Here is a 57,671-nt window from a genome sequence, read left to right as displayed (position 1 = left end):
CGACTCTGCTGTCTCCCGACTCTCCAAATCTATTTCTACCCGAACTAGGTGAGTAGAGTCTCGGAGTTTGCGAGCGTAAGCAAACGCGGCGGCACTAGCTTCAGGAGTTTGAGCCACAACCAACCAGTCGCTAGCTGGCGTCTCCGTGGGCAACTGCCCCTCTGTCAGCAAAACTTGGTGCAAATCTTCAATATTCAGACAAAACCCGATGCCGGGGGAATTTTGCCCTTGGGGGTCGAACAGTCCCAACAGTTGGTCGTAGCGTCCTCCTTGTCCTAAAACTCGCTGTCCTGTCTTGCTGCTGCTGACAACTTCAAACACAATTCCAGTGTAGTAGTCAAATGTTTGAATTAAACTCAAATCGAGGTGAATGTGGGATTTTAGATTGGGAATTTTTGACTGGCATTGGTGCAGCAATTCGATCGCCGATTTGAGATTATTTAACGCGGCTTGCTGCGGCAAATCTAAATCCAGCTTGGCAACAATTGGCAACACCTCTTCAGGTCGGCCGCGCAAGTCAAATAACAGCAGAGCTCTTTCTCGCAATTCGGTTGACAGTGGCAAAGTTTCCAAGGCAATTCGATCGAGATTTGCGATCGCCCCCCGAACTTTTTGGCGCACGTTTGGCGGAAACGCTTCTAGCAATGTTGCAGTCAAACCCGCTTCTCCCAAAACCAAATGCCAGTCATCTATTTCCAAGCTCTGCAAGCACTCAGACAGCAGCAGAAGCACTTCCGCATCCGCAACCGCCCCCCCCGCGCCGAGCAGTTCTACCCCAGCTTGATAGAACTCCTGTTGCCCGCCTGAGCCAGTATCTGGGCCTTTGCGGAACACGTTAGCGTTGTAGTAGAGGCGCTGAGGCTGCCAGCGAGTCCCCGCCATCCGCATTGCAGCCGCGCGGGCGATGGATGCTGTCAATTCCGGCCGCAAACCAAGTTCTCCATCCTCGGCGTCTTGCAGTTGAATTAAGGTCGATCGGTCGATCGCGCCCCCAGCCATCAATGTCTCCAGCCTTTCTAGAGTAGAGGTAATAATCCGGTGATAGCCCCAGCGGTGAAAAACCTGCTGTAAGCGCCGTTCGATCGAAATTTTTTGAGCAACGTCAAGGGGCAATAAATCTCTTGCACCGGATGGGGGTTGGTGAACCATATCAATTTTAGATTTTAGACTTTAGATTTTAGATTGGGCTTAGAAGCTTAGCTTTATGGACGGTGTTAAAGTCGAAGGAGGCCAGCTTAACATTCGACTTTAACAAATTAACTACCAGCCGGGAAGTCCCTCGTTATATTTAGAGGGGATTAATCTGAGCGCTGCGCGAATTACCCCGTTGGGAATTACCGAGCGTGATGGAAAGAAGCGTCGGATGTCGCGGACGGAAGCCGACAATTATTTCTTTATACCCATTGATAGTCTGGAAATACTCTGGTACTGTGTTAGTAAGTGGGGGTGGAACTACCTCACTATAAAAAGCCTTTGCAAAAAAGGAAATACGAAGCCTGCGTACTAACGGTACTCCGTTGAACGCCTGGTTTGTTCACGGTGTCATCTCAATTTTAGATTTGAGATTTTAGATTTTAGATTGGCCTTAGAAGCTTAGCTTTAGGGGACGGTGTTAAAGTCGAAGGAGGCAAGCTTAATCTTCAACTTTAACAAATTAAGGCGTGATAGCGTTTTCGTTTGCATCGCAATTATCATTTTCCCCGTCAGTGCGATCGTCCCGTTCTTTCTGGAGCATCCGCGGTCGCGGGACGATCGCACTGATGGTATAATTCCGATGTCACCGGCGTTGATATCACCAAGTCTTGATTTTTTTGAGCTACCTCACTCCACTGCTGAGCAGTTCACCCGTTTCTAAATATTCAAGACTCACAACTCACAACTTCTCACTTCTTCTTACCGCCAAACAAACTTGCAAAAAATCCTGGTTTCTCGTCACCTTTTTTGGCTTTTGCTGCAGCTTGTTCCAGCTTTTTCTTAACCTCCAAAGCCGTTGGTTCTTCAGGATTTGATGCCAAAGCTTTGTTCATCTCAAGTTTCGCCATTGTGGCTTGATTTTGTTCAAGGTAACACATTGCTGACAAAGCGTGGGTCTTGCTGTGTTTCGGATCGCGCTTCAGGCCTTCTTTCAACTCTAAAATTGCTTTGGCGTAACTTTTGCTGTCCATGAATCCTTGAGCTCGGCGGCAATAGGCTTCGGCCGGCGAGTCTTTTGCCGCAGTTGTGGTTGTGGTTGTGGTTGGGGTTGGAGTTGGAGTTGGAGTTGGGGTTGGGGTTGCATCTTTTATTGGGGTTCCATCTTTTATGGATGAACCGGGTGCAACCGCACCACCACCCATGCGCTCTTTTCGCAGCAGGTAAACCATGTTGAGTTCGCTAATTTGATCGATCGCCTCTTGCGTTTCCTTAACTGATTCGTACTGCTTGAGAGCGAGTTTGCTAACTGCTGTTTTGTAAGCTTCTTCCCAATTTTGAGCGGTAGCTAACTGTTTGGCTGCTGCGCTTTCAATTTGCATTTTTGCCTGTTCTTTAACGACGCGCTTGGCGATGGCTGCTAATAGCAGGCTGTATTCTTTGCGATCGCTTTCCTTAGAGAATTTGTTGTAAGCCGGATTGACTACTTTTGACAAAAATTGGTTAGCCCAATCCTTATCGGCTTGGCTTTCAAAAGAGCAAGTATCCGAATGCAACCGGCGGGCGATTTTCATGTAGCGCTTGCGGATGTCGTTAAACTCGGCGTCTAAGGGAATTCCCAAAATTGCGTGCTGATCTGTAAAGTCATACTTGAACAGCCCTTTTGTCATTTCAAAAGACATAACTTTTACTCTTCCTTTCCTGGCTTTTCACTATTCTTTAATGTAGCTTGAGTCAAGGGGTTCTGACCCCCGTACTACCCCCGATCTCTTGCTGCGGGTAGATTACCCCCAAGAAGATAAGGGAGGAACTGCTAGCAGTGCGCTGCTGAGTTCGGCGTGTATTTTGCCGTTTGTTGCCAAAATCCGACCTGAGTTCATCTCAAAGGCACTGCCGTCATAAGCTGTAATTTGACCTCCGGCTTCGGAGACGATGACTACACCGGCGGCTACGTCCCAAGGGGCGAGTCCCCGTTCCCAGTAGCCGTCCGATCGCCCCATCGCGAGGTGTGCGAGGTCTAGGGATGCGGAACCGCTGCGCCGCACGCCTTGGGTGAGGTGGGTGAGGTGACAGAATTCGGCATAATTATTGTCTGCTGTTTCGCGCCGATCGTATGCAAACCCAGTGACTAGCAAGCTGGTTCTCAATTCTGAGATTTGGGAAACTTCGATCGGCGATCGGTTGCAGGTTGCTCCCAATCCTTTGCCTGCCCGAAATAATTCATTATGAAAAGGGTCGTAAATTACTCCGATTTGTGGTATGCCGTCGATTAAAAGTCCGATCGACACGGCCCAAAAAGGATATTGGTGAGCATAATTTGTTGTGCCGTCCAAAGGGTCGATCGCCCACAGGTATTTGCTGCTGGCATCTCCTAATTTGCCGGATTCTTCGGCGAGGATGGCGTGGTCGGGTACGTGGCGGCCGAGAATTTCTAAGATGACGGCTTCTGAGGCTTTGTCGGCTTCTGTGACTAAATCGCCCGATCGGCCTTTTTCTTGAATTTTTTCTAATTTTCCGCAGAAAGATTTCAGGACGGAACCGGCGGCTAGGGCTGCTTCGGTGGCTATTTCTAAGAAGTTTTGCAGTTGATTGTCTGTCATTTGTTAGTTGTTAGTTGTTAGTTGTCAGTTGTCAGTTGTCAGTTGTTAGTTGTTAGTTGTTAGTTGTCAGTTGTCAGTTGTCAACAATTCCCAACTGACCGAAAGCATCCACGATACCCGCCACGTGATTCATCCGTCCAGAAATAAAAACCTGTACCCGATGAAACTTGCCCCCCGAATTTATCGGTGGGGTCAATGCTTCAATCTAAAATCTAAAATCTAAAATCTAAAATCGATTGACTATTTCCGATTTTGCTGGCGGAATTCTGCAGGAGTTTGGCGCAAAGCTCGTTCTGGATTCCACAGGCCTTTACCCATGAGTCTCGCCCATTCTTGAGCGTTCACGAGTCGCTGCTGGTATTTGGTGTTGGGCGATCGCGCTGAGGCCAGGGCATAACCTTCTTTGACTAGCAGTTCGTTGAGCAAAATTTTATCTTGCCACAAATAGGCTAGTTTGCGATCGAACCGGTCTTTCTCTTCGATGTCTGATTCTAACAATACCTGTTTTCCCCCAGTTAGCTGTTCTAGTCTTTGTTTGGCTGCTTCTCCCCAAGGCTGCTGTTTTAAATCCGGCGCATCAATACCAATCAGCCTGATTTGTTCTAATAAGGCTATTTTGTCGGCTGTACTGATAACTTCGATTGTTTGGCCGCTGATGGCCCTTTCTACTTTGGCGATCGTACCTTGGGGAATTTCTGGTTCTTGGCAGCTAGCTAGCAACAGACAAAGGGCGATCGCAAATAACCGATAAAGCATGGATAATTGGTAGTTGATAATTTATCAAATTGCCTCACTCTTCATCCAACGGCAAACCGGCTCTAACTTTACCTTTGCCGAAGTAACGACCGAATTGCAGTTCGTACACTTCGTCTTCGTCTTGCGTCTCTACCTCGATGTTGGAACGGGGATAGCTGACGCACAGCAGGGCATAACCTTCTTTTTGCAGTTCCACCGAAAGCCCCATTGCTTCTGGCTGGTGCAGTTCTCCCGACTTGACGCGCACCGCACAGGCGGTACAAGCGCCGTTGCGGCAGGAAAAGGGCAATTCTACTCCTTGGTTTTCGGCGCTTTGGAGGATGTAGCGGTCTTCGGGTACTCGCACTGTGTGGCGATCGCCTGTCTGTCTGTTATGAATTTTTATTGTGTAAGAGTGAGTCATGGAATTTTAGATTTTAGATTTTAGATTTTAGATGGGGGTTTGGCGGGCAAACTCCTTTAGATGAAGGGGTTTGCGACACAGCTAGGAGAATCCAAGCCCGCTCGTTTGACACCCTACCCACATTAAACAGTAAATTTATGCCGTTACCCCTTCCCAAATCAGATTTGTTCTGCTAATATAGTTTAGCTGTGGCTAAATGAATTAATTTAGCCCTGGAGAGGTGGCCGAGCGGTTGAAGGCGCACGCCTGGAAAGTGTGTTTAGGGCAACTTAACGAGGGTTCGAATCCCTCCCTCTCCGTTAAACAAGCTGTTTAGGCAAAAAAAACAGCTTGCAAAAAAAATCTCTGATCTGAGATAAATACTTTGATTAGAGCGATCGCCCTTGAATTCTTTGAGAAAACTCAAGGGCGATCGCTTTTCTAGGGTCAGATGCCTCTGGCATGGGCATCGGGCATCGGGCATGGGTAATAGTTAGTGGTTACTGGTTAGTAGTTTTTCTAATCACAAATAACCCATGCCCTATTCGCAATGCCCAATTTCCAAATTAAATGAACAAGCTAGGTGAGATTTTAAAATAATCGCCGAGTGCCTTAGCTTGTGCCTTGCTAATCGCTCTTTTCCCATTCACAACCTCAGACACCACGCCGCTCGATCCAATGATACCTACCAAGTCCGCTTGACGGGTGCCACTGGATTCCATGATGTGTTGCAAAATCTCATGAGGCTCCGATTTGTCCATCGGATAATTTTCTGTCTCATAAACTTCAATCAGCGTGACTAACAACTTGTATAAAGCTCTCTCCTCTGGAGTGAGGTTTTTAGCGAACGTTAGCCGTTCTGCCACAGCCAGGAGGCGATCGTATTCCTCTTCGGTTTCGATCGCCATAGGAGCGATTTCTGCAAGCAAGTTGCTATAAGTGGCTCGCTCAAAAGTAAGGATCATTTTTCCATTTGTCTTTGTCGTATTCAGCGTGGGTTAGGAAATATTTGTAGTAAATAGTTTGGTTCTCGTAGTTGATGCCGACAATCAGGCGATATTCGTTGCCTTTGATATTAAAGACTGTCAAGTCTCCTACTGCTTCGGCATCCCGGTAAATATTGCGAACCTCCTCCAGATTCTGCCATTCTGCTTTCTTTATAGTGTCGTTCCACCTATCAATTTGATTTTTGACATCGGGGTACTGGGCAGCATCTTTACGGAGGTTCCGGATCGAGATTAGGTTCATTTGTTTTTCTTTGTGAGATTTTGGGGTTTTTCATAAATAAAAAAGTGGTTTTTGTTTTGTGTTGCTACTATGCTTATACTCTCATATTGAGAGGGAAATGTCAAGGCCCGATCGAGTAAAAATTCTTTAACCCACTCCAAGTGGGTTTTGTCTGTGTAGGCGCGGTTGGAAACCGCAGGCTTTGTCTTTAATCCCACTCTTCCTCCCCCGACTCGATCCTCATCGTGTAAAAAAGCTTCTAGCAGCGTGGTTCGGGCGATCGCCTCGCAAATCAGAGTCAGCGTTTTAGCAGAGGCTCTACGCACGACAGGGTTGGGGTGATGTGCTAGAGCTTCCAGCAAAAAAAAGTTGCAGGTTTGCCAATTGAGCCGAGAGTTTCGGCTAAACTCAGCCTCACCATTCCCTGCGAATCTCCCATACATTCGACCATCTTTTTGAGCAGTTCGCTGTCGTTGGGATTAAAATTTTAGACGGCCATTTGCTCCCTCACCGTTTGCAGCAAAGCGTCGCTTTCTGCTGGCTCAATTGCTGTTTGAATATCAGTCAGGGAATTTTAGATTTTAAATTTTAGATTTTAGATTTAGGTAATTTATATCGAACTTAGCATCAGCGAGATTTGCCCCTCTGAAGGAAGTACCCTCAGCATTTCCAATCTCTCGAACAATAGCCGAGAAAGACACAAACGCAAACCAAAGATACACCAGCGACAGCAAACCGAAACACATACCCCAAAACAGTTTGTGAGTGCTCAGAAAAGCGCTCGCCGTTGCACTGAACAAAAAAGCCGCTGCGTAAGTCGCCACACTTCCAGCCGATGCGATCGCCACCTGTGAAAATTGGCTACGAATCCGGGAATTCACCAAAAACATTAACACCCCGCCGATCGACATTCCAGCAAGAGCAGCCTGGGAATTATTATTAGTTGCAGTGCCAGCATAGAAAAATCCCAGCAAAGCTCCTGATAGAATAGCAGAAATTGTTCGTGCCAATCTACCCGCTTTTGAGGTTTTTGGCTGTTTGCTGGCGATCGCCGAAGCGAAGCCAGCAGCGCTCAAAACCCCGTACAGCAACAGAACAAAAGGCCAACTGCCAGAGCCCGGTAATTGTCCTTGAGTTCCCAAAATCAGTCGAGTCAGAACATCGCCCACAACCAAACAAATCGCGATCGCCCCAGCACTCAAAACAGCTATCTGTCGCCGAGAAAGCCCGATTTTCGCACCGATAAAATTCGCACCCGCTAACTCAGCATTTCTAAAATTGCAGCCTCGAACATCCGCACCGCTGAAATCAGCACCGTTAAGAACTTGTCCTTGGAACGATCGATTTCGTAAAATTTGATTGCTAAAATTATTGGAATCCGAATACTTCATATTAGTACAGGATGCTGGAAAATATATAAATCTGTCAGTGTTCCCGTCCCCCATCTCAAATCTAAAATGGTATGACTTATCGACCCACGATCAAACAAATTTGGCATATTCTCGGTTTCGGAATATTGCTCGCACCAATACTACTCTACAACATTCCCTACTTTTTGCGTCCCCAACAAACAAACGAAGCGCGATCGCTCTTTCAGGGAATAGCCTACCGCAGAGAATTTCGGACTAATCCGCGTCCCAACCTAATTCACATTGTTAGCATCGACCTTAAAGCGCCGGGAATAGGAATTTTTGTCACTCCCGGAAACCCCACACCCGATTTAACAGAAACCAATGCCCGCACCGCTACTGAATTCCTGAAAGAATTTAAATTGCAATTAGCAGTCAACGGCAATTTTTTTTATCCCCACATCGAGAAAGCACCTTGGGATTACTATCCCCGCAGTGGCGAGCGAGTAAATAATGTCGGACACGCCATTGCCAAAAGCCAAGCTTATTCTCAACCAAATCCAGACTTTCCCGCCCTTTGTTTTGATGCCAAAAACCGCGCTAAAATAATCGAAAACGGCACTTGCCCTGCGGGAACAGCCTATGCAGTTGCCGGAGATACTTTGCTGGTAAAAAATGGCCAGCCCGTAGCACAAAGTCAGGAAGAACGCAAGCAGGATAAACCCTATCCCCGTGCAGTCGCGGCGATAGACAAAACAGGCGACAAGTTGTGGTTAATTCTGGCAGACGGCAAGCAGAGGCTTTACAGTGAAGGGCTGAAATTGAGCGAAATAACTCATATTTCGATGCAGTTGGGAGCTGAGACAGTGCTAAATTTAGATGGTGGCGGGTCGGTAACTTTTGCAGTAGCATCGCCGTCAGGAGCGAAACTGTTGAATGCTCCGATTCAGAATAAAATCCCCATGCAGGAACGTCCAATTTCCAATCATTTAGGATTTTATGCGCGGGATAATTAGGGTTTTAAACTGCGCTTTTTTCTCTGAAATTAGAGGTTAAAAATGATTAGATTCTGCACTGCGTCCCAGCCGCTGCTTGTAAAAAAGCGGCTATTAAAACCTATTCAAAAAAAATCTATAATGCCTCCGCATACTCAAATAAATAGGGTATTGATTGCCTTTATTACTAATGCAAAATTTCGCTTAAATAACCACAAAATTTCTTGTTCAGCAGTGAATTTTTTTTAAATCTGCCCAAAATCCGGGAATTTTTGCTAAGATTGTAAAGAAACGTAACAAAAATAAATATATAATTGGCTTATGGAAATTAGCGAAATCCAAGCAGCGCTGCAAAGTTCGGATTCTCAAGAGAGGCTGCGGGGGGTAACGGCTCTGAGAAAGTGCGATTCGGCGGTGGCGCTGCCGATGTTGCTGAGCAAAGTGGACGATCGCGAGTTTATGGTGCGATCGTTCGTGGCGATGGGATTGCGGCAGATTCAAACTGCGGAAGCTTTTGCGGCGCTGTTAAAAATGATGCAGTTCGATCGCGATCCGAACGTGCGCGCCGAAGCCGCTAACTCTTTGTCAAGGTTCGGAACCGAGGCAATTTCTCATTTAGTCGAAGCTTTTCGTCGCGATGACAATTGGCTCGTCCGCCGCAGCATTATGGCTCCGCTGTACGAAATGCAGTGTCCTGATGCAGTATTTGAAATTTGTGCGATCGGTCTTGGCGGCGAAGATTTACCAGTTCAGGAAGTAGCAATTGACGGATTGGGCCTGCTGGCAAATACCCCGAAGCAAGAACAGGCATTGCAGCAATTATTACCTCTAGTAAGTTCAGATTACTGGGGAATTCGGCTGCGAGTTGCTCGCGCGCTGAGCAAATTTGACAATCCTCAAGCTCGCGCGGCTGTGAGCTATTTGGCAAAAGATCGAGATCATCGGGTTGCAGGTGGGACTTTACACCTTTAGGGTAAGATACTGTAGTTCTCTATCAGAGTATGGGACTCATGAAGCTCAATGAAGAACCCCGATCGGCTTCAGCTTTTTAATTCCATCCCTCAATTGCACGCAAATCCTCAATCCAGAGTCATCAAGGAAAGGACAGGTACGTTTACAGACAATATGAAATTACCTATCCATAGGTGGTTTCGCTATTCGGCGGGATTCTCAGCAGCTTGGGTCGAACAAGTCATAGCAGAGTTAGAACCTCAAACTATCCTCGATCCATTTGCAGGATCTGGTACTGTTTGCGTCACTGCCGATAAGCTTGGTATAAATTCTTGCGGTATCGAAGCGCATCCTTTTGTTTGTAAGCTTGCAAAAGGTAAACTCGCCTGGATGGTAAACATTCCTGAATTTTTGGCAGCAGTTACCGAAATTAAGGCTTTTGCTGCAAGTCTACCGCCAAAGCTTCCAGAAAAAATTCCAGTATTACTAAGCAAATGCTACACAGATGAGAGGTTAATAGACCTCTTCAAAATTAGACAAGCTTATCTTGAAATAGCCCCGTCTCTATCTGAAGAATTGCAGTCTCTCATTTTTCTAGCCATTTGTGCCATTCTACGACCATCAAGTCATGTAGGTACAGCACAGTGGCAATATATTCTCCCTAACAAACGCAAAGCTAAGACTTGTGAACCATTCGAGATCCTAGAAAAGCAGGTTGCTATGATGCAAGAAGATATGTATCAAATGCAATTTATTTCTAGAGAAAGTAGAGCCACTTTCATTCAAGAAGATGCGAGAAAATTAAAAAGTATTCCCGCTAGATCTATAGATTTAATAATAACTTCTCCCCCCTATGCAAATAACTACGATTATGCAGATGCTACACGTCTGGAAATGACATTCTGGGGCGAGGTAAATTCTTGGGGAGATTTACATGATACTGTTCGTAAATATCTAATTCGTTCAAGTTCACAGCACGTTTCAAAGGATCGAGTATGCTTAGATACTCTGATAGGTGAATCTATAATTTATCCGATTCGAGACGAGCTGATACCGATTTGTCAAGAACTAAAGGAGATTCGAGTAACTAAGAGTGGCAATAAGGCATATCACACAATGATTGCTGCTTATTTTATCGACATGGGATTTGTATTTCAGGCCCTGCGGCGAGTTGCAGGCTCTAATTGCAAAATTTGCTTTGTAATCGGAGATTCTGCTCCCTACGGAGTGTATGTTCCGGTCGAGCAGTGGCTTGGTCAACTGGCTGTTGGGGCAGGGTTTAATTCCTGGCATTTTGAGCAGATTAGGGAGCGTAACGTCAAGTGGAAAAACCGAAAACACAATATTCCGCTCCATGAAGGAAGACTTTGGATAGACAGTTAATTTATGGCGCAATCTCCATCACATAAGTTTGGGCAGGCTCTAGGCAAACTTTTTGAAGATATTGTACTCGACGATATTCTCAAACCTCGGCTACAACAGTTTGCACAAACCAAAAACTACTACCTCGATTGGCAGCGTTCTCGTCCAGCTAGAAGCGGTAAAAAAGTTACTTGGGAAGACAAATACGGGAACAAACATGATTTAGATTTTGTAATTGAGATCGACGGTACAGATGACCAGCTCGGTAGACCTGTTGCATTTATCGAGTCTGCATGGCGTAGATATACGAAACACTCAAAAAACAAAGCTCAAGAAATCCAAGGCGCTATACTACCTATCATTGAGCTTCATCATTTGTCAGCGCCATTTTATGGTGCGGTGTTAGTTGGAGATTTCACGAAAGCAGCTTTAGATCAACTGAGAAATAATGGATTTGCAATTATCTATATTCCTTAGAGAGATGTGGTAGCAGCATTTAAGGAAATTGATTTTGATGTTGCATTTGACGAAACAACTGCGGACGAAAGCTATACCGCAGCTTCAAAGAGGTTGGCGGGTCTCAAGATTTCAGAAAAAAATAAGCTGCGGCTGGCTTTGATGCGTGTTTCAAAACAAGAAGTCGATAGGTTTATGGATACGCTCAGAAACTGCCTCGATCGTTTCATTTCCCAAATAATTATCATGCCACTTTTCGGTACAAAATACGAGTTTGAGAATATTGATGATGCACTAACAGAGCTAAACACAGTTGATATCGATCGCCCAAGCGGTGAGTTTGAGAGGTTTGAAGTTATTATTAATTACAGCAACAGCGACACAATTCGAGCAACTTTTCAGAACAAGATTTTGGTGGCAGACTTCTTGAGGAAGCTGAAAAGCTGAACTCAGTATCCTGACGGGCGTTGGAGCGGACGGAACATACTGGGTCGATCGAACAAATTTTTCAAGCTCATCAACCGCACCTTCCCTGGAGTGGCGACTTTCCAGAGGAAGCTAAGCAGTTTTTCTCGTTGGCGTTTCTGTGGGATCGTCCCAAGGAAAGGAAAATTTTGGCAATTCCGGTTTTTGCAGGGTTCAAAGACTATGTGGCGGCTTATTTGGATTTGGTCGATCGCGCCGAACCTGTGAGATCGGGCGCAAAGTTAGATAGTATCTTAACAAGCTCAACTGTGCTATCTGCGGTATCTTGCCGAAAAAACCCCTGGTCAGGAAATGTTCACGCGGTGCTACGGGGAGGAATGGATCGAAGAATACATTCACGGCTTTTTGTTCAATTGGGAACGCAAGCTGGCACAATTGGTAAGTAACAAGAATTAATTTTAATACAAGCTTCAGCCACTATACTAATAAGTGTAGGTTGGCATGAGGAAAATGCCAATGGTCAAAAAAAATCGCAATGTAGTTAGTTCCAATTCAGACAGCAAAGTCAAAATCGGACTTTCGCTGACTTCTTCTAGTGCCGATCGATTGAACACGATCGCTCGCAAGCTCGGAATATCAAGGTCGGAACTCCTAGAACGCTTGGCACAAGGCGCTCTGGATATTTCTAAGGACAAGACGGAAGTTACTGTCACTTGGAAAAAAGGTGAAGAAACTGAGGTAGAAGCCGCTGACTTGGAAGGGGAAACAGCCGAAGAAAGCGAAATTAATGACGCTAGAACGGCAGAAACTCAATTGGACTCGGTGAACGTACAGCCAAATCCGCTGCAAGAAAGTTACGAAACTTTACAGAAGCAGTTGGCTGAACGCGAAAGTTCGATCGCATCTTTACAGCAGCAACTCGCTACCGAAAAGCAAAATCTCGAAAGCCAATTAGCCGAAACTGTAGCGAAGTCAAGTTACGAAAGTTTACAGCAGCAGTTGAGTGAACGCGAAAGTTCGATCGCTTCTTTGCAGCAGCAATTAGCTACCGAAAAGCAAAATCTAGAAAGCCAATTGCAGCAAACTGTAGCGAAGTCAAGTTACGAAACTTTACAGCAGCAGTTGAGTGAACGCGAAAGTTCGATCGCATCTTTGCACCAGCAATTCGCTACCGAAAAGCAAAATCTCGAAAGCCAATTAGCCGAAACAGTAGCGAAGTCAAGTTACGAAAGTTTACAGCAACAGTTGAGTGAACGCGAAAGTTCGATCGCATCTTTACAGCAGCAACTCGCTACTGAAAAGCAAAATCTCGAAAGCCACTTAGCCGAAACTGTAGCGAAGTCAAGTTACGAAAGTTTACAGCAGCAGTTGAGTGAACGCGAAAGTTCGATCGCTTCTTTGCAGCAGCAATTCGCCGAAAAAGACCACCGGGAACACGAGTTTCAGCAACAGCTAGCAGAAAAATCGAGTGCTCTGGAATCTTTGCAGCAGCAAATCGCCGAAAAAGACCACCGGGAACACGAATTTCAGCAGCAGCTAGCAGAAAAATCGAGTTCGATCGCATCTTTGCAGCAGCAAGTCGCCGAAAAAGAACACGAGTTTCAGCAACAGCTAGCAGAAAAATCCAGTGCTCTGGAATCTTTGCAGCAGCAAATCGCCGAAAAAGACCACCGGGAACACGAATTTCAGCAACAGCTAGCAGAAAAATCGAGTTCGATCGCTTCTTTGCAGCAGCAAGTCGCCGAAAAAGAACACGAGTTTCAGCAGCAGCTAGCAGAAAAATCCAGTGCTCTGGAATCTTTGCACCAGCAACTCGCCGAAAAATCCAGTGCTCTGGAATCTTTGCAGCAGCAATTCGCCACCGAAAAGCAAAATCTCGAAAGCCAATTGCAGCAAACCGTGTCGAAGTCGAGTTACGAATCTTTGCAGCACGAGTTAGCAGAAAAGTCAAGTGCGATCGGCGACTTCCAAGTTCAACGAAGCAAGTTGCAATCTCTAGAAAATCAATTGAGCCAGAGTGCCGCGATACAGCGAAATTACGACGCTTTGCAGCAACAGTCTCAAGAACAGCTAAGAACCATCAAAGCTTTACGGGAACAGCTAGGTCAAATGCAGGCTGTGGCTGGGATTGGCGAAGCTTATCTCAACAAGTGGCGTCGTCCCTGATTCTCTCATGAGCACGGCACTATCTAACGCTCCGGGTGCAGCAGGAGCACTTTACCCCTAAAACCTCCTCTAAACTCGGCCTCTTTCCTCTTGTAGCGATAGATTTCAACCTGTCGCTACAAGAGCTTTTTATTGCAAAATATGAGCATACTATTAAGAAATATTACAATAAATAAATTTATGACAGGCGATCGCACCCCTTTTGGCAAATCCAGTCCCACAGACACTAAGGGCCGCGTCACGGTAATTGGAGGCGGCATCGGCGGACTCACAGCAGCCGCCCTGCTAGCCCGCAGAGGATATAAAGTGCTAGTCTTAGACCAGGCGATCGTCCCCGGAGGATGCGCTTCCACCTTCAAACGCAAAGGCTTTACCTTCGATGTCGGCGCCACGCAGGTTGCAGGATTGGAACCCGGAGGCATTCACCACAGACTTTTCTCAGAATTAGACATAGAACTTCCCGCAGCCACACCCTGCGATCCCGCTTGTGCGGTGTTTTTGCCGGGAGAAACCGCACCGATTAGCGTGTGGCGAGATCCGCAAAAGTGGCAGCAAGAAAGGCAGCGGCAGTTTCCCGGAAGCGAACCTTTTTGGCAATTATTGTCTGCATTGTTCCAAGCTAGCTGGAAATTTCAAGGGCGCGATCCAGTTTTACCGCCCAGAAACTTCTGGGATTTCTGGCAATTAATTCAAGCAGTTCGCCCCGATACTTTAATTACTTTGCCTTTCACTTTTATGACAGTGGGAGATGCTTTGCGGCTTTGTGGGTTAGGCGACAATTTGCGCTTGAAAACTTTTCTGGATTTGCAGTTAAAATTGTATTCTCAAGTTGATACCGAAGAAACGGCGCTACTTTACGCGGCGACGGCTTTAGGAGTTTCGCAAGAGCCGCAGGGATTGTATCATCTACAAGGAAGTATGCAGGTATTGAGCGATCGACTTGTAGAGGCGATCGAACGAGACGGCGGCAAAGTCCTGTTGCGACACACAGTTGAAAGCATTATCACCGCCAACGGCCAAGCCACCGGTACAGTGATTCGCAATCAAAAAACAGGCGAAGTTTGGACAGAAACAGCCGATCGCATTGTTGCCAACGTGACCGCGCAAAATCTAGTAAAATTGTTGTCAAGCGAGCCAAGTCTCGGCAATTTAATAGATAATTTATCGGTTAAATCAGAGAATTCAGAAACAACAAATCAACTCCCAAATCAAATGGCAGGCTACAAATATCGAGTCGATAAATTGCCGCCCGCATCCGGTGCTTTCGTGATATATTTGGGAGTGCATGAAAGCGCAATTCCAGCAAATTGTCCGCCGCACCTTCAGTTTCTTTACGATTACGAAGGTGAGATTGGGGAGAATAATTCATTATTTGTTTCTGTCAGCCATCCGGGCGATGGCCGAGCACCGGAGGGAATGGCGACAATTATCGCTTCGTCATTTACTGATACTCGAATATGGTGGAATTCGGTTGATTATGAAGGATTGAAGCAAAAATACAGCGCAGGGGCGATCGCCCGTTTGAGCGAATATTTCAATTTGACGCCAGAGTCGATCGTACACCAAGAAGCCGCCACACCCCGCACCTTTGCCCGCTACACAGCGAGAGATAGAGGCGTTGTCGGCGGCATCGGCCAGCGAATACCAACTTTCGGGCCCTTCGGATTTGCCAATCGCACACCAATTAAAAACTTGTGGTTAGTCGGCGACTCCACCCATCCCGGAGAAGGAACTGCCGGTGTTTCCTATTCTGCTTTAACAGTAGTGCGGCAAATGGAAGCCGCCTCTAAAATCTAAGAGGAAACGGCAATGCAGTTTCCCTAGCGCAAAAAATAATTAATCGCGCGAGAGATGTAACTATCGCGCGATTAATTTTAGGGAATAGTTAACTATTAATAGTTAACAGTCAACAGTCAACAGTCAACAGTCAACAGTTAACTATTAATAGTTAACAGTTAACAGTCAACAGTCAACAGTCAACAGTCAACAGTCAACCATCATTCCGGTGTCACCGGAATTGATATCAACTACATTCTCTGACTACTTGATAGCAATCTTTGCGCCCACAGCTTCAAGCTGTTTCTTCATTTCTTCAGCAGCTTCCTTAGCAATAGCTTCCTTAACTGCTTTCGGTGCGGCTTCTACCAAGTCTTTCGCTTCCTTCAGGCCCAGACCGGTAATCGCGCGGACTTCCTTCAGAATTGCGATTTTCTTGTCAGCAGGAACTTCTTCAAGAATCACGCTGAACTCAGTTTGTACTTCTTCTGGTTCAGGAGCGGCACCACCACCCATACCAGGCATCATCATCATGCCGCCTACGGGAGCAGCAGCGCTGACGCCGAAAGCTTCTTCAATTTGCTTGACCAATTCAGAAGCTTCGAGCAAAGTCAGAGACTTAAGTTTTTCCAAGATTTCGTCAGTTGCAGTAGACATTCGTTAAACTCCTAGTTTGATTGTAGATTTGGGATTTGAGACTTTTGATTGCTCATTAATTATTAGTTTCTCGTCTCCAGTCATCAGTTTGTTTCTCAAAACTAACGACTCTTGACTCGTGACTAATTACTAATGACTTACGCAGATGTGCTTTCTGCTTCTGCTGGTGCTTCTGCTTCAGGTTGTGCTGGTGCTTCTGCTGCTGCTTCTGGTTGTGCTTCTGCTTCTGCTGCTACTTCTGCTGAATCGCCGTCTTTTTCAGCATAAGCTTTAAGACCGCGAGCGATCGAAGTAGGAACTTGATTGATACCCACAGCCAACTTGGTTGCGACACCGTTGATAGCGCCAGCAATTTGAGCCATGAGTTGTTCTTTCGACGGCAGATCAGCTAATGCTTTAACATCAGCTTCTTTCAGTACCCGTCCTTCCATTACGCCGCCGCGAAGTTCTGTCTTCTTAGAGACTTTTTGGAATTCTTGGTAAGCTTTAATCGCGCCGCCAATATCTTCTTGCACGAACACGAATGCCGACGTACCTGTCAGCAATTCTTGTATCGGCTGCCAGGTTTCGTTGCCTTCAACCGCAATTCGCATCAGCGTGTTTTTTGCCACTTGGCAACTGCTGCCTTTCGGACGCAAACGCCGACGCAAATCTGTGATTTCAGCAACAGTTAAGCCCGTGTAGTCAATCACGATCGCCAATTGAGATTCGCTCAAGGTTTGCTTGAGGTCTGCAATAATCTCATTTTTTACCGCTAAAGTTTTGCCCATACTTATTTCACCTCCTTTTAGGATCGAAAACTGCCCGTCAAAAACCCCGACCTTCGAGCCGGGGCAGAGAATTAAAAATTAACAAGTCAGAATTAAAAATAGAAAATTTCTAATCTTTGAGTCTTGAGTTTTTATTTCTTCAGCCTCGGCAGGAAATTAAGCGATCGGCACCTGCGGTCTTCAGCTTATTGATTTTTGATTAGGCTATCACTAGAAGGCAGACATAGCAAGGCTATGACGCAAATCTTGTGAGAGATTTACACAGACAGCCGAAGCTGTCTTTTACCTTCTGCCTTCTGCTTAATTCTTTCTACGCAGCATCAAGTTTGGTATCGCGCAGAGCACTGATATCGACTTCGATCGACGGGCCCATTGTTGCGGATACGTACAAACTGCGCCAGTAGCGACCTTTAGCACCAGAAGGACGGTTGCGGTCAACTGTTTCTTGCAAAGCATGAAGGTTGACGAGCAAATCTTCCGCTGAGAAAGCTGCCTTGCCAAACATAACATGAACGATGCCAGTTCGATCGGCACGGAATTCTAGTTTACCACCTTTAAACTCGTTGATCGCCTGAGCAATGTCAGTCGTCACCGTGCCACCTTTCGGAGAAGGCATCAAACCGCGCGGGCCCAACAACCGACCCAATTTTGCCACCAACGGCATCACGTCTGGGGTAGCAATCAGGCAATCGAAGTCCATCATGCCCTTCTGAATTTCATCGATCAACTCTTCAGAACCAGCAATATCCGCGCCGGCATTTAGGGCTTCTTTAACTTTTTCGCCCTTAGCAATCACCGCAATTCTGACTACTTGACCAGTTCCTTTTGGTAGCGATACAGTTGTCCGCAACTGTTGGTCAGTATATTTCGGGTCAATTCCCAAACGGATGTGAGCTTCAGCAGCTTCGCCAAACTTAGCGGTTGCTGTTTCTTTCAAAAGTTGCAGAGCTTCCAGCGGTAGATAAGGTCTGTCTTCAACTTTCTTTTGAAGTTCTTGCAGTCTTCGCGATACTTTCTTTGCCATTGTTATCTCCTGGGGTCAGTCGATTTTAGATTTTAGATTTTAGATTTTAGATTGAACCTATCGGACAATCTTAAAATCTACCAGTTTTCGGTTACTAGCGAAGCTTTGCTTCTCCCCCTGAACCGATCGATTTTGGATTTTGGATTTTGGATTTTGGATTGAAGATTTTACCTTCAAAATCAGGAATTTTGGATTAGCAATTTGGAACTTGGACTAGGAAAACTCTTCCTTCTTCCTTCTTCCTTCTTCCTTCTTCCTTCTTCCTTTAATCCGCGATCGCCACGCCCATATTTTTAGCCGTTCCTGCCACAATTTTCATAGCAGCCTCAACATCATTAGCATTGAGGTCAGGCATTTTGGTTTCAGCGATTTCTCGCAGTTGAGCCTGTGTAATCGAGCCTACTTGCTTGCGATTAGGTTCTCCCGAACCCTTAGCAATGCCAGCAGCTTTTTGAATCAAAACTGAAGCCGGCGGGGTTTTGAGAATAAATGTAAAACTGCGGTCTTCAAAAACCGAAATTTCTACCGGAACCACCAGACCCGCTTGGTCTGCGGTTCTAGCATTGTACTCCTTGCAAAACATCATAATATTGACGCCGTGCTGACCCAGAGCTGGGCCGATCGGAGGAGCTGGGTTGGCTTTTCCCGCCGTAATCGCCAACTTAATTACTGCAACAACTTTCTTTGCCATTAGTTAGTTCTGTTTCTGAACCTGATTGAACTCCAATTCTACAGGCGTATCGCGCCCAAAAATCGAGAGTAAAACTTTGAGCTTGTTTCGTTCCGGGCTAACTTCAATCACATCACCTTCAAAATCCTTAAATGGCCCGGAAAGTACCACAACGTGGTCTCCAGTAGACATCGATACTTTGACAACTGGTTCTGATTCCTGAGCGTTTCTGAAGATCCGTTCTACTTCCGAATGACTCAGAGGTAGCGGTTTGACGTGACCCCTGCCGCGCCCGTAGCGGCGTTTCTGCTCTGCCCCGACAAAATTAATTACATTCGGGGTATTCTTGATCACCTGCCACGTATCCTCGTCCATAAACATACGGATGAGTACGTAGCCGGGAAAGATTTTTTCATCTGACTGCCGCCTGGAACCGTCTTTGCCGACTTTGATTGCCGGAGTTTGCGGAATTTCTACTTGAACGATGCGATCGGCAACATCCAAAGTTTGAATCCGCTGATCCAAGTTTGCCTTCACCCGCTTCTCGCAGCCAGAGGCAACTTGAACAGCATACCAGCGAGCATCAATTTCCGGCACATCTGGCGATGCTGCCTGTCCCGTCGCTTCTGTGGAATACTCAGATTCTTCTGATGCAAAAGTCATGGCCCAAACACCTTTCCCGCGCCCCAGTTAAAGAAGTTATCCACCAAATAGATCAGGCTTGCTGAGAGGATTACCATCAAAAGCACGGCCAAAGACTCGCTGATTAGCTGCTGCCTGCTGGGCCAAACCACTTTGTCGAGTTCTTCTCTAGTTTCCTTTAAAAAACCCGTAGGATTAAACCCAGGCGCCGTCATTTCTTGAGTTTCTTGAGCTTCGTCTTTTTTCGCCACGATTCAATCCCCCTTGCGATTTTAGATTTTAGATTTTAGATTTTAGATGGTGTGAGTGGCCCGCGGCTCTCAGATTTTGTGACACTAACCACTTACGCCAAAGTCCCAAATCTCAAATCTAAAGCCACGACTTTTTTACAAGCCCAACCAATCAACGGCGTAAATGCCGATCGCCGAAACCGACGATCGAGAAGCGACACCGAGGATTTGTTGATGGCATTTTTTGCGAACCGCCCACAAAAATTAATTCTACCCGAAAGTTTGCGGTTTTGACTGTTGCCAGCCAATAATCCGGGCGCTTTCGGGCAGAATTTAAAGTTTGGTGATTCAGCGCGCCCTGGAGGACTTGAACCCCCGACATCAGGTTTTGGAGACCTGCGTTCTACCAACTGAACTAAGAGCGCACAGGTGAGGTTGCTGAAATTCGCTTAACCTCTAGATTTCTATTTTAACACAGTGCGCTCTAAATGGGAAACTTTTTTTTTAAATTTCTCAATTTCCCATGAACCATGAACCAAGGGGAAGCTGGGTGCATTCCTACAGGGAGCGATCGAACCGCTGTTTGACGCGAGTAGCTTTGCCCACCCGATCGCGCAGGTAGTAAAGTTTTGCTCTGCGGACTTTCCCGCGGCGCATCACTTGGATCGTGGCGATTCGGGGCGAGTGAATCAAAAACACCCGTTCCACGCCGACGCCCTGAAACACGCGGCGGACGGTGATTGTTTCATTAATCCCGCCGTTACGCATGGCAATCACAGTCCCTTCGTAGGGCTGAACCCGTTCTTTGTTACCCTCTTTAATTCTTACGCCGACTCGCACTGTGTCGCCCACGTAAATTTCGGGAACTTGTTTATTGAGTTCTTGCTTGACTCTATCTATTTCTGCCGTTTCGATCGAACGGATTATTTCTGCGCCTTTCATAAAAAAACTCGGTAAGTGGGACACTCAGTGGCTTGAGCCCTGAGAGGGAAACGACACGAGCGGTTTAAACCGCCTACCCCTTTCGGGGCTAGACAAGTAGAGGAATGGTACTTGTCTAATCCCTGTATTGCCGGGAGCGCCTTGCCATTCCAGTAATGTTAGCTTCGCCAATGTTTAGTGAGCTTTTTAGACTTGCAACACTGTCTCAGTGACCTTAAGACTGTTTAATTGCAAATGACAGAGCAGGAAACTAGCTACGCATTTCCAGGTGTCGTGACTCAAAAAACGTAGTCAGTTAAGACTGAGGCTGGTCAGTACGGCTTGCGGGAATTGCTCTTGCAAGCCCCATCTCTTTTAGACCTGGGTTACTGACAATCCCTTATCATATATCGAACTACCAGTTTTATGTCAAAAAACTTCTATGTTAAATACCTCTGGGGTCGTATTTCTGCAACTAGGGGCAATGGCCGCACTCGCGTTGTACGTCGCCGCCAACTTGGGGGCCAACGATGTCGCTAACTCGATGGGGACATCCGTAGGCTCGAAGGCTCTAACGCTGCGACAGGCAATAATTGTTGCAGGCATACTGGAGTTTTCCGGCGCAGTGCTGTTCGGACAAGGAGTTTCCGAAACTCTCGCAACAGGAGTTGTGAATGCAGAAGTGTTCGCGGCCAAACCGCAAGTATTTTTGATCGGGATGGTGTCAGTGCTGATAGCTTGCGGGATATGGCTGCAAATCGCTACCAGTCGAGGTTTGCCGGTTTCTTCATCCCATGCAGTCGTGGGCGCGATCGCGGGTTTTAGCTGTGTTGCAGCCGGAATTAATGCAGTTGATTGGCGAACCATCGGCACCATCTCCCTAACTTGGGTGGCGACACCTGTTGCCAGCGGTGCTTTAGCCGCACTATTTTACAGTGTGGTGAAGTATTCGATTCTCGATCGACCAGATCCTCTATCTCAAATGCGCGAGTGGATACCTTGGCTGAGTGCAGCAATGCTGAGCGTATTTGGGATAATTGTACTGCCGTCTGTTGTGAATGTCGCTTTCGTGCAGACAGGGGCGATCGCCGCCGCGCACGATCGATTTGGCTGGAATCTTCCAATTCACGATATTGTCATTGGCATCGGGGCAATAGCTGCGATCGCCCTCACACTCAATAGCTGGAAAAAATTAGAATCAGTTGAGAAGGAAGAAGGTTCGGCAGCGGATTTTGTAACGGATGTAACGGATGTAACGGATGCAAGGAATAAGAAAGAGGGAATATTTTCCCAATCTCCCCCTCTCCCCCTCTCCCCCTCTCCCCCTCCCCGCCACTCTCCCATCGAGCAACAAATGGCGAGATTTCAAGTCTTGAGCGCCTGTTTTGTAGCATTTTCCCACGGTTCCAACGACGTAGGAAATGCAGTTGCTCCCCTAGCTGCGATCGCCTACATCCGGCGTACAGGTTCCTTTCCCTCAGAAGATTTCAGCGTTCCCCTGTGGATTTTAGTCCTCGGAGGCGCAGGAATAGTCATCGGTTTAACCATCTGGGGCAAAAATGTAATAGCCACAGTCGGCGAAAAGATCATCGAACTCCAGCCAAGCGGCGGATTTTGTGCGGAATTAGCCACAGCCACCACAGTCTTGCTAGCATCCCGCTTCGGTTTGCCAGTTTCCACATCCCACGCTTTAGTCGGTGCAGTTGTCGGAGTCGGGCTGATCAAAGCTTGGAAATCAGTACGCTTGCAAACTTTGCTGTCAATTGGTTCGGCTTGGCTGGTGACAATTCCGATCGCAGCAGGTTTGGCTGCTATCATCTTCAGCATCGCGCAATCCATTGGGCAATTTTAGATTTTAGATTTTAGATTTTAGATTGAGGCATTTGAGAACAGTCAACCGTCAACAGTCAACAGTCAACAGTTAACTAATCCTTCTGATTGCCTCGGTTGGGATAAACTCGCGAAGGCAAAAGCTTCCAAGCCGCAGCATCTGCACCCCAGTTACAAAAAATCTTCACTGAAGCGAAGATTTGAGCGAAACGCCAATTATAGCCACGCTTCCAGTCAGCGGGCCACTGGGCGGTTTCGTCAGCGGCTTGCAAAGCTCTGACTTCAGCTTCGAGTGCTGCGGCGTGGCGCTGCATGATGATTTCTAGTTGCAAAAAGTGTTCTTCGGGCGATCGCAATTTTTTGACATCCTAACTACAAACGTGATCAAGCGTATTCCAGTACAGTAGGGACACGGCAATGCCCATTAGTGTCAATTTAACGTCAAACCCAGTCACAGACTACTTTTTGACGATTGAGGCCAGATCCCCCCTAGCCCCCTTAAGAAGGGGGGGACAGGAGTTTTTTTCAAAGTCCCCCTTCTTAAGGGGGATTTAGGGGGATCTAGACTTAGGGAAAAACGAGATTTATCAAGGCTTTCAGGCTTAAGTGGACACCTATGGGCTTTTGGAGTGTCCCTTTAGTCTCATAAAACTCACTCGGACTAAAGTCCTCACTACAAACGTGATAAAGATTATTTTATTCGACACACAAGCACGCGGGTTCCTCAATCACTTAATTCCTTCTCCAAGCAATGCCTTAGCTGTTGAGCCAGCACCTCGACGCAGGGCTTTCTCAGCATAGTAAGATGATTTCCCGGAACTCTAATCACCTCTACTTTTTCCGTCGTTAATTCACTCCAGCCAAGAGTCGGATCTTGATGACTCATGCTTAGCTTTTCCCTCGATCTAAACAGAGTAATTCGCTGCGGATAAATTTTCGATCGATAGCTGAGAGTTGCTTGACTATTAGCCTGAAATACAGTAAACATCGAAGGAATTGCCAGCTCGCGCCAGCTTCTTTCTTTTGACTCCTGAGATAGGATGCTAACCATAACAGCCTGTTTCCAATTCCAGCGATGCAAAAAATTAGCTGCCAAATTAAGCATCTTATTTAATTTCGGAAATTTGGCAGCAATACCGCCACTTTGAACATTTTCCGCAGCAGCCACCAAGCGAAAATAATCTACTACAAAAGGCCAGATAGAGCGCGAAACAGTAGTCAGAATAAACTTGCAACCGTCCCAAAAAGAAGGTTTGTTAGCAGAAACAGGCGCTAAAGTATCCAGCACAGCAAGCAAAGCCACTTCATCCCCCGCTGCGAGCAACTGTTGAGCCATCTCAAAAGCAACCAAACCCCCAAAAGACCAGCCTCCTAAAAAATAAGGCCCTTTTGGTTGAACGGTACGCAAGGCTGCGATGTAGTCAGCCGCCATGTCTTCAATGCTAGTTAACGGAGAACTTTCGCCGTCAATACCCCTTGGTTGCAGCCCGTAAAACGGTTGATTTTCTCCTAGCCCAAAGGCTAACTCGACATAAGGAAATACGACGCCAAAGATGGGATGGACGCAGAAGAACGGGGGATTTTTACCGCGAGGCTTAATTGCAACTAAAGGCGACCATTCCAGAGAATTTGTTTCTGAAGATAGCGAATCGGCTAAACCTTCAATTGTCGGATTTAAAAAAAGAGCAGACAGCGGCAACTCGCGCTGAAATTGCTGGTTAATCTCATTGATGAGGCGGATTGCCAGCAGGGAATCTCCACCCAAATCAAAGAAGTTATCGCGAATACCAACGCACTCTGCGTTGAGGATTGTGGCCCAAATGTGGGCGAGGGTTGACTCGGTTGGTGTGCGAGGTGCAATGCAGCTTTTATCTATTGAATTGCTAGTTAGAGTTCCCGGTACAGGTAGGCGCAGGCGGTCAATTTTGCCATTGGGAGTTAGGGGCAGAAAATCCATCGCCACAAAAGCACTGGGAATCATGTAATTGGGCAGTTGTTGTTTGAGGAAATTGCGTATTTCCCCGGAATTAAACGTCTGATTTTGATTGGGAACGACATAAGCAACTAGGCGTTTGTTGCCCGACAAATCATCCACAGCAACCGCCGCTGTTTCTTTGACTGCTGGATGCTGAACCAGCAGCGCTTCAATTTCTCCCAATTCTATTCGATAACCGCGAATTTTTACCTGTTCGTCAGTGCGGCCTAAAAACTCAATATTGCCGTCGGGAAAATAGCGCGCTAAGTCACCAGTTTTATAAATTCGTTCTCCTGCTTTCTGGCTAAACGGATTAGCAATAAATCGCTGGGCGGTTAATTCGGGGCGCTTCAGGTAGCCTCGCGCCAATCCGCTGCCGCCGATGTACAATTCACCAGGAATTCCAACGGGTAAAGGCTGTAAATTTTTATCTAAAATATAGAGTTGAGTGTTAGCTATTGGGCGGCCGATGGGCGGTTTTTTGGGCTCGCCAATTTCGGCCAAACTTGACCAGACTGTCGCTTCTGTAGGGCCGTAAGCGTTAAAAAATCTGCGCCCAGAAGCCCAGCGTTTAACAATATCCGGGGAACAGGATTCCCCAGCACAGATGATTGTTTGCAGTGCGGGAAGTTCGGCGTTTGGAAGGACAGCTAGCAGCGAGGGCGGGAGGGTAGCGTGGGTAATAGCATTGTCCTGCAAAAATTGGATTAATGTTTGTCCTGGCAACAAAGATTCTTTCTTGGCACAGTAAAGTGTTGCTCCGGTTCCCAAGGCCATGACAATCTCAAAGATTGAGGCATCAAAACTCAGGGATGCGAATTGCAAAATGCGGTGATTTGAGTTTAAGTTAAAAGCTTCTATTTGAGCTAGGGCTAAGTTGTATAGTCCCCGATGTTCGATTAAAACGCCTTTGGGTTTTCCGGTTGAACCAGATGTGTAAATGACGTAGGCTAGGTTTTCTGGTAGGATATTTGTAGTTGGATTTTCTCGGCTTTGTTGGGCGATAATTTCTCTGTCGGAGTCCAAACACACTACTGAAAAAACTCCGTAATTTTCCGGCTGCGTCAAGTTTTGGGCTAAGTGCTGCTGAGTTACCAAAATCGACACCTGAGCATCTTCTAACATGAAGTTAAGGCGCTCTTGAGGATAAGTTGGATCTAAAGGCAGGTAGGCTGCGCCTGCTTTGATAATGCCTAGCAATCCGACGATCGCATCTAAGGAACGTTCTACACAAAGGCCCACTAAAACTTCTGGTGCTGCTCCCAATTTCTGCAAGTAATGTGCAAGTTGGTTGGCTCGGCTGTTGAGTTGGCGGTAGGTTAACTGCTGGTTTTCAAAGACGGCGGCGACAGCATCGGGCGTTAGCTCGACTTGCTCTTCAAATAGCTGATGGAAACACTGGTTTTGCGGATAATCTCTCTGAGTGTCATTCCAATCGATTAATAATTGCTGGTATTCTGGCGCTGTCAGCAAAGCCAAGTCGCTGAGGTGCTGTTTGGGATTGGCAACAATGGCTTCAAGCAGCGTTTGGAAATGTCCCGCCATGCGCGCAATTGTGGTGCTATCAAATAAATCTGTGCTGTAGACAAATTGCCCTTGAATACTTCCTGCATCTTCCCACAAGTGGCACTCTAAATCTAGCTTGGCGGTTCCCGCATCAAAGTCGATCGCCTCTCCAACGATTCCCGGCAATTCCAGCGCTGCTACAGGAGTGTTTTGCAGGCTAAAACTAACTTGAAATAGGGGGTTGCGGCTCAACTCGCGATCGGGGTGCATTTCCTCAACCAACTTCTCGAAGGGCAAATCTTGGTGGGCGTAGGCTGCCATTGCGACGTTTTTTACCCGATGCAATAGTTCCCGAAAAGTTGGATTTCCTGATAAATCTGCACGCAGCACCAAACTGTTGACAAAAAAACCGATTAATGCTTCTATTTCGCTCAGGTTGCGATTGGCGATCGGCGTTCCTACTGCAATATCTACTTGTCCTGTATAGCGGTACAGCAAAGTTTGAAAAGCAGCTAGTAGAGTGATAAATAAAGTCGCGCTTTCTTGCTGGCTCAATGACTTTAGCGCCTCGCTCAAAGCAGGTGATAGTGTTATAAATTGTTTAGCGCCGCGGTAGGAGGGAACGGCTGGTCTTTGCCTGTCTGTTGGTAGATTGAGTGTGGTAATTCCGTTTAACTGCTGCCGCCAATAAGATAACTGGGTTTCTAATACTTCGCCCTGCAACCATTGGTGCTGCCACTCTGCAAAGTCGGCGTACTGCACGGGCAGTGCTGGTAAATGCGATCGCTCATTTTTTACAAATGCTGTGTAGAGCGTTCCTAGCTCTCGAATTAGCACTCCAATCGACCAACCATCAGCCACAATATGATGTAAATTCAGCAACAATATATGTTCTGTTTCACTGAGTTGTAACAGCGTTACTTTGAATAACGGCCCGGCGGCTAAATCGAAAGGGCATTGCGCTGCATCGGTTGCGAGTTGCAGCGCTGCGGTTTCCTGCTGAGTTGGCGAGAGATTTTGTAAGTCGATTGTGGGGAGGGATACGGTTAGAATGGGAGCAATAATTTGTACGAGTTCCCCTTCCAAAAGCGTAAAAGTTGTGCGTAAAGTTTCGTGCCGCTGCACAATTTCATTGAAGGTTTGCTCTAAGGATCTTAAGTTGAGGGAACCTGTTAAGCGGAGCGCTGTTGAGACATTGTAGAAAGGATTGCCCGGTGCTAATTGATTGAGGAACCAAAGCCGCTGCTGGGCAAAGGATGCCGGGAAGACGAAAACTTCTGTTTCTTCGGGAAGATTAAGCTTTTCTTCACCAGCCGGGAGGGAATTGTCGGAAAGATACTGAGTCATATCAAATTATCAGGCAAGCCTCAAAGGAAAGCGCGTACAAAGTAGCCTACAAATATTACATAGATAAGATTTCATCTCTTTGATTAAAATCTTTACCAAGGCAATACTAGACTATAACTCGTTTCGATATGCTGCTTCATGCCGAGGTCGGTAACATTCACAAGATGTGTAAAAAACACATCAACATCGTCTATCGCTTTAGCCGTAAGCCGAACTTTTCCGGTTGCTGTTTGAGTCCAAGAAAGCGCGGGAATAGCAAAACCATGTGCAAAACTGTGCCGCACTCTTAAAATCTCATTTAGCTTCTGCCGAACGGCTAATCCGCTCATGCTTCTTGCAGACCAAATCCAATCGCCAATAGGATCGTAACCAGTGTTTTGAATCAGAAGGTTTCGCGTGTTCTCCGCGTTTGGTGTATTAAATCTTTCAAGTGCGCGTTCCGCCGCATCTCTAGCAATAGAATGTACGGCATGAAATTTGGGATCTAAAGGATTTGCAGTTGCAGCGAAAAAATTGCGAACGAGTTCGTTTATGTAAGCATCCCATACAGCAACAAATGCAGCTAGAGCGGAGTGATAGTAGACTTGAGTTTTACTGCGCGATATTGGTTGCAAGCGGGGATCTGTAGCTGTTTCGCGAAGTGTTCTAGCCGTGTTGGACGCTGTTTTGTACTTCAATGCTGCTGGTGACGGCACGGCGATTTCCTAAATACAGTTCACGAACTTTTCAAGTGCATCTCGGTACTTTTGCAATGACTCTGCATTCAATTGCACCTGCTCGCCCGCGATGTTTTTGGCTGCTGGTGTGAGTTTGTGCAAGGGCGTGCCAGTCGTAGCAGCGAGTACAGAACCGCTGGTAAAATCTGGGATTTCAATGAAGGTGTTACTCGGCTTGTCTTTGGAGTTAGCAAAAATATGACGGTGCTTCTTGTGTATATCATCCATCATCTGCATAATTCTCTGGTTTACAGCTTCGGATGCCTTGCTCGCTCTCCCTTTGTACAAAGTCAAATTTAGGCTCGCGAATGTATGTAATTTTGGTACAGGTACACCTTCTTCCTTAGCGCGTTTTGCAAAAGCAATTCGTGCGTATGGCGCAGTATGGGGGTCGGTTATGGCATAGAGAATTGCGAGGACATTCTCGATCGCAAGACGTGAAGTATAGTCCGCTATAAATGGTACAATCAAGTTTTCGGCAGCCACAAGAGCAAGCTGTGTAGAAATAGCAAAAGTAGGACTACAGTCTATGAAGAATATGGTATCGCGATCGCCGCTATATGAACGCAGGGCAACCGTCAGGTCTCGTCCCCAAGTTAGCACCTGTTTCCACGAGTCATAAGGTATTTCCAACTGGGATGTTTGTCGGATTGCTTCAGAAATTATTTCCAGGTAATTGTCCCCGCATACAAGTCTTAGATTCTCTGGTATATTCTGATTGAATTCTCTCGGTTCGCATAGATATGGGGATACGTCTGCAACCATCCGAAATGGAGAATTCAGACGCGCTTCTAGATAGCCTGCTACTGTTGCGCGCGGAGTTTTGCTCATTAAAAAATGCAGCGCATCTGGGCTAGTGAAATATCCGCCAAGTAGCATTTCTGACACATTCGCCTGCGGACATAAATCAATTACATAGACATCTGTATCGGGGTAACGGTAAGCATATTCGGAAGCTGCTGCAAAGCAAAGGAAGCTTTTGCCGACGCCGCCTTTATTGTTCCAGAAAGCGTATGAACTCATGGGTATAATTTGTTTAAAAATAATATAATTTTCATGATTTCTCTTTGCTTTCTTGGTTGAGAGATGATAATTTGAACCTGCGGCTCTCGCGAGAAACAGGCACTAAAGCAGGAGCTTTAATTTTAGCATCGCTCTCTTTCAAACTCTCAACAATCTTAGATAATTCTGCAATTGTCGGTGCTTCAAAAACCCGGCGCAAAGGTAACTCTACCGCGAAAGCATCTCGCACTCTAGAAACAAGCTGAGTCGCCAGCAGAGAATGGCCTCCCAATTCAAAGAAATTGTCCCGGATACCCACTCGCTTTATCCCCAAAACCTCAGCCCAAATTTTCACTAAAACTTCCTCAATAGAAGTATGAGGCGCAACATAACCGCCAGCCCATTCTAACTTAATCGGCTGCGGTGCAGGCAAAGCGAGGCGATCGACCTTTCCGTTAGCCGTCACAGGTAGCGACTCCAGCACCACAAAAGCCGACGGAACCATATATTCCGGCAGTTTTTCTGCTAGATAAGCCTGTAACTGTGGCACTAATTTACGGGCTGCTTTAGCTTGTAAGGGATTGTTAGCATAAGAGCGCCAAGGACGCAAGTTATCGCTTCTGGTTTCTGGCACAAAATCTCTAGTTTCGCCCCGTGCAAACACTACATCGTAGCGCCCTTGACTGTCGGAATTAGACCAACTAATATTAACATTATACGGAACTTCCAAAGCATACCACGCTTCGGGATCGACTCCTAAATCCTCGACTTTTTCCACGGCTTTCTGCAACTGACCTGCCGTTGAAAATTTATCGACAACCGACAGCAATTCTGCCGCCTTAACTGCTGCCGCTACCCGCGCATTAGGCACATTAGCAATTCTTAAAACATCGAGTTGATTTTGCAATAATATTTGTTGCACCTTGGTAACAGTCAGATTCTGATTTTCAGCCGACCAATCCAGCCGTTTCGATCCCCCCAACTCCCCTTGTGCGGGGGATTGGGGGCAGGGCGGTTTCATTCTCGGTAGGGGCAATCCCCCTGTGGTTGTCCCCATGTCCCAAACGCCTGTGAAATCGTCTGTGGGTGGGGGCGGGCACGGGGGCACCGCCCCTACAAAAGCCTGATTTTCGTGAGAATGAAACCGCCCTGGGGATTGGGGGGGATCTGTTTCCGACGCAATATGCAGAATAGCATTGTACCGAAAATCAGTTAACTCATTGTGATAACTACCGCGAATTAATTGAATCTCTACGCCGCAAATCTGTGGAAAGCGGTGTTTTAATGCGCTAAAAAAATCTGGTTTAATAACTAACTCTGTTTCTTGAAAAATTTGCATTTGTACTCTCTGCTGCAACTGTTCGCCCGCGAGAGAAGGTTCGGCTTGATACAGTTGTACCGAAGCGTGGAAAGCTTCCAGCAACGGCAAGCTGCGAACATCTCCGATGAATATAAAGCCGCCGGGAGTAGTTGCTTTCACCGCACCTTCTAGCACCTGCACGAGATAGTCGATATTCGGGAAATATTGCACGACAGAGTTGAGAATTACTGCGTCAAAAGCTGCTGTCTCTACTCCTTCAAAATCAGTCGCCATTTTCTGAAGCAGCGTTACATTAGCTAACTCTTGATTTGCCAAGTGCTGCCGAATATAGTTTAGCGAAATAGGTGAAAAGTCTGTTCCGCAATATTGGGTGCAGCGAGGGGCAATTTGGAACAGCAACAAACCTGTGCCGCAGCCAATTTCTAACACTCGGCTAGGCTGCAAAGCTAAAATTTGGGCGGCTTGATTGTTCGCCCAGTCGCGCATCTGTTCTGCTGGGATTGGTTGATTAGTATAGCTGCTATTCCAGCCGACAATATTAAATGTTGGATCTGAGTCAACAGCAGGTTGATTGTAAGTTTCATTGTAGAGCATTTGCCACTGCAAAACCTGTTCGTCCTGCAATTGCATTATTTGGTTTTTTTCGCGGGCAACGCTATATTCTGCATTCAGGGCAATATAAGCTACTAAACGTTTATCTCCCTGTCCATCTTCCGAAGCTATTGCTACAGTTTGCTGCACGGCGGGATGTTGAGCTAATAGTGTCTCGATTTCTCCTAATTCGATGCGGAAACCGCGAATTTTTACTTGTTCGTCAATACGTCCCAAAAATTCCAGGTTGCGATCGCCTCTGTAGCGCACTAAGTCGCCGGTTTTGTAAATTCGCTCTGCTGAATTTGGTTTAAACTGAGATGTTGCACCATTATCGAGAACAGGCAAGATGCCTGTTCCACAAGAAAATTCATCCCTTGTGGAACAGGCATCTTGCCTGTTCCTAAACAAGTCATTGAGAATGGTGTCTGAATTTGGTTTAAAAGGATTGACAATAAAGCTTTGTGCGGTTAAATCTGGGCGGTTGAGGTAGCCGCGAGCGAGTCCGTTTCCGCCGATGTACAATTCGCCAACAACCCCCATTGGTACGGGCTGCAAATATTTGTCTAATATGTAGATTTGAGTGTTAGCAATGGGGTGGCCAATTGTCGGGGCGATGTCTCTCTGCTCTGTTACAGGAATATAACCGGAAGTTGTGACGACGGTGTTTTCGGTTGGGCCGTAATTATTTACTAGCTTAAATGGATGGGATTTTAAAGGATGTTGTTGCAGTTTTTCGCCGCCTGCGAGCAAGATTCGCAGCGCTGTTGTTTGAGGCCAATCTAATAGCAAAAGTTTCTCGGCTAAAGGTGTTGGCAAAAAGCTCATTGTAATTGCTTTTGATACTAACCAGTTTTGCAGTTTTTCAGGATCTCGCCTGATGTCATCTTCTGGAAAGTAGATGCTAGCTCCGGCGGCGAGATAAGGCCAAATTTCCCACCCGCAAGCATCAAAGCCGATCGCTGCAATTTGGGTTGCTCGATCGCCCGCTGACACCCCAAACTCTCTTTGATGCCAAAAAACGAGATTTAACAAGCTCCCGTGCTCAATTTCCACTCCTTTCGGCTTTCCCGTGGAACCGGAGGTGTAAATCGCGTAAGCCCGATTTTCGGCTGTGGCTGCGCTGGTGGGATTGTCGGCGATTTCTTGGGAAATCATCTCCCAGTCTGTGTCTAGAAAAACAACCCTTGGATGGTTAATTTTATCATCTGACTGTGTTTCTAAATTTTGCACTTCGCCATCATCCACCAGGGAATAAATTCCCTGGCTCATAGCTGAAGTCGGCTGAAGCCGACTGGAAACTTGTCCTCCTTCAGTCGTCTTTAGACGACTTTCGCTATTAGACAGGGAATTTATTCCCTGGCGGGTAAGCAATACTGACACTTGAGCATCTTTTAGCATAAAGCTCGATCGCTCAGCAGGATAGCTCGGATCTAAAATTAGGTAAGCTCCTCCCGCTTTCAGGATACCCAACATCCCCACGATCAGATCGAGCGATCGCCCGCAGCCAAGCCCGACTAAAACTTCCGCCCCAACCCCAATTTTTTGCAGATAACGTGCTAGTTGGTTGCTGCGGAGATTTAGCTCTCGATAGGTGACTCGCTCATCTCCAAATACCAGCGCCACCGCATCCGGTGCCCGATCGGCCTGCATTTCAAATAGCTGATGGATGCACAAATCTTGCGGATAATCCGCCTGAGTATTGTTGCATTCAACTAACAAATGATAGCGCTCTTGGGCGCTCAAATATTGCAAGTTGGCAATTCGCTGTTCGGGATTTGTCACAATCCTTTCTAACAAGGCTTGAAAATGCCCGATCAGGCGGGTAATCGTAGCTTCATCAAATAAATCGGCGCTGTAAATAACCATGCCGCTGATGCCCTCTGAGCTATCAACCCACAGCTTATTGCTGGGCGATTGCTTGCTTCCCGAACTGTTGGGCGATCGCTCCCACAAATGAAACTCCAAATCAAACCGCGCTGTACCCACATCTAACTGCTGCGGGCTGAGTGTTAATTCTGGCAATTCTAACCGATTCCCCGGCGCGTTTTGCAGCGCAAACGCCACCTGAAATAAGGGATTTTGGTTCAAAGCGCGATCGGGGTGCAGTTCTTCTACTAACTTCTCAAACGGCAAATCTTGGTGAGCGTAAGCTCCTAATGCTACCTCTTTGACTCGGTTTAAAAGTTCCCGAAAAGTTGGATTTCCCGATAAATCTGTACGCAGAACCAAACTGTTGACAAAAAAACCGATTAATGCTTCAATTTCACTGCGGTTGCGATTGGCAATCGGCGAACCTACTACAATATCTTCTTGCTGCGCGTAATGGTAAAGCAACGTTTTAAAAGCTGCCAGCATAGTCATAAACAGCGTCACTCCTTCGCGCTGGCTCAACGTTTCTAAAGCCTCGCTCAGTTGTTTGGGCAGTTGCAAAAATTGCCTTTTGCCTCGGTAACTTTGAATTGCTGGCCTGGGTCTATCCGCAGGCAAATTTAACATAGAAATGCCGTTTAACTGCTGCCGCCAGTAAGCAAGTTGCGTTTCTAAAACTTCCCCTTGCAGCCATTCGCGCTGCCATTTTGCAAAATCCGCGTACTGGATCGACAAAGCCGGTAAAGGCGAAGGTCTTTCGCTAGCAAAGGCCGTGTAAAGTGCGCCTAATTCCTGAATTAGCACTCCGATAGACCAACCATCGGAGACAATGTGGTGCATATTCAGCATTAGTAAATATTCGGCATCATCTAACTGCAATAAAGTGACTCGCAGCAACAAGTCCTTGGACAAATTGAAAGAGCGTTGAGCTTCCTCAGCCGTGAGCCTGTTTGCTTCAGTTTGTCGAGATTCCTTTGGCAAATTTCGCAAGTCCACTACATTAATCGGGAGGTGGAAAGCAGCAGCTATTCTCTGAACAGGTTGGCCCGCAACTACGGCTAAAGTCGTGCGTAAAGCTTCGTGGCGGCGCACAATTTCATTGAAGGTTTGTTGCAGCGCCGAAAAATTTAGCGAACCTGTCAAACGCAATGCTGCGGGAACATTATAGAAGGGATTGTTCGGGACTAATTGGTCGAGAAACCACAAGCGCTGCTGTGCAAAGGAAAGCGGTAGATTTCCGTCCCGCCCCATAGGAACAATCGGTGTAGGAGTGAAACTAGAAGTACGATTAGCTGCTTTTAAAAAAGAAATTATTTCGGCTTTTTTATGAGAAATTTCTGCCCGTAGTTCGGGGGTAATAATTCCTTCAGGAGCGTTGCAGCGCAGGCGAGATCCCTCAACAAAAATATTAATATCTAGACTGCGAAGGTAAGATAAAAACTCAACTAACTCCACCGTGACAGAATCTCTTGCATTTGGCGATGAACTCGATATTTTTGGATCGGGCATTTTGAGTCATCCTGTCATTACTTGGGCAAATCAATAAAATAAATTCTACCAGCGCACAAATTAAGAGCTTAACTTACCGCTTGCCGACTGTGGCCTAACCTGAGTATGATTCTGTTTGAATCCGCAACCCAAATTCTACCCAAGGTTTCAGCTTATGCCGTTCATGCCCTTCAATTTCCTGTTTCTATGGCTGGTAGGACTGCTGTCCCTCGGCGTACTTGGGGGAGGTATATACATTATTTACGAATGGTACATCGGCGAACTTGTAGGGAATTCCTACTTAGTCAGCGGAGTCTTGATGCTTCTTTGGTCTGTTGGCGGCCGCTTTATCAGTTTGCCGCTGTTCCGCCGCCCCGGTGCTGACGAACCCAAGCCGACGCGGACGGGTACGGTGCAGCGGGTAGAGAGGCCTGATGGCACTATTTTACAAGTAGAATTCTACGGCCCAGAGGACGGACAGCCGATTATTCTCTCCCATGGTTGGGGGCCCAACAGTATGGTTTGGTATTACGCGAAACGGCAACTAAGCGATCGCTTCCGAGTGATTGTTTGGGATCTTCCAGGTTTGGGAAAATCCACTCGACCAAAAAACAGCGACTATTCCCTAGAAAAATTTGCCCGCGATCTTGAAGCCGTCATTGCCATAGCAGGAACTAAACCTGTTATCCTACTCGGACACAGCATGGGCGGCATGATTTCTCTAACATTCAGTCGGCTTTTTCCAGAACTTCTCGGTAGTCGAGTAGCTGGTTTAATTCTGGTAGATACGACTTATACTAATCCCGTCAAAACCGCTATTTTTAGCGGTTTATTACGCGCTTTGCAGAAGCCGCTGCTTCAACCTATGCTCTACCTCACCATAGCTCTTGAACCGATTATGTGGGGAATGACTTGGCTGAGCTATCTCAATGGTTCACTGTACATCAGTGTAGAAGTATCGGGATTTAAAGGCACTGAAACGCGCGGTCAATTAGATTTCTCAGCTTTCTTATCAGCCTTGGGTTCTCCCGGCGTTCTCGCTCGCGGCACACTGGGAATGCTCAAATTTGACGAAACAAAAACTTTGCCATCAATTGACATTCCAGTGTTGGTGATCTGCGGCGATTCAGATATAGCGACTACCCCCCCAGCTAGCCTGCGAATGAAAGCAGAATTGCCTCAAGCAGAGCTAGTTACGATACAGAAAGGAGGACACATGGCATTAATCGAGCATAACCAAAAGTTTGCCGAAGCTGTCAGGGCATTCTGCACTGAAATTTCCTAACTAAAAATGTGAGTTAAAATCCTGTAGGTTCTGGCTGGGGATACCTTAAAATTCGGCGTTGCACAATTTGAGGATGGTTCTTGTCGGGTGTCCCGCCTGCTGTGAAAATACACCGGACGGGCGGGACGCCCATCCCACAAAACAATCAAAATCATCCCGCAATTATGTAATATCAAATCCGGTAGCATCGGAATTATTCATCTCTGTATTCTCTCCCTCTGCGTTCTCTGCGCCCTCTGCGGTTAAATCATTCCGATGCAACCGGAAACGATATAAGGCCTTAAAATTCCACATCTTCGCGCTCATTTTCGTCCGTTCTAGGAGTATCCAAACCTTTCGCGGCCCAACGCATTGTTTCAATGTATTTTGCCAGACTCGCCACAGTCGGAGCCTCAAACAAATTGCTGACCGATAACTCGACTTGCAAAGCGTCTCGGATGCGAGAAATCAACTGAGTTGCTAGCAGGGAATGCCCGCCTAGTTCAAAGAAATTATCGTAGATACTAACCTGCTGTTTGCCCAAAACTTTAGCCCAAATTTTCCCGATCGCGTTTTCGAGATCAGTCCGAGGCGCTACATAATTTTCTGTTAGATCCTCGCTGTCTGTATCTATATCAGGCAAAGCGCGGCGGTCTACTTTGCCATTAGGCGTCAGTGGCATATTCTCCAACACTGCATAAGTTGCAGGAACCATATATCCTGGTAACTTTTCTTTCAAAAATTGGCGCAAGTCACTTGATTTTAGATTGTGACTTTCGGATTTTTCATCGATGCCGTCAGGAACAACATAAGCTACCAAATGTTTATCGTCGGGGATGTCTTCCCTCACAATTACTACTGCTTCGCGCACTTGTGGATGCTGGCACAAAGCCGCTTCAATTTCTCCCAACTCGATGCGGTAGCCGCGAATTTTTACTTGGTCATCAACGCGGCCTAAAAACTCAATGTTGCCGTCAGCTAAGTAGCGACCTAAATCACCTGTTTTATAAAGGCTAGAACCAGATTTATTGCTAAAAGGGTTAGGAATGAAAGCAGCAGCAGTTAAATCGGGCTGGTTGAGGTAGCCTTTCGCTAGTCCGTCACCGCCGACGTACAATTGACCTATAACACCGATCGCCACCGGCTGCAAATCCGCATCGAGGAGATAAATTTGCGTGTTGGCGATCGGGCGGCCGATGGGGATAGATGTTGCGGTTTCGGGTACGTCTTGCACGCAATAATAAGCCGAAAATGTGGTATTTTCGGTAGGCCCGTAAACGTGAATTAATTTAGTGGTTGGCTTTTGCTTGAGAAGTTTTTTAACCCATCTCATATCGACCGCTTCTCCGCCAAACAGCAAGCAGCGCAGCGAATCAAAAGCTTGCGGTAAAACTCTAGCAATTTGTTGAAATAAGGCAGTTGTTAAAAACAAAACGGTGATGCCTTGTTGGCGCAGTTCTAAGGCTAAATCGTGAGGCGAAAGGGTAATATTTGTGCTAATTCCCACGAGTTGAGCGCCGTTAAGCAAGGCTCCCCAAATCTCGAATGTGGCTGCATCGAATGAAGCGTTTGATGCTTGGGCAATTTTATCGGTAGGTTCTATTTTTATATAGTTGGTGTTGAGTACCAGCCGATTTACTGCTTTGTGGGTGACAGCAACTCCCTTGGGTTTTCCGGTTGAGCCAGATGTGTAAATAACGTAAGCTAGGTTGTCTGCTGTTACGGTGTTGGCGGGATTTTCGGCGCTTTCTTTGGCTATGTCTTCCCAGTCGCGATCGAAGTAAATCACCGAGTTTGAGAAGTCTCGGAAATTCTCAATCAATTTATCTTGAATTAGCAAGACTTTAACTTGAGCATCTTCCAGCATCAAGTTTAGCCGATCGCGCGGATAGCTCGGATCTAACGGTAGGTAAGCCCCTCCCGCTTTCAGTATAGCCAACATCCCCACAATTAGGTCGATCGATCGTTCTGCACAAAGCCCCACTAAAACCTCCGCCCCCACGCCCATTTTTTGTAGGTAGCGCGCCAGTTGGTTGCTGCGACTGTTGAGTTCTCTGTAAGTGAGGTGCTTGCTGTCGAAAGTTAGGGCGACATCCTCCAGATGCTGCCGGGCTCGCTCTTCAAATAACTGATGAATGCACTTATTTTGAGGATAATCTGTCCGAGTATCGTTCCATTCTTTGAATAATTGATTCACTTCATCCTCGCTCAATAAAGGTAAGTTAGCAATTCCTTGTTCTGGATTAGCGACAATGCTTTCCAGCAAAGTTTTAAAATGCCTCAGCATTCGGGCGATCGTAACTTCATCAAATAAATCTGTATTGTACACAGCTAACCCTCGGAGTCCTTCCGAATCTTCCCAATGTTCGCCGTATCTGCTCCTAAAATTATCAGAAGCTTCCCACAAATACAGCTCTAAATCAAAGCGCGTTGTTTGAGTCTCCAAAGGGAAAGAACTCAACTTTAATTCTGGCAATTCTAGCTCGTCCAGCGGCGCATTTTGCAGACCAAATACCACCTGAAACAGGGGGTGGCGATTCAACGATCGCTCTGGGTGCAATTCCTCGACTAGCTTCTCAAAAGGCAAATCTTGGTGAGCGTAAGCTCCCAGGGTTACTTCCCGCACCCGGCCCAAAAAATCTCGAAATGTCGGGTTTCCCGAACAGTCTGTTCGCAGCACTAAAGTGTTGACAAAAAAACCGATTAATGCTTCTATTTCGCTGCGGTTGCGATTGGCGATCGGCGAACCGACAACAATATCTTCTTGTTGCGAGTAGCGGTAAAGCAAAGTTTGAAATGCTGCGAGCACTGTCATAAATAAAGTCGCTCCTTCTCGCTGCGAGAGGGCTAAAAGTGCGTTTTTCAGCTTTTTAGGCAGTTCTAAATATTGAGTTTTTCCCCGATAATTTTGCCTAGCTGGTGCAGGGCGATCTGTCGGCAAATTTAACACAGAAATCCCGTGCAATTGCTGCCCCCAATAAGCTAGCTGAGTTTCTAATACTTCACCTTGCAACCATTCGCGCTGCCACTCGGCAAAGTCGGCATATTGAAGTGATAATTCTGGTAGGGGAGATGGCTGTTGATTTATCAAAGCTGTATAGATAGCCTCAAATTCTCGAATTAGCACACCGATCGACCAATCATCGGAGGCTATGTGGTGCATATTTATCAATAAAATATGCTCGGTTTCAGTCAGCCGCAGGATGGTTACTCGCATCAGCGGCCCTGTGGATAAATTGAAAGGGCGAAGAGATTCTGCTGCGGATAGTTTCTTTGCTTCAGTTTCCCGTAGTTCTGGTGGCAAATGTTGCAGTTCTAAGAGTTTTAAATTAGTCTTAAAAGCAGGAGAGATTATCTGCACTGGTTGGCCGGATACCGCTGCAAAAGTCGTTCGTAAAGTTTCGTGTCGCTGCACTATTTCGTTGAAGGTTTGCTCTAAGGCTATTAAGTTGAGGGAACCAGTTAAGCGCAGTGCGGTTACTACATTATAGAAAGGGTTTTCCGGTGCAAATTGGTCGAGAAACCACAAGCGCTGCTGGGCAAATGATGCCGGAAAGACAAACACTTCGGATTCTGAGGAAATATTCAGTTTTTCTATATCCTTTGTCAAGGAATTGTCATAAATTTCGGATGCCATATCTGTTGCTCTTCGGGGATGGGATGTGTTAATTTTTTGATGGCGCGGGCTTGCTTTTTGACGGTGCGATCGCCTCTTAAAACTTTCGCGAGCAAAAGATCGGAACCTTTAATATAATAAATCTGGGTGCGCGAGTGCGGGAGAGACGCGGGGAATAGAAACGGGGTTTCTGCCTGCAGGATCAAGTTATCCATTGAGGGGCTAGGAGTGCCACCCCCCAATCACATTTAGTCGCAGAAGGGGTCAATCGATTTTAGATTTTAGATTTTAGATTTTAGATTGAAGCCTTGACCCCACGGATAAATTCGGGGGGCAAGTTTCATCGGATACAAGTTTTTTATTTCTGGACGGATGAATCCGGGGGCTTGTATCCTGGATGCTTTCGGTCATTAAGTTTGTGATTCGGGTGCAATCGGGTGAGTTAGATGGGAGAATTACCGGGAGCAATTCGTGGAGAGGTCAAGCTGTATAGCAATCCTCAATGATTTGTGTAATTCTTGTAGGGGCAAACCCCCCGTGGTTGCCCCGCCTTGGCTGGGGTAGGCACTCTTAGCACTACCCCTACATATTTTTACAACTGATTTAGGATTGCTATAGTATGATTTCTAATTGCACAAAGTGTTCTTGGGGGGATTAAGAGCGGGATAGCTTTGCTTCACGCAATTTTCTCACATTTGTAGCTTAGCGACTACTATTGATTCAACAGTGTCCGCAATTTCTTAGATCAACTCACTAGAACTTGTGGCCTGATTTGGCAAAATACTTAAGAACAGTGAACGTGCAGTTTAAATTAGAGGTTATAGGCTAATGGCGCAGCGGAACGTATACTCGTCAAAGGACGAGCCAGAGGAAGTACAATCAGCAGAAGAAGTCCTCCACTCAGTAATGCAAGAACTGGACGCTTTGCATCAAAATGTCAAAGGCCAGTTAAATCAAGACATTACTCGGCTGCAAACTGAAAAAAATCACCTGATTGAGGATATTGAAGACCTCAGAGAGCAATATCGCAAATTGCAGTCTCAGCAAATGGAATCTCTGTCTGGGCGATACATTCAGCAGCAGCAATTGTGGCTGAAGCAGTTGGCTCAAGTTTTGGCTCACAATTTGCAGGATTTGTTGGTGCAGCGGTTCAACGAACTCAGCGCTAACTCTGGAAATTCTCTCAGCAGCCCTATTCCCAGCGGCGAGTTCCCGATACCCCTGCCGCCGAGCAACTACGACGAACGCGCCTCGCAGTTGCTGGCGGCGCTGGATGAAAGGATCGATCGCAGTTTCCAGATGCTGGAACAAGATTTGAGCAGCTATGAAAGCGAGCTTTCCGTGCGGCTCAACAATATGCAAACCCTAGAGCGGCAAGGGGAAGAGCTGTTACAAAATCTCGTAAACCGCATCAGGGAAGAACTCGAAGAAGAAGAAGAATATCTTGAGAATCCTTTCGATGCTCAAGATTCCTATGTCGAGGAATCAACTAATTCTGTTAATTCTGTCCGCCCGCAACTTCTGCAGCCAACACCTGTGGAAAGGCCGCGGGAAGCCGTACCGGCACCCTCTTCAGTGCCCTCTCCAGCCACCGCTAAAGCACCTTCTGTACAGACAGGTTTGGTGCTGGCTTTGTCTTCGGCGGTGGTATTGTCGCTGTTTAATGTTTGTTTGAGAATTCTGATTAAAGGCAGAAATCCTCGGGTGGTTTTTGGCTTGTTTGAATTTCCGGGGGTGGTGACTCCCGGTTTTGGCAATTCTTTGTTGATTTTGTTGATGCGACTGATTGTGGTGATGGCTTTGATGCCGATATTGGCCACATTTCTGTATCCTTCTGTCTGGAAAGATATTAGACGGTTGTTCCAGTCGGGCGATCGAGCTTTGTGGAGCAAGGTTTTAGGAAGCGCATTTTTTCTGTTTTTGTCTCAGGTTTTGATTTATTTGGCGATCGGCAATATTCCAGCCGGGATTGCGATTACGATTTTCTTTATTTATCCGATCGTCACCGTACTAGGTTCTTGGCTCTTGTTTGGTTCTCGCCCTAGCAGAGTCGGCTTTTTTGCGATAGTCGGGATTACCGCAGGTCTGATTTTAGCTGGGTGGCCGAGTTTTGCAGCCCCACCTCCGGGCGGCGGCAATGTCGGGGTGGGAGTCGCTGCGGCACTGGCTTCTGGGATTACCTTTGCAGGTTACGTATTGCTGACGCAAATGGCCGCGGGCAAACTGCACCCAATTCCTTTTAGTTTAGTTAATTTCGCCGCAATTTTTGTATTTTCCTCTCTAAGTTTGTGGGTGCCGCTTTCGGACAATTTTTCTCCTAAAATAGACCAAAATGTTTGGCCTGGTTTGATTATCGGAGGCGTTATTTTAGGGGTGCTGACCCTGTTTAGCTATCTTTTGAATAATTTTGCCATCCGCTTTGCGGGGGCAGCCTTAGCGTCAGTAATTGGCACTTTGGGACCGGCGATGACGGCACTTTTTGCGTTTATAATTATCAATGAGAATTTGCAGCCTGTGGCAATTCTCGGCATGGCTGTGGTGACATTAAGCGTGGCTGCTATGAGTGTGGAACGCATAATGGCTCCTCAGAAGAAGGCTAGTTAAGGCAAGAATTTGGGCGATCGGCCATTCCCAAACCCGGTTTCTTCAAGAAACCGGGTTTCTCTATGCCGAGACAATATCAATAGGCTTATTGCATAAATCTTTGATTGATAGGGAAACCGCAGAGGCATTTCAAGATAGGAGAATGAATGCCTACAATTGGAGTCTAAACAACAGAAACAACCACTCGAAAACCCACAATACTAGCCTTACAATCCGCCTGATATCTGAGGCGACACGCGCTGCGACAATTCGGAGGATGATCGTTCCAAGAACCCCCCCGCAACAACCTCAGCGAAGAGTCCCCGTCAGACTCCCAAACGCTACCATCAGCAGGCGCACCGTTATAATTATTGTGCCAAGAATCCGCGCACCATTCCCAAACATTTCCGTGGAAATCGTACAACCCGAAAGCATTAGGTTGAAAACTGCCAACATCTGTCGTTTGAAAGCGATAAACTCCCTTGGGCGCGTCAGCGTAATTAGAATTTCCGTTGTAATTGGCTAACTCGCTGGTAATCGTTTCCCCAAAGTGAAACGGCCCCGTAGTTTGCCCCCGGCAAGCATATTCCCATTGGGCTTCGCTAGGCAAGCGATAATTCTTACCAGTTTTGCGAGAAAGTCGATCGCAAAACTCCACAGCCTCGTACCAAGATACATTTTCTACAGGTCGATTTGCACCTTTAAAACGGGCAGCATCGGGATTGAGAAATATTTTAATTTCCGGCAGCGCCGCCACTGCTGTCCACTGGGTCTGAGTGACTGGAAATTTGCTAATATAGAAAGAGCCTAAAGTTACTGGGTGCTGCGGTTTTTCGTCGCTGTCACCCCGATCTTTTGGAGAACCCATGAGGAAAGTACCGCCACGCACAGATACCATTTCCAGCAGTGCACTGCTACCAAGAGGTTCTTCAAAAAAACGCGCTTTGCCGCTGTTAACATTAATTTGCTTCCCGCGCTTGTCTACTGTCACCACCTGAAATTCAAAAGTGCTTTTGACAGCAGCAATTCTCTGCGATGCCTTGTTCAATGGCGGAGTGGTGTTGGATTTTTTCCTCGGATTGACAGAGATATTGCTGTTGATTTGCCCGCTTTGATTGAGCGGGCTATTGATTGCAAGTTGTCCTCCCTTTGTCCGAAAAGAATTTAGAGCAAGTTGTCCTCCATTGGCACAATGGGGTTGGGGAGGTAAAGAATAGAGATTTAAAGCTTTGATTACTTCATCAGCAGATTGATATCTATTTTTGAGATAATCTTGAATTAGTTTGTCTAAAACATTTGCCAACTCGCTGCTGATTTTTGTGCCGACAGGCAACCGTTCTCTCCAAATCCAGCCGCCATTTATCGGGTCATAAAGGTCATCGGAACCGTCAATTTTTGGCAAACATTGAGTTAGCAGTCTCAGGCAAGTTATTCCCAAACTGTACAAATCGCTGCCGGGGAAAACTTGACCGCGCATTTGTTCTACCGGCGAATATCCGGGCGTTCCTACCGTCGTGCCTACTTTGCTCATCAGGGAGCCCGTCACTTGTTTGGAAATGCCGAAATCTATCAAAACTAACTCTCCCCGCCCTCCCCTTCGGAAAGCTGAATTCCGAAAATTTCCCGCCTTTGGCAGGAAGGAGTTAACAGAGGTGCGGCGCCGCATGATATTCTCAAGTTTGATGTCTCGGTGAATGACCTGGCGATCGTGCACAAATTTTAAAATCGGCAGTACATCTGCCAGCAACTGCCAAATTTTTTCTTCGCTAAAAGCACCCTGCTGAGTTAATTCTGCTAGTAAAGTTTGCCCCTCAATCAACTCTTGTACTAAATAAAGTCGCTTGTCTTGTTCAAAATAAGCAATTAATCGAGGAATTTGGGGATGTTCACCGAGTTCGTAAAGTCGTTTCGCTTCTTCTTTAAACAATTGTGAGGCTTTTTCAAGTGCTGAGGTTCCTTGAAATTGGGGTACAAACTGCTTAATTACGCAGGGATCGTCCATGCGATCCGTATCTACCGCTTCGTAAGTTCTGCCAAATCCCCCTTCGCCCAACAGTCGAATCACGCGGTAGCGGTTTCTGAAGAGAGGCGTGAGGTCGGACTGGCCGCAACTTTGACAAAATTTAGAGTTGTCGGGATTGAAAGGATGAGAACACGTCGGATTAGAACAGTAGAACATATCTGGGAAGAAATGATCCGGTTAAGGTTATGATATATCTTTTTGGCGCTCTTATGGAATACTAACAATTAATAATTGGTTATTGACAATTGACGGTAGGGAGGGCATTACCGGCCGCTTGTGTAGCCCCAAGGGAGAAAGTAGAACGCAGAATTTAAAACGCTAATTAATCCAAATAAAGCAATTTGAGGGCAAAAAATTCCAGCGCGATCGACCGATTTTAGCAACCCGCTTACCGCCGATATTCGTCTGGGGATCTTGGTAATTTCTTTACAGAGGCCAGTATAGTACAACTCGGCGATCGCCCAACCAACAAGCGATCGCACTCAAAGAACTATCCGACTAGAAACTAAGAAAGCGATTTCAATAAGCAATTCCCTCGCTTCATCGGGGTGTAAGAGTTCTACAAGCTCGATCGTCTTTAAAGGCGATCGGGGGAATTTCAACCTAAAATGTCATATTTCTGCTGCTTTCACCAATTTTGTAGTTCCGCTAAATAACTTTATTTTTGAATATTTTGACTAATAAAATAACTAATAAAAACAGACCACAGCATGATACTGACACTATTGTTTCGGTGATATTTGGTGAGATAAATATGATAAATCCCTGATCTTTAATCAAGGCAGAGAAACTTGAAACACAAAATGGCATGAAATATAACCTGAATGCCTGCCAATGATCTCTTTTGCCTTTACTAGAAGAAACACTTAGCATCAGACCCGTACCGATTACAGCACTTATACCAATTGAATTGAGCCATATCTTAACCGAAGGATCAAAATGAAAACAAACTACTATAACATACCAAATGAGATAGCACCAGAGAATAGCTTTATCTAATTTGATTTCGTAAAGATATTGAATCAACCCTTTCATAGCACTAGAAATGATTTTATTTTTTCATTTTTATTAATAAATACAACCAGGAAAATTTAATAATTATTAGGGAGGGATAGCCAAAGACCATTATAGCTAGATCAAGCGGTTATTTTTAGCTTAAAATCATGTTGCTTAAAGATGTTGCAGAGTGCTTTGCCAGCAACATATTTCATAGAGATAACTCAATTAACTGTTTCTCCGGCGCAAGTTCATTTTTTTGACTGGCGACTTCAAACCAACCCTGAACAGAATCTTTCAGCATCTCTAACAATCGGTTTTTAACTTTTTGATGTAGGTGGAAATATCGGGATCTGAGGCGCTTTTTACCGAGGCTTCGCCAACGGTTGCCAGCGCGAACGTGCTGCTGAGAACGGCAACGGTGAGGAAGGTCGCAAACTGTCGTTGGGGATGTACCATCATCGCTTTGGTCGGGTAGAGACTCGGTTTTTGAGCTGCGGCGGTGTCTTGTCGCTATAGGTAAATGGTAGCCCTCTGTGGTTCTTTAATCTCTCAATTAACCATTTGGGTTTTTCGCTAAACGATATCGACATCGTACCATCTGGAGCAACGCGATACAGCCATTTTGCCCCCGGACAAATAGACGACTTCATATCGGGAACCGATGCCGGCCATTTTCCGGTTTTGGCTGCTAGTGCTTTGACTTGCAGAATTTTCTGAGTCAATTCCAAATCCAGCATAGATTTAGCTGCTTTACTGGTTTGACTAGGAAAAATTGTAGATGTCCTACCTATATAATTCCACCACGCGAAGTCCTTTGCCTGGGCTGAATCAGAAGCGCAAAAATTGTGCTGGCGAGATGCTGCAAGCGATCGTTTATAGGCGTGATAAGTATCGATCGCACACAAGCGAACATAAGGTTTGATTACTGGCTTGAACCACACCAGGACATGAGATAAAGTCCAGTCTAAAATTTTGTCTTCTAAAGTTGGGGGATAGTTCGTTTCCGTCTGAAATAGTGAAAGTATTCCCAGACCACTAAGAGGGTCTGATGCTTCTAGTATTGAAGACCACGAGTATTTCCAAGCGAAGTCTTGCGAAAATTTGAACTTAGACAAATATTCTCCCTGCAAGGATGTCAATATCGATTCGCGGTAATCGCGTTCCAGCAAGCGCTGCTGCCACTGGGTCGGAAGGCGATCGGCTTTCCGCATCACCCCTGCTGGATATTTAGCCACAATCAAACCCACCAGTTGAGGGAGTAGGAGGGGGTTTTCTGTTAAAGGCTGGTTGATTTTCCAGGAGACTTCCAGCATTTCTGCTGCTGCTTCCGTCTGACCTTTACGGTATTTTTCTAGAATGTCTAGGGCTAAAACTCGTTGGGAATTAACCTGCCATAAATAAGGGGGTAGGCTAACCGTCATATCTCCTTCCAGAATCCAGGTAATATCTGTTCCCCAGTGCGGCACTTCATTATTTAAAACTTGCTGGCGAAGTTCTGCTAAAGCCGTTTGTTGGGAGGCGAGATAGCGCTGTAATTTCTCTGAAGGTGGATTTATGGTATCGTTTGGTTTGGCAATCTCAGCGTCTAGGTACTGATTTAATTCTTGAAAGAAACTTCCCCAGCCTACATTGAACCCCACTTTAGCGAAGGACGGCCTCAGCTTCAACGCCGCATCATTCGGCTCTGTTTTGGGAAACCGTTGGGCAAATGCTGCTAAATCCTGCTCGATTTCTTTTTCATGCACAGAAGCCATATAGTTGCCACCCACAATCCAGGCTGCCAGCAGTCCCGCCAACCCAACAGCCGAACCACCCAGAAATTTGAGCCACTTTTTCCGTCTGAACGATGGGTTTTGAATGTCCATAAACTCCTTTTTCGCGCGATCACACCTGAAGATAATTGCCAGAATCAATTTAAACTAAACCATTTTCTTCTACATCTGCCGATTCTTGATACTTTTAAAAGTTAAATATTGTTAAGACGAATTGGAGCGATCGGCGAGATTCATTTGGCGATCGCGCCCAGGTAATTTTGAAATATTCGGTATGGCGATCGAGTGTGGGAAACTACAATTCATCACATCAAATGAATAATTACATATTACTTTGGAGTTTGGGGCAACAATTGATTTAGTGCGCCACACAAGTATCCCTTCACCGTGTCCTTACTTGCACCCACCCCACTCGGAAGGGTAAAGATCATCTCAACATTTAATAGATTGCCGTCCATTGAGGCAAATACATCAATTGGCAAAGCACGCTGAAATGCTGTGGCGGGATTTTCGGCTTTCATTACACCTAAGTTCATATCCGTGCTGAGAGTCTTGATGCCCTCGCGCGCCAAAATTGGTCGTAATTGGGAAAATGCTCTCTCTATCGATAACCCCTCAACCTGAACACGTGCAGAAAAGGCGGCACCATTCAAAAAGTCCCCCTTTTTTTGAAAGCTTTCCTCGCAGGTTGTGGCAACAGCGGGGGTGGCTAAACACATGAGACCTAGACTCAAGACAAGCGATCGCATATTAACTGATTTATAAGAATGAAACAATCATCAAGATCATGATGAACCATCAGAGGATTGTTTGGCAAGTGATGCAAAGGTCTTTGATGGTTTTTAGGATGAGTTGCAGTCCGGTTAGTAAGCTGCTACGCATCTAAATTGAATACAGAGACAGGCTCTCCTGCCCGTCCCACAATAATTGTAGAAAAATTGACTGTCAAATTAGATGCACAACAGCTTATTCGATTTTATTCTAGTAAGTATAGAAACTAGAAGAATTAAGGGTAAAGACTAAAAGCGCGATCGCACCGAATGGAAGGGCGATCGCTCTACTGGTAATTTTAAAGTATTGGGTATTGCGATCGCGACCTAACGACTCGGTTCAGTTGCAGACCGCGCCGCAAGACCCGGAACACACACGCAGAAACAGGGTGGGCTTTCCGCTGCACGCTCATTGTTCGGCAACTGTTGATAACTTCTAGCTCATTTGAACGAGGTTAATTGATTGTGCCAAAGTGAATAAGTGCGGCGCGGATCGCGATGAACCACACCGCGAGTGTGGCAAATAGGTAAAGGTAGAACCGAAGTATGATGAGATTGAATGTGCAATGGACAGCACTATGCAATGTGCGAAACACAACGAATACCCACGCGGCGTTCACATACACTGTATCCACCTGCTTTGTGATGAACAGATATAGGACAAGCGCATAGAAAATTACCGGAATCTCGAACAGGTTTTTTAGGTTATCCGATGGATTGGATACGCTTGGTGGCGAAATTTGTGCCAGTGCGCCCGGTACAGCAAAATCCTTTTGACCGAGCTTTCTACTTGTGATAAAACTGATACGGCGGATGTACATATACACCCAGACTATGAGTGTTAGAAACACTGTGGCAAAGAAGGGAGTGAAGATTGCATCTTGCGTCATTTATACCTCTCAAATTTGATTATTTTGATAGTTGCTGGACGATAAAGTAGACGATATGCGATGTACAAGGCTGGAAGAAACATAGAGTAACGTAAATCCAATGAGAGGATGCAGTATCTCTAGGTGAAGAGGACTTTTGAGATGAATGCTGGAAAATTGTAGTCCAAGCAGGATTGGCAAACTGGCGGCGAGATGTCGTATTCTGCGTGAGAATGGGGCGAGAAACGACCATCCCAGTAATACTAATGACAGCCCACTGTACCCTCGCACTAGCCAAACATGAATATTCCACCATGCAGGATTATTGAAGTAGGCAACTCCAACCGTTAATAACTGAGCAATCAAGCAGACATTAAAGATGATTGAAGTCACATAAAAGCTGATGAGTATCCCACGTGTGGGAGTGCGATCGGGCTCGATTTCCAAACTGGTTGTCATGTCAAGTTGCTTTTGAGATTACAAGGGTAATATAATTCGAGTATTGCAATGCTTCTAGACCTCGATCGGGTACTCTTTTTCACAATCAAGCAATTTGGTTACAAGCCCCCGGATTCATCCGTGGGGTCAATTCTAAAATCTAAAATCTAAAATCTAAAATCGGTTGACACCATGACCATGAAAAGTCCCTTGCAGCTTTTATTTGAAGCGCTCGACCAGGTAAAGGACGAACAAGATTTGCGATCGCAAGTCGTGCCCAAAATCGGTGAGTATTTTGCAGCTAAACGATCGGGAATCTTTTTCTTCGATCAACGGTCGTTGGTAGATAGTAATCTTCAGAAAATACTGAAAGTTGGGCTATCGATCGAACACAATCCTGTTGTGCGTTATTTAGCGGAACGTCATGCTCCTGTCCATGAAGCATTAGTGACATCATCACCCAAGGTTTGGACAATAATTTGTCCCCGCCCCGATCATTGGCACGTGATGGCGGGGCCGATCGTCAGTCGTGGTCAATTAATGGGTGTAGTGGGTTGTACGCGCGATCGCTCAATGCCCGCTTTCGATACAGAAAATCTAGCGGATTTGAGTGCGATCTGTTTGCATTTGTCTGTTTGGGCTGCAACAGTACGCGCGGCGAAGCTATCCCGTAGGGAATCGCAACACCAACCTTTCAAGACCTCACGCCTAACGCCTCGTGAATTGCAAATTGCGGAATTGGTTGCTTTGGGGCGAACCAACGCAGCAATCGGGAGGGAACTTTGGATTACTGAGAATTCAGTGAAGCAAGCTTTGAAGCGAATGTTCCGTAAGCTTGAGGTGTCGTCTCGTGCAGAAATGGTTGCACAGCTTTCAGCGACAAAATATAATTTGCCAACTGTAAAAATGTCTCCATCCAACTTGATGTAGAACACTCACCAATAAACTTAACGCTAGAAACACCGAGAGCGATCCTCTTCGAGGGCTTCGCTAACGTACTTAATTGAAGGGCGATCGACCGCAGTAGTTTTGAAGTATTGAGTAGGGCGATCGAGCGTTGGAAACTACAACTCATCAATCGTCACTAATCCCCCCTCAGTGAACTGAATCACAAGTTCTTGCTCGTCGAGCAAAGCAGTTCCAATCAGAGGTCTTCGCCCTGTAGCAAATACACGAACTTCTCGTTCTTCCCCGTCCCAAAGGATGATTGCTTCGTGAACTGCTACTAGGACTTCACTGTTAAGTAACCACACAAAATTAATTACATAAAGACTCCTTGCTAGGCAAGGGTTTCAGTAGAAATATTGTGTAATTAATTCTGCACACCTACTTATCTGCTAAGTTTACAGGCATATCGTACAGGAACGGCAACCCCAGTAAGGTAACTGCCTCCGGTGGCAAACATAGGTAGTCAGTGAAGCCCGTATCTATGACAAACTCGATCGGGAAAGTAGAGCCGCTTGGGAGGAGAAACGTCAACAAGGGCGATCGCGTGCCGATCGGTCACAATACCAGAAATCACTTGTTGACACGCTCCATTACACCACCCAACGAAGCAGCCACATTGTAACCAATACGAATGCCAAAAAGTCGAGCATACGGATGCTTTGCCATCAGACTACGTGCGGCTTTTAGCCCAGTTTTATCAATTTCGTAGTCACCTGTTTCAATATCAATGATGACCATCTTGCCAATATTCTCTTCTAATTCAATTTTTTTGCGGATGGTGCTCTCATACAAATGTTTCGCACGACGAGCGACTTCTTCACGACTCAAAAGGATTGTTTGCATACATTCCCTCTTTTTTATAATTCTTACTCTTGTTATGGATATGATAGCTCACTTACACTGCTACATAACGCTGACCGAGTAAGCACGAATTGCCCCATCTACTGTCGCAATAGTCAGACCATTCTCTAAAGCTTAACAGATAAGCCTTCTGTCAAATGGATCGCGATGTAATGGTGGCAGTTTAGCCAGTTGAGCTACGCTACTTTCATCAAGAGAAAGACTGACAATTTGATGAAGATCGCGCTGCTTGGATAAATATGTTTCGGGATGCTCCGGCAGAGGTAACTTACCCAACTGGTACTTGACAATTGCTTCCCCGACTGAAACTGCACTCAAATAGACCTCATTATCTGGATCGCGAATTGCATCTCGAACATCTGTTGATAACTGGGCGTCGCCACTGATGAACCATAAAAAGATGTGCGTATCTAGCAGAATCTTGATTTACCTTCAAATGCACGCTCGGATATCTTCCGGCAAAGGATTATTGAAATCATCTGGAACGGTAAACTCGCCTGCACACAAACCGAATGGTCGTAATTGCTTGCTGCTAGAAATAGGTCTGAGTTCGGCGATCGGCTTATCTGCTTGCAGGATAACAAAAGTTGCACCTGCTTCCACTTGACGCAGATACTTTGAAGGATCGCGCTGAATTTCGTCAACTGTCACGTTCAACATAAAAATTCCTCAGTATAAAGCTCAAAAGCAGTTTCATGGTCTTTTTCAACAACCGCAGTGAACGTTCTGATAAAGTTAAACTAAAGTAGATGAAATAACCATTATAACTGCTGAGATAGCAACCTGTCGTACTCTGCGTGTGAACCAACCCAAAACCAAATCACAGTATCTCCATCCAACTGACCAACGGCTCGATAGTTGTTGCTGATTCGAGCAGAGTAGATTGGTAACTCTGGATGCACTTTTTTGAAACGCAGACTGGGATAATTTGGGTTTTCCTTGAACTGGCGATATGCCTCGCGTGCTTGCTCTTGAACTTGTTTTGGCAGATTAGCAAAAGATTTACGGAATTCGGCTGTAGTACGAGACTTCACAATGTTTCTGGATCGAGTTTTTGGGTTTTACCTGCGTGATACTCAGCCATTGCGGAGGCGGCAAGTTTAGCAAGAACATCGGGAGAACTCGCAAAGGCTCGATCCCATCTTAGATCGTCTTGAAGTTCTTCCAAAATCATTGAGGCGATCGCATCTTGCTCACTTGCAGACAAGGTTTTCAACTTAGCGATCGCACGCTCCAGTAACTCAGTCATGGCTAGCACTCTCTTAGAATGAAAATGGCATATTATTTATTATCACTTATTCTAGGCAAATCGATATCTAGGAAGCCGAGCTATCTACGTCGCAAATTCTGGGAAATACTTGTCTACAAAGTCCATAACCTTTTGAAAGTGGAGAATTCCTTCCTCTGGCCTTAGTGTCCCATACTCGTGGTCTAGATATCTAAGTTTCCAATTATCGGAGTTTTTTAGATAAACCTGTGCATAATCTTTTCCATGCCTGCGATCTAACCAGCGTAAGGCTCCAATAGCCCATTCTTGGTCGTATTGTCGCTCACCAACGGGTAAGTATGTGTCGAGATACGATCGCAAAACTCTTACCGACTCAGCATCATCAAAACGAGCTAATGCAAAACAATGAAATTGTCCTGCATAACAAGTTTGACTTGGAATCAGCAAACTTTCAATTTTCTTGAGATGTTGTGGAAAGCGCCCAATTCCACAAAGCCAACTTGCACTAATTGTATGCCTCCAACAACGGTTATACATCTGGATAAGTTCTTTGTCAGTTACTTCATATAAAGCAACTCTTGTCGAGTCCACAAACGCATCTACATATTCTTTGTCAATCCGTCGTAAAAAGTTACCGTGTAAAACGTTGAGATAAAGTGGCTGGACATAATGCTTTAAAATATTATATTCTGTCATTCTCTTTGAGTATCAAATTGTTAAGACGGAACATCTCAAATATAACATCATCGCAAATTGACGCCAACCTCTAAGGCGTTGCTGATTCACGGTATGAATCAACTTTTCGCTTGAAGTTACAAAACTCACCATACTGGGCTTATAGCAATTGGGAAATCTTGAATTCATACCTGTATTAAGCAACGCCTAATAGACAAGCTCCAGCCCCAAAAAAATATAAAACCCCCAAACCCGATTTTAAAATCGGGTTTGGGGGTTTTATTCCTAAATCTCGTTCAAATCACAACTTGCTCGGCTCGATCGCCGGAGCACGCAGAGACACAGTTTTATCCGCAGCAGCCTTAGCCACAAGCGACGGCACAGAATCGCGCAATTTTGCAGTCAACTGAACAGTAGTTGCATCGTAAACCTGAGTCAGCATCTTCGGATACAAACCGATACCAATAATCGGCACTAACAGAGCCGCAATAATAAACACTTCTCGCGGTTCCGCATCCACCAATTCCTCGTGATCGGACAATTCCTTATTTTCAGGCCCGTAGAAGATTTCACGCAGCATTGACAGGAGATAAATCGGAGTCAAAATCACCCCGACAGCAGCTAGAAATACCACGCAAACCTTAAATACTGGATTGTAAGCATCGCTCGTTGCAAAACCTACAAACACCATTAATTCTGCTACAAAACCGCTCATTCCCGGCAAAGCCAAAGAAGCCATAGAACAAGCAGTCCACATCGCAAAAACCTTACGCATTTTCTGTCCTACACCGCCCATTTCGTCGAGCATGAGCGTGTGAGTGCGATCGTAAGTGCAACCCACCATAAAGAACAAACTCGCCCCGATTAAACCGTGGGAAACCATTTGCAGCATTGCACCGCTAACACCCAAATCGGTAAACGAAGCTATCCCGATTAACACAAACCCCATATGCGAAATCGAAGAATAAGCAATTTTACGCTTCAAATTGCGTTGAGCAAAAGAAGTTAATGCCGCGTAAACAATGTTAACCACACCCAAAATTACCAAGATGGGCGCGAAGGTAGCGTGAGCATCGGGGAGCATTCCCGCATTCATCCGCAGCAAAGCGTAGCCGCCCATTTTTAGCAGAATTCCTGCTAGCAACATGTGGGCGGGTGCGGTTGCTTCGCCGTGAGCGTCAGGGAGCCAAGTGTGCAGCGGAAAAATTGGCAGTTTGACGCCGTAAGCTATTAAGAAACCTGTATACAGTATCAATTCTACATTGGGGGCGTAATCTTTAGCTGCGATCGCCCGCATATCGAAAGTCACCGTATCGCCGTAAAACGCCATCGTCAGCCCGCCAAGCAAAATAAACAGCGAACCGCCTGCGGTGTACAGGATAAACTTCGTTGCTGCGTAGAGGCGCTTCTTGCCGCCCCAGATGGACAAAATCAGGTAAATCGGGACTAATTCCAGTTCCCAAACCAGGAAAAACAGCAACATATCCTGCACGGCAAAAACTGCGATTTGGCCGCCGTACATTGTCAGCATCAAAAAGTAAAAAAGCTTCGGTTTAAATGTGACCGGCCAAGCTGCTAAAGTAGCCAGCGTAGTAATAAAACCAGTCAGCAAAATCAGCGGCATCGACAAACCGTCAGCACCCACCGACCAATTCAAATCGAGTTGCTGCACCCAAGTATAACTTTCTACCAGTTGCAAATCTGGATTGCTGAAGTCGTACTGAGTGTAAAAAGCGTAAACAAGTAGGGCAAAATCGATCAAACCCACAATTAGGGCATACCACCGCACCGTCTTGCCATCCTTATCGGGAATTAAAGGAATCAGCAAGGACGCAGCAATGGGAAACAGAATTGTTGTTGTTAACCAGGGAAAGTTAGCTGTATCCATTGCGTTTTAAAATGATCCATCAGTTATTAGGTTTAAACACATTTTGCCAATTTTGGCCTAAATTTTATACTTTCTTTAGACGGAACATTTTTTTTTGCTATTATTTGGACAAATTATGCGATCGCAACAGTGAATTTTAATGAAAGATTTATTTCTATTGGCTAATTGTCAATGGTGAGTTATTGAGATAATACCCGTTCTTAAAATATCTTCTGGTGGGAAATGGCATTGCCCAAGGCGTGTCAACTTAAGCCGATCATTTGCAAGTCCGCGAGTCCGCCAGGGGTTTCAACCCCTGGCTAATAGCGAAAGTCCTCTCAAGAGGACTAATAGATATCTCCCAAAAAGCCAGTATTGAACAGGCTTTCCGGCCTGTTCCACAATAAGAGGTTTAAGGAGTTCTTCAGTCCTCATAGCGAGGACTTTAGCTTTGAGACAGGGAATTCATTCCCTGTCGGACTGTCGGACTATCGGTTTTACCTGTTTGTTGACACCATTTGGACAATGCCGTGTCCCTACCGATTTAACTAACTCCAGAAACGATCGCAAAACCCAGAACTGCGACAAACACAATCAGGGCATAAAACTGAGCGCGACCGCTCTCAAAGTATTTCAAACCTTCGCCGGTAATCAGCGTGACCAAACCGGTCAGGTTGACGACACCATCGACGACTCGCAAATCAACTTCCATGACTTGCCGCGCTAAACGGCGGCTGCCTTTGACAAAGAGAAAATCGTTGATATCGTCGAGATACCACTTGTTGAGGGAGAACTCGTAAAGCGGTTTGATTTTTTGGGCGATCGCACTTGCGTCAATTTTACGGCTCAAATACATCAGAGAAGCCAAAGTAATGCCCAACAAAGCAATACCTACAGAGCTTCCGCCCATAATCAAAAATTCCGTCAAATTGAACTCAGCAGCGTGTTCCAAAACTTCTTCGAGAGATTCCCCTGGAGCGCGAACAAACTGCTCGAAATAATTGGCAAACGGCGTACCGAGAAAACCGATAAACACAGAAGGTACTGCCAGCAACACTAACGGCAGAGCCATTGTCAAAGGAGATTCGTGAGGCAAATGGTCGTGCTCATCGTGACTGTCGCCAGTCGATGCCAATTCCTTAACGTTCATCGCTCCCGGGCCAAAAACAAGACCGGGTTGCAGGAGTTGCTGCTTGATGGCGCTGTCATTGCCCCGGAATTCGCCCTCAAAGGTGCTGAAATACATTCGGAACATATAAAACGCGGTCATCCCGGCCGTCAGCCAGCTAACAGCCCACAGAGCGGGATTTGCTGCGAAGGCGCTGGCGAGGATTTCGTCTTTTGACCAAAAACCAGCAAACGGCGGAATTCCGCAGATTGCCAAATTTCCGATTAAAAAGCAAGAAGCGGTAATCGGCATATATTTCCGCAAGCCGCCCATAACTCGCATATCTTGAGCGAGTGCAGGGTTGTGGCCTACAACTGCTTCCATACCGTGAATCACTGAACCTGAACACAGGAACAGCATTGCTTTGAAATAAGCGTGAGTCATCAAGTGGAAAAGTCCGGCACTGTAAGCGCCGACGCCCATTGCCATCACCATGTAACCGAGTTGGGAGATGGTGGAGTAGGCGAGGCCTTTTTTGATGTCATTTTGGGTAATCGCGATCGAAGCACCCATAAATGCCGTAAAACAGCCGGTACAGGCGATCAAATTCATGACTGCCGGCAGCCCTTCAAACACCGGGTACATCCGAGCGATCAGGAATACGCCGGCGGCTACCATTGTCGCGGCGTGGATTAAGGCCGAAATCGGTGTCGGGCCTTCCATTGCGTCTGGTAGCCAGACGTGGAGGGGGAATTGAGCGGATTTGGCTGCTGGGCCCAAAAATATCAGGACGCCGAAGATTGTCGCCAGAGTCGCGCTGAGGGCGCCGGATTCGACTAAGGAGTGCAGGCGTTCGCCCATCACCTCAAATTCAAAGCTGCCGGTGGCCCAGTAAATGCCGAGGATGCCCAGCAGTAGGCCGAAGTCGCCGACGCGGTTGGTGACAAAAGCTTTTTGGCAAGCGTCAGCAGCGGGTTTGCGATCGTACCAAAATCCGACTAGCAGGTACGAACACATACCTACCAGTTCCCAAAAAATGTAAATCTGAACGATGTTCGGGCTGACTACGAGACCCAACATCGACGCGCTGAAGATGCTCAGGTAGGCGTAAAAGCGCACGTACCCATCATCGTGAGCCATGTAGCCGTCGGTGTAAATCATCACCAAAAAGGCGACCGTAGTGACGATCGCCAGCATCACCGCCGTCAGGGGGTCAATGATATAGCCCATATTCAGCGAGAAGTCGCCAGCAGAAGCCCACTGAATACTGCGGGTGTAGGGTGCGTGGCCCTGTAGTTGACTCCACAGCAATGCGAAGGAGAGTACCATTGACCCTCCGAGTGTGGAGACGATTAATATCGCATTCGCTTGTCGGAGTTTGTTGGTTGCCTGGTTAAAGGTGATTAAGCCTAGACCTACTAGCATTGCGCCTGCCAGTGGCAGGACTGGGATCAGCCAAGCGTATTGATAAAGCAGTTCCATGACTGATAGGTAGTTTAAAGTTTCTACTAGATAGTGCCACAATTCTTTACAAATTGTGGCACACGCCTGCGCGACTAGGCCAAAATACTCGATCCAATTCTCTAAGTATTGCTATAGCCGAGTGCCATCGCGAGCAAGACGATCGCACTACTTTTTTCATCGCAAGCGAGACGATCGCAATAAACGCCGAAAATTATTCAGGTGCAAACTAAAACTCTACGACAAATCTCACAGTTCTGTACCTTCAAGACGGGGACATTTATTTTGCTGTGGGATAGTTGATGGAAAAATGGGGAAAGCCTTCTGCTTCCGACATAAAAGCCGAAGACCTTCTCAACAAGAGCCGAATGCCTTGGAACCGTTACCTGTTGGCTACTTCCTGAAGTTGCAGCCGTTGAGATGGGGAAACTACGTGAGCCGCCAGCATCCAGGAATCCAGAGTCCGCCGCAGTTCCTCGCGTCCTTGGTAGTCTTCAAATCTAAATCGAACTTTATCGCCCTCAAACAAAATCAGCGTGGGCAGACTTGTCAGCCGATAAGTGTGGGCCAACTTGAAACATTGATCGGCATTCACCCCTACGAGCTTGACTTTTCCTGCCCACTGTGCCTCAAAACTCTTAAGCGTGGGGTCGATCGCGCGGCACAAACCGCACCAGGGGGCGGAAAAGTGAACTAAAACGGGGGTAGAGGCTTGAAACACCTCTTGTGCAAAAGTGCGTTCGCTAACCGACAACACCATGAGCCCTCAAAATTTAATAATTTTTTTCTATCCTAGGGATCATGCTACCAGTATATGTTCCTAGTGACACGCATCAAAAAAGGATGAATTTGCCACAGCAGGCCCGTAAAAATGACTACACCTAGATAGGAAGGGCGAAGAAACTCAAGCAAATCAAGGGTTTGACGCTTTTGTAGGATTGCCAAAAAAGGCATGATTGAGGTTCGAGATTTGATGGTTTCAAAGGATTCTCCAAAACGAGCCTGAAGCCGCCTGTCGCCGTGCCACACTCCGAACAGGTGGTGAAGTAC

General features: G+C 46.2%; 52 protein-coding genes, 2 tRNA genes, 1 pseudogene and 1 other annotated feature (2 of these 56 cut by a window edge). Of the genes and pseudogenes, 15 read left to right on the top strand and 40 right to left on the bottom strand.

Annotated elements, in window-relative coordinates; translation table 11 throughout:
* The 5 genes from QUB12_RS04595 to QUB12_RS04575 all read right to left on the bottom strand — a co-directional run.
* On the bottom strand, window positions 1–1,149 hold the 5' portion of the coding sequence (locus tag QUB12_RS04595; protein WP_333143235.1) for an ATP phosphoribosyltransferase regulatory subunit. Its footprint begins 87 nt before the window's first position; 1,149 of the gene's 1,236 nt are visible here — the first part of the coding sequence; the start codon lies at window positions 1,147–1,149; its stop codon lies beyond the left edge, outside the window.
* Between the two features lie 734 nt (window positions 1,150–1,883).
* Entirely contained in the window at window positions 1,884–2,813 is a 930-nt protein-coding gene (locus QUB12_RS04590) for a DnaJ domain-containing protein (RefSeq protein ID WP_333305684.1), read from the bottom strand.
* A gap of 102 nt (window positions 2,814–2,915) precedes the next feature.
* On the bottom strand, window positions 2,916–3,731 hold the full coding sequence (locus QUB12_RS04585) for an inositol monophosphatase family protein (RefSeq protein WP_333305682.1): 816 nt from the start codon (window positions 3,729–3,731) through the stop codon (window positions 2,916–2,918).
* Window positions 3,732–3,971: 240 nt separating this feature from the next.
* Window positions 3,972–4,487 (bottom strand): thermonuclease family protein, encoded by a 516-nt coding sequence (locus QUB12_RS04580; RefSeq protein WP_333305680.1) that lies wholly within the window; start codon window positions 4,485–4,487, stop codon window positions 3,972–3,974.
* 34 nt (window positions 4,488–4,521) lie between these two features.
* Window positions 4,522–4,890, bottom strand: a complete 369-nt coding sequence (locus tag QUB12_RS04575) for a 2Fe-2S iron-sulfur cluster-binding protein (RefSeq protein ID WP_190743866.1) — start codon at window positions 4,888–4,890, stop codon at window positions 4,522–4,524.
* A gap of 214 nt (window positions 4,891–5,104) precedes the next feature.
* On the opposite strand from QUB12_RS04575, the gene QUB12_RS04570 reads away from it, so the two are divergent.
* A tRNA-Ser gene (locus QUB12_RS04570) sits at window positions 5,105–5,189 on the top strand.
* A gap of 246 nt (window positions 5,190–5,435) precedes the next feature.
* Here the strand turns inward: QUB12_RS04570 and QUB12_RS04565 are convergent.
* The 4 genes from QUB12_RS04565 to QUB12_RS04550 form a co-directional block, all read right to left on the bottom strand.
* Window positions 5,436–5,834 (bottom strand): transcriptional regulator, encoded by a 399-nt coding sequence (locus tag QUB12_RS04565; protein WP_333305678.1) that lies wholly within the window; start codon window positions 5,832–5,834, stop codon window positions 5,436–5,438.
* The gene (locus QUB12_RS04560) at window positions 5,818–6,117 is read right to left on the bottom strand and encodes a type II toxin-antitoxin system HigB family toxin (protein ID WP_333175707.1); all 300 of its coding nucleotides are present in this window, start codon (window positions 6,115–6,117) and stop codon (window positions 5,818–5,820) included. The genes QUB12_RS04565 and QUB12_RS04560 overlap by 17 nt, the downstream gene beginning before the upstream one ends.
* The gene (locus tag QUB12_RS04555) at window positions 6,114–6,539 is read right to left on the bottom strand and encodes a HEAT repeat domain-containing protein (RefSeq protein WP_333305675.1); all 426 of its coding nucleotides are present in this window, start codon (window positions 6,537–6,539) and stop codon (window positions 6,114–6,116) included. The genes QUB12_RS04560 and QUB12_RS04555 overlap by 4 nt, the downstream gene beginning before the upstream one ends.
* Window positions 6,540–6,677: 138 nt before the next feature.
* Complete coding sequence (locus tag QUB12_RS04550; RefSeq protein ID WP_333305673.1) at window positions 6,678–7,487, bottom strand: pentapeptide repeat-containing protein; 810 nt, start codon at window positions 7,485–7,487, stop codon at window positions 6,678–6,680.
* Window positions 7,488–7,558: 71 nt separating this feature from the next.
* On the opposite strand from QUB12_RS04550, the gene QUB12_RS04545 reads away from it, so the two are divergent.
* The 9 genes and pseudogenes from QUB12_RS04545 to crtD all read left to right on the top strand — a co-directional run bounded on the left by QUB12_RS04545 (window position 7,559) and on the right by crtD (window position 15,598).
* Complete coding sequence (locus tag QUB12_RS04545; protein WP_333305671.1) at window positions 7,559–8,461, top strand: phosphodiester glycosidase family protein; 903 nt, start codon at window positions 7,559–7,561, stop codon at window positions 8,459–8,461.
* 300 nt (window positions 8,462–8,761) lie between these two features.
* On the top strand, window positions 8,762–9,412 hold the full coding sequence (locus QUB12_RS04540; protein ID WP_333305669.1) for a HEAT repeat domain-containing protein: 651 nt from the start codon (window positions 8,762–8,764) through the stop codon (window positions 9,410–9,412).
* Between the two features lie 48 nt (window positions 9,413–9,460).
* Window positions 9,461–10,774: a DNA methyltransferase gene (locus tag QUB12_RS04535; protein ID WP_333305667.1), complete on the top strand. Its 1,314-nt coding sequence runs from the start codon at window positions 9,461–9,463 to the stop codon at window positions 10,772–10,774.
* A 3-nt stretch (window positions 10,775–10,777) separates the two neighbouring features.
* The gene (locus tag QUB12_RS04530) at window positions 10,778–11,230 is read left to right on the top strand and encodes a hypothetical protein (protein WP_333141943.1); all 453 of its coding nucleotides are present in this window, start codon (window positions 10,778–10,780) and stop codon (window positions 11,228–11,230) included.
* A 6-nt stretch (window positions 11,231–11,236) separates the two neighbouring features.
* Entirely contained in the window at window positions 11,237–11,656 is a 420-nt protein-coding gene (locus tag QUB12_RS04525) for a hypothetical protein (protein WP_333141944.1), read from the top strand.
* A 20-nt stretch (window positions 11,657–11,676) separates the two neighbouring features.
* Window positions 11,677–11,916: pseudogene (locus QUB12_RS37485) on the top strand (phycoerythrobilin:ferredoxin oxidoreductase); the annotation flags it as partial.
* Between the two features lie 70 nt (window positions 11,917–11,986).
* The gene (locus QUB12_RS37480; protein WP_445252024.1) at window positions 11,987–12,091 is read left to right on the top strand and encodes a hypothetical protein; all 105 of its coding nucleotides are present in this window, start codon (window positions 11,987–11,989) and stop codon (window positions 12,089–12,091) included.
* A gap of 60 nt (window positions 12,092–12,151) precedes the next feature.
* Entirely contained in the window at window positions 12,152–13,801 is a 1,650-nt protein-coding gene (locus QUB12_RS04515; protein WP_333305665.1) for a ribbon-helix-helix protein, CopG family, read from the top strand.
* Window positions 13,802–13,981: 180 nt separating this feature from the next.
* Entirely contained in the window at window positions 13,982–15,598 is a 1,617-nt protein-coding gene (gene crtD / locus QUB12_RS04510; RefSeq protein ID WP_333305710.1) for a C-3',4' desaturase CrtD, read from the top strand.
* Between the two features lie 243 nt (window positions 15,599–15,841).
* On the opposite strand, the gene rplL is transcribed toward crtD, so the two are convergent.
* The 6 genes from rplL to secE all read right to left on the bottom strand — a co-directional run bounded on the left by rplL (window position 15,842) and on the right by secE (window position 19,591).
* On the bottom strand, window positions 15,842–16,234 hold the full coding sequence (gene rplL, locus QUB12_RS04505) for a 50S ribosomal protein L7/L12 (RefSeq protein ID WP_333305663.1): 393 nt from the start codon (window positions 16,232–16,234) through the stop codon (window positions 15,842–15,844).
* A 137-nt stretch (window positions 16,235–16,371) separates the two neighbouring features.
* Complete coding sequence (gene rplJ, locus QUB12_RS04500) at window positions 16,372–17,004, bottom strand: 50S ribosomal protein L10 (RefSeq protein WP_333305661.1); 633 nt, start codon at window positions 17,002–17,004, stop codon at window positions 16,372–16,374.
* A gap of 29 nt (window positions 17,005–17,033) precedes the next feature.
* Window positions 17,034–17,206, bottom strand: a sequence feature (ribosomal protein L10 leader region).
* 108 nt (window positions 17,207–17,314) lie between these two features.
* Window positions 17,315–18,028 carry a 50S ribosomal protein L1 gene (gene rplA / locus QUB12_RS04495; RefSeq protein WP_190663916.1) on the bottom strand — a complete coding sequence of 238 codons (714 nt, stop codon included), beginning with the start codon at window positions 18,026–18,028 and terminating at the stop codon, window positions 17,315–17,317.
* 265 nt (window positions 18,029–18,293) lie between these two features.
* A complete protein-coding gene (gene rplK / locus QUB12_RS04490) occupies window positions 18,294–18,719 on the bottom strand; it encodes a 50S ribosomal protein L11 (RefSeq protein WP_333031062.1) in 426 nt (141 codons plus the stop codon).
* 3 nt (window positions 18,720–18,722) lie between these two features.
* Complete coding sequence (nusG, locus tag QUB12_RS04485; RefSeq protein WP_242721257.1) at window positions 18,723–19,361, bottom strand: transcription termination/antitermination protein NusG; 639 nt, start codon at window positions 19,359–19,361, stop codon at window positions 18,723–18,725.
* On the bottom strand, window positions 19,358–19,591 hold the full coding sequence (gene secE, locus QUB12_RS04480) for a preprotein translocase subunit SecE (RefSeq protein ID WP_333141947.1): 234 nt from the start codon (window positions 19,589–19,591) through the stop codon (window positions 19,358–19,360). The genes nusG and secE overlap by 4 nt, the downstream gene beginning before the upstream one ends.
* A gap of 78 nt (window positions 19,592–19,669) precedes the next feature.
* On the opposite strand from secE, the gene QUB12_RS04475 reads away from it, so the two are divergent.
* On the top strand, window positions 19,670–19,864 hold the full coding sequence (locus tag QUB12_RS04475) for a hypothetical protein (protein WP_333141948.1): 195 nt from the start codon (window positions 19,670–19,672) through the stop codon (window positions 19,862–19,864).
* Window positions 19,865–19,922: 58 nt separating this feature from the next.
* Here the strand turns inward: QUB12_RS04475 and QUB12_RS04470 are convergent.
* Together QUB12_RS04470 and rplS are read right to left on the bottom strand one after the other, a co-directional pair.
* A tRNA-Trp gene (locus QUB12_RS04470) sits at window positions 19,923–19,995 on the bottom strand.
* 133 nt (window positions 19,996–20,128) lie between these two features.
* Complete coding sequence (gene rplS, locus QUB12_RS04465; protein WP_333054363.1) at window positions 20,129–20,512, bottom strand: 50S ribosomal protein L19; 384 nt, start codon at window positions 20,510–20,512, stop codon at window positions 20,129–20,131.
* Window positions 20,513–20,933: 421 nt separating this feature from the next.
* Between rplS and QUB12_RS04460 the strand changes: the two genes are divergently transcribed.
* Entirely contained in the window at window positions 20,934–22,343 is a 1,410-nt protein-coding gene (locus QUB12_RS04460) for an inorganic phosphate transporter (RefSeq protein ID WP_333141949.1), read from the top strand.
* Window positions 22,344–22,416: 73 nt separating this feature from the next.
* Here the strand turns inward: QUB12_RS04460 and QUB12_RS04455 are convergent, their stop codons facing one another.
* The 5 genes from QUB12_RS04455 to QUB12_RS04435 all read right to left on the bottom strand — a co-directional run bounded on the left by QUB12_RS04455 (window position 22,417) and on the right by QUB12_RS04435 (window position 34,160).
* Entirely contained in the window at window positions 22,417–22,677 is a 261-nt protein-coding gene (locus tag QUB12_RS04455) for a hypothetical protein (protein ID WP_333305659.1), read from the bottom strand.
* A 368-nt stretch (window positions 22,678–23,045) separates the two neighbouring features.
* Window positions 23,046–27,149, bottom strand: coding sequence for an amino acid adenylation domain-containing protein (locus tag QUB12_RS04450; RefSeq protein ID WP_333305657.1), 4,104 nt, complete (start codon window positions 27,147–27,149; stop codon window positions 23,046–23,048).
* A gap of 92 nt (window positions 27,150–27,241) precedes the next feature.
* Window positions 27,242–27,844, bottom strand: a complete 603-nt coding sequence (locus QUB12_RS04445; RefSeq protein ID WP_333141951.1) for a HEPN domain-containing protein — start codon at window positions 27,842–27,844, stop codon at window positions 27,242–27,244.
* A gap of 9 nt (window positions 27,845–27,853) precedes the next feature.
* Entirely contained in the window at window positions 27,854–28,888 is a 1,035-nt protein-coding gene (locus QUB12_RS04440) for a ParA family protein (protein ID WP_333305655.1), read from the bottom strand.
* A gap of 31 nt (window positions 28,889–28,919) precedes the next feature.
* Window positions 28,920–34,160, bottom strand: a complete 5,241-nt coding sequence (locus QUB12_RS04435; protein ID WP_333305653.1) for an amino acid adenylation domain-containing protein — start codon at window positions 34,158–34,160, stop codon at window positions 28,920–28,922.
* Window positions 34,161–34,314: 154 nt separating this feature from the next.
* Here QUB12_RS04435 and QUB12_RS04430 point away from each other — a divergent pair, with 154 nt between their 5' ends.
* Window positions 34,315–35,424 (top strand): alpha/beta hydrolase, encoded by a 1,110-nt coding sequence (locus QUB12_RS04430; RefSeq protein ID WP_333138876.1) that lies wholly within the window; start codon window positions 34,315–34,317, stop codon window positions 35,422–35,424.
* 280 nt (window positions 35,425–35,704) lie between these two features.
* Here QUB12_RS04430 and QUB12_RS04425 read toward each other — a convergent pair whose 3' ends face one another.
* Window positions 35,705–39,040 carry an amino acid adenylation domain-containing protein gene (locus tag QUB12_RS04425; RefSeq protein WP_333138874.1) on the bottom strand — a complete coding sequence of 1,112 codons (3,336 nt, stop codon included), beginning with the start codon at window positions 39,038–39,040 and terminating at the stop codon, window positions 35,705–35,707.
* On the bottom strand, window positions 39,010–39,234 hold the full coding sequence (locus QUB12_RS04420) for a hypothetical protein (protein ID WP_333138873.1): 225 nt from the start codon (window positions 39,232–39,234) through the stop codon (window positions 39,010–39,012). The genes QUB12_RS04425 and QUB12_RS04420 overlap by 31 nt, the downstream gene beginning before the upstream one ends.
* Window positions 39,235–39,847: 613 nt before the next feature.
* Between QUB12_RS04420 and QUB12_RS04415 the strand changes: the two genes are divergently transcribed.
* Window positions 39,848–41,623 (top strand): EamA family transporter, encoded by a 1,776-nt coding sequence (locus QUB12_RS04415; RefSeq protein WP_333138870.1) that lies wholly within the window; start codon window positions 39,848–39,850, stop codon window positions 41,621–41,623.
* A gap of 163 nt (window positions 41,624–41,786) precedes the next feature.
* Here QUB12_RS04415 and QUB12_RS04410 read toward each other — a convergent pair whose 3' ends face one another.
* The 5 genes from QUB12_RS04410 to QUB12_RS04390 all read right to left on the bottom strand — a co-directional run bounded on the left by QUB12_RS04410 (window position 41,787) and on the right by QUB12_RS04390 (window position 48,494).
* The gene (locus QUB12_RS04410) at window positions 41,787–43,781 is read right to left on the bottom strand and encodes a bifunctional serine/threonine-protein kinase/formylglycine-generating enzyme family protein (RefSeq protein WP_333138868.1); all 1,995 of its coding nucleotides are present in this window, start codon (window positions 43,779–43,781) and stop codon (window positions 41,787–41,789) included.
* A 1,298-nt stretch (window positions 43,782–45,079) separates the two neighbouring features.
* Entirely contained in the window at window positions 45,080–46,489 is a 1,410-nt protein-coding gene (locus QUB12_RS04405; RefSeq protein ID WP_333138864.1) for a hypothetical protein, read from the bottom strand.
* A 236-nt stretch (window positions 46,490–46,725) separates the two neighbouring features.
* Complete coding sequence (locus QUB12_RS04400) at window positions 46,726–47,049, bottom strand: hypothetical protein (protein WP_333305651.1); 324 nt, start codon at window positions 47,047–47,049, stop codon at window positions 46,726–46,728.
* Between the two features lie 572 nt (window positions 47,050–47,621).
* Window positions 47,622–48,056 carry an MAPEG family protein gene (locus tag QUB12_RS04395; protein WP_333138860.1) on the bottom strand — a complete coding sequence of 145 codons (435 nt, stop codon included), beginning with the start codon at window positions 48,054–48,056 and terminating at the stop codon, window positions 47,622–47,624.
* A gap of 9 nt (window positions 48,057–48,065) precedes the next feature.
* Entirely contained in the window at window positions 48,066–48,494 is a 429-nt protein-coding gene (locus QUB12_RS04390) for a DUF6220 domain-containing protein (RefSeq protein WP_333138857.1), read from the bottom strand.
* A 177-nt stretch (window positions 48,495–48,671) separates the two neighbouring features.
* Between QUB12_RS04390 and QUB12_RS04385 the strand changes: the two genes are divergently transcribed.
* Window positions 48,672–49,403: a LuxR C-terminal-related transcriptional regulator gene (locus QUB12_RS04385; protein WP_333300387.1), complete on the top strand. Its 732-nt coding sequence runs from the start codon at window positions 48,672–48,674 to the stop codon at window positions 49,401–49,403.
* 134 nt (window positions 49,404–49,537) lie between these two features.
* Here QUB12_RS04385 and QUB12_RS04380 read toward each other — a convergent pair whose 3' ends face one another.
* The 11 genes from QUB12_RS04380 to QUB12_RS04330 all read right to left on the bottom strand — a co-directional run.
* On the bottom strand, window positions 49,538–49,726 hold the full coding sequence (locus QUB12_RS04380; RefSeq protein ID WP_333138854.1) for a hypothetical protein: 189 nt from the start codon (window positions 49,724–49,726) through the stop codon (window positions 49,538–49,540).
* A gap of 265 nt (window positions 49,727–49,991) precedes the next feature.
* On the bottom strand, window positions 49,992–50,264 hold the full coding sequence (locus QUB12_RS04375; protein ID WP_333138852.1) for a hypothetical protein: 273 nt from the start codon (window positions 50,262–50,264) through the stop codon (window positions 49,992–49,994).
* Between the two features lie 132 nt (window positions 50,265–50,396).
* On the bottom strand, window positions 50,397–50,699 hold the full coding sequence (locus QUB12_RS04370) for a type II toxin-antitoxin system VapC family toxin (protein ID WP_333138886.1): 303 nt from the start codon (window positions 50,697–50,699) through the stop codon (window positions 50,397–50,399).
* Window positions 50,700–50,714: 15 nt separating this feature from the next.
* Window positions 50,715–50,942, bottom strand: coding sequence for a type II toxin-antitoxin system Phd/YefM family antitoxin (locus QUB12_RS04365; protein WP_333138850.1), 228 nt, complete (start codon window positions 50,940–50,942; stop codon window positions 50,715–50,717).
* A 101-nt stretch (window positions 50,943–51,043) separates the two neighbouring features.
* Window positions 51,044–51,316 (bottom strand): ParE family toxin-like protein, encoded by a 273-nt coding sequence (locus QUB12_RS04360; RefSeq protein ID WP_333138848.1) that lies wholly within the window; start codon window positions 51,314–51,316, stop codon window positions 51,044–51,046.
* On the bottom strand, window positions 51,313–51,531 hold the full coding sequence (locus QUB12_RS04355; RefSeq protein WP_333138846.1) for a hypothetical protein: 219 nt from the start codon (window positions 51,529–51,531) through the stop codon (window positions 51,313–51,315). The genes QUB12_RS04360 and QUB12_RS04355 overlap by 4 nt, the downstream gene beginning before the upstream one ends.
* A gap of 84 nt (window positions 51,532–51,615) precedes the next feature.
* The gene (locus tag QUB12_RS04350) at window positions 51,616–52,206 is read right to left on the bottom strand and encodes a DUF6000 family protein (protein WP_333138844.1); all 591 of its coding nucleotides are present in this window, start codon (window positions 52,204–52,206) and stop codon (window positions 51,616–51,618) included.
* A 280-nt stretch (window positions 52,207–52,486) separates the two neighbouring features.
* The gene (locus QUB12_RS04345; protein ID WP_445252023.1) at window positions 52,487–54,073 is read right to left on the bottom strand and encodes an NAD(P)H-quinone oxidoreductase subunit 4; all 1,587 of its coding nucleotides are present in this window, start codon (window positions 54,071–54,073) and stop codon (window positions 52,487–52,489) included.
* A gap of 523 nt (window positions 54,074–54,596) precedes the next feature.
* On the bottom strand, window positions 54,597–56,642 hold the full coding sequence (locus QUB12_RS04340) for an NAD(P)H-quinone oxidoreductase subunit 5 (protein WP_333138842.1): 2,046 nt from the start codon (window positions 56,640–56,642) through the stop codon (window positions 54,597–54,599).
* Between the two features lie 361 nt (window positions 56,643–57,003).
* On the bottom strand, window positions 57,004–57,381 hold the full coding sequence (locus QUB12_RS04335) for a thioredoxin family protein (protein WP_333138840.1): 378 nt from the start codon (window positions 57,379–57,381) through the stop codon (window positions 57,004–57,006).
* A 44-nt stretch (window positions 57,382–57,425) separates the two neighbouring features.
* A protein-coding gene (locus QUB12_RS04330) for an NnrU family protein (RefSeq protein ID WP_333138838.1) crosses the window boundary here: on the bottom strand, window positions 57,426–57,671 show its end. 468 nt of this gene lie beyond the right edge of the window; the window shows 246 of its 714 coding nt (coding positions 469–714); the start codon falls outside the window, past its right edge — the gene reads right to left on this strand; it ends in the stop codon at window positions 57,426–57,428.

Origin of the sequence: Microcoleus sp. B7-D4 (assembly GCF_036705125.1) — a bacterium.
Lineage (GTDB): Bacteria > Cyanobacteriota > Cyanobacteriia > Cyanobacteriales > Microcoleaceae > Microcoleus.
This window is presented reverse-complemented; position numbering and strand designations above follow the sequence as displayed.

Excerpts from the sequence above, each read along its gene's own strand:
- QUB12_RS04590 (WP_333305684.1), bottom strand. The coding sequence starts at position 2,813 with ATGTCTTTTGAAATGACAAAAGGGCTGTTCAAGTATGACTTTACAGAT.
- QUB12_RS04585 (WP_333305682.1), bottom strand. The coding sequence starts at position 3,731 with ATGACAGACAATCAACTGCAAAACTTCTTAGAAATAGCCACCGAAGCA.
- QUB12_RS04580 (WP_333305680.1), bottom strand. The coding sequence starts at position 4,487 with ATGCTTTATCGGTTATTTGCGATCGCCCTTTGTCTGTTGCTAGCTAGC.
- QUB12_RS04575 (WP_190743866.1), bottom strand. The coding sequence starts at position 4,890 with ATGACTCACTCTTACACAATAAAAATTCATAACAGACAGACAGGCGAT.
- QUB12_RS04565 (WP_333305678.1), bottom strand. The coding sequence starts at position 5,834 with ATGATCCTTACTTTTGAGCGAGCCACTTATAGCAACTTGCTTGCAGAA.
- QUB12_RS04560 (WP_333175707.1), bottom strand. The coding sequence starts at position 6,117 with ATGAACCTAATCTCGATCCGGAACCTCCGTAAAGATGCTGCCCAGTAC.
- QUB12_RS04555 (WP_333305675.1), bottom strand. The coding sequence starts at position 6,539 with ATGTATGGGAGATTCGCAGGGAATGGTGAGGCTGAGTTTAGCCGAAAC.
- QUB12_RS04550 (WP_333305673.1), bottom strand. The coding sequence starts at position 7,487 with ATGAAGTATTCGGATTCCAATAATTTTAGCAATCAAATTTTACGAAAT.
- QUB12_RS04545 (WP_333305671.1), top strand. The coding sequence starts at position 7,559 with ATGACTTATCGACCCACGATCAAACAAATTTGGCATATTCTCGGTTTC.
- QUB12_RS04540 (WP_333305669.1), top strand. The coding sequence starts at position 8,762 with ATGGAAATTAGCGAAATCCAAGCAGCGCTGCAAAGTTCGGATTCTCAA.
- QUB12_RS04535 (WP_333305667.1), top strand. The coding sequence starts at position 9,461 with ATGAAGAACCCCGATCGGCTTCAGCTTTTTAATTCCATCCCTCAATTG.
- QUB12_RS04530 (WP_333141943.1), top strand. The coding sequence starts at position 10,778 with ATGGCGCAATCTCCATCACATAAGTTTGGGCAGGCTCTAGGCAAACTT.
- QUB12_RS37480 (WP_445252024.1), top strand. The coding sequence starts at position 11,987 with ATGTTCACGCGGTGCTACGGGGAGGAATGGATCGAAGAATACATTCAC.
- QUB12_RS04515 (WP_333305665.1), top strand. The coding sequence starts at position 12,152 with ATGGTCAAAAAAAATCGCAATGTAGTTAGTTCCAATTCAGACAGCAAA.
- crtD (WP_333305710.1), top strand. The coding sequence starts at position 13,982 with ATGACAGGCGATCGCACCCCTTTTGGCAAATCCAGTCCCACAGACACT.
- rplL (WP_333305663.1), bottom strand. The coding sequence starts at position 16,234 with ATGTCTACTGCAACTGACGAAATCTTGGAAAAACTTAAGTCTCTGACT.
- rplJ (WP_333305661.1), bottom strand. The coding sequence starts at position 17,004 with ATGGGCAAAACTTTAGCGGTAAAAAATGAGATTATTGCAGACCTCAAG.
- rplA (WP_190663916.1), bottom strand. The coding sequence starts at position 18,028 with ATGGCAAAGAAAGTATCGCGAAGACTGCAAGAACTTCAAAAGAAAGTT.
- rplK (WP_333031062.1), bottom strand. The coding sequence starts at position 18,719 with ATGGCAAAGAAAGTTGTTGCAGTAATTAAGTTGGCGATTACGGCGGGA.
- nusG (WP_242721257.1), bottom strand. The coding sequence starts at position 19,361 with ATGACTTTTGCATCAGAAGAATCTGAGTATTCCACAGAAGCGACGGGA.
- rplS (WP_333054363.1), bottom strand. The coding sequence starts at position 20,512 with ATGAAAGGCGCAGAAATAATCCGTTCGATCGAAACGGCAGAAATAGAT.
- QUB12_RS04460 (WP_333141949.1), top strand. The coding sequence starts at position 20,934 with ATGTTAAATACCTCTGGGGTCGTATTTCTGCAACTAGGGGCAATGGCC.
- QUB12_RS04450 (WP_333305657.1), bottom strand. The coding sequence starts at position 27,149 with ATGACTCAGTATCTTTCCGACAATTCCCTCCCGGCTGGTGAAGAAAAG.
- QUB12_RS04440 (WP_333305655.1), bottom strand. The coding sequence starts at position 28,888 with ATGAGTTCATACGCTTTCTGGAACAATAAAGGCGGCGTCGGCAAAAGC.
- QUB12_RS04435 (WP_333305653.1), bottom strand. The coding sequence starts at position 34,160 with ATGCCCGATCCAAAAATATCGAGTTCATCGCCAAATGCAAGAGATTCT.
- QUB12_RS04430 (WP_333138876.1), top strand. The coding sequence starts at position 34,315 with ATGCCGTTCATGCCCTTCAATTTCCTGTTTCTATGGCTGGTAGGACTG.
- QUB12_RS04425 (WP_333138874.1), bottom strand. The coding sequence starts at position 39,040 with ATGGCATCCGAAATTTATGACAATTCCTTGACAAAGGATATAGAAAAA.
- QUB12_RS04420 (WP_333138873.1), bottom strand. The coding sequence starts at position 39,234 with ATGGATAACTTGATCCTGCAGGCAGAAACCCCGTTTCTATTCCCCGCG.
- QUB12_RS04415 (WP_333138870.1), top strand. The coding sequence starts at position 39,848 with ATGGCGCAGCGGAACGTATACTCGTCAAAGGACGAGCCAGAGGAAGTA.
- QUB12_RS04410 (WP_333138868.1), bottom strand. The coding sequence starts at position 43,781 with ATGTTCTACTGTTCTAATCCGACGTGTTCTCATCCTTTCAATCCCGAC.
- QUB12_RS04405 (WP_333138864.1), bottom strand. The coding sequence starts at position 46,489 with ATGGACATTCAAAACCCATCGTTCAGACGGAAAAAGTGGCTCAAATTT.
- QUB12_RS04395 (WP_333138860.1), bottom strand. The coding sequence starts at position 48,056 with ATGACGCAAGATGCAATCTTCACTCCCTTCTTTGCCACAGTGTTTCTA.
- QUB12_RS04390 (WP_333138857.1), bottom strand. The coding sequence starts at position 48,494 with ATGACAACCAGTTTGGAAATCGAGCCCGATCGCACTCCCACACGTGGG.
- QUB12_RS04385 (WP_333300387.1), top strand. The coding sequence starts at position 48,672 with ATGAAAAGTCCCTTGCAGCTTTTATTTGAAGCGCTCGACCAGGTAAAG.
- QUB12_RS04375 (WP_333138852.1), bottom strand. The coding sequence starts at position 50,264 with ATGCAAACAATCCTTTTGAGTCGTGAAGAAGTCGCTCGTCGTGCGAAA.
- QUB12_RS04365 (WP_333138850.1), bottom strand. The coding sequence starts at position 50,942 with ATGTTGAACGTGACAGTTGACGAAATTCAGCGCGATCCTTCAAAGTAT.
- QUB12_RS04355 (WP_333138846.1), bottom strand. The coding sequence starts at position 51,531 with ATGACTGAGTTACTGGAGCGTGCGATCGCTAAGTTGAAAACCTTGTCT.
- QUB12_RS04350 (WP_333138844.1), bottom strand. The coding sequence starts at position 52,206 with ATGACAGAATATAATATTTTAAAGCATTATGTCCAGCCACTTTATCTC.
- QUB12_RS04345 (WP_445252023.1), bottom strand. The coding sequence starts at position 54,073 with ATGGATACAGCTAACTTTCCCTGGTTAACAACAACAATTCTGTTTCCC.
- QUB12_RS04340 (WP_333138842.1), bottom strand. The coding sequence starts at position 56,642 with ATGGAACTGCTTTATCAATACGCTTGGCTGATCCCAGTCCTGCCACTG.
- QUB12_RS04335 (WP_333138840.1), bottom strand. The coding sequence starts at position 57,381 with ATGGTGTTGTCGGTTAGCGAACGCACTTTTGCACAAGAGGTGTTTCAA.